Here is a 55633-nt window from a genome sequence, read left to right as displayed (position 1 = left end):
CGCCGACACCTGTGACGACTCCGACACCTGTCACAACGCCGACACCTGTGACGACTCCGACACCTGTCACAACGCCGACACCTGTGACGACTCCGACACCTGTCACAACGCCGACACCTGTGACGACTCCGACGCCTGTGACGACGCCAACTCCTGTGACGACTCCGACGCCTCCACAACTACCGCAACTTCCTGCTCCGCCTGCACCTAACGGATTTAATATCAAGTTCGACTATCGTTACGATACGACAGGTTTCTTTAACGATCCTAGTCGCAAAGCAGCGCTGGAAGCAGCAGGTAAAATTTGGGAAGATGTCATCAAAAACGATTTTCCCGATCCACCTATTGGGATATCTGGGACAATAACCCATCCAATTACGGGACAAGACCAAAACGTTATCTTCGATTCCCAAATTGATGATATGGTTCTATTCGTTGGCGGTCAATCTCCCGTTTTTGGTAGTAATCCAAACGCAGCAGGACAGCTAGTTTCTGGCAATGGAGTTCGATTTGACAGCATTCGACTAGCAAGACCGGGCGATATTTTTGGAAGCATCTCTTTTGAATCAAGTCTTAACTGGTTCTTTGACCCAACACCTGCAACTGTTGATGATATTCCATTAACCCAAGGTGATTTCATTAGTGTTGCAGTACACGAAATTGGTCACTCGTTAGGTTTTTATCCCTTCACCCAGGGAACAGGCCCTAACTCTCTCAATGTTAATGGTGGTAATCCGATTCCATTTATGCCAGGTGGTAATCCTCACATCGATGAAAATTTCCGAATAGATGGTCAATCACCAGTTATGTCACCAAGTGCTGGTGGACGGTTCCCAACAAGAGCAGATTTAGCAATCTTGGCGGATAAAGGTTATCAAATTCCTAGCCTTGCTGGTTATATCTCACAAGAAAAACCACCGATCGCAACCCCGAATGCTGACAACTTTTCTGGTACTGATGGTAATGATACGATCGACCTTTTAGGTGGAAATGATACCGCCCGTGGCAATGAAGGTAATGATTTGCTATTTGGCGGTGATGGCAATGATTTTCTTGAGGGTGGTGTCGGTAATGACAGCTTGATTGGTGGTGTCGGTAATGATAACCTACTCGGCAATGAAGGTAATGATGTGCTCTTTGGCGGTGATGGAAATGATTTTCTTCAAGGTGGTCTCGGTAATGATAGCTTGATTGGTGGTGCGGGTCAGGACTTTTTCAACTTTAATACCACTCAAGATGTATTAATCGGACAAGATGTCATCTACTCCTTCTCTGTCGCCGAGAACGATGTAATTCAAATTCGGGGTTCAGGGTTAACTGCAAGCACAGTTTTAAGCCAAGTCAACAGCACTGGTAAAATTACTTTTGCTTCGGGCGGTGAACTTACTGTGTTCTCTGATGCTCCTTTGACTGCAAATAATTTGTTCCTTCTGTAGTTGAGGGATATTTTGTAAGCAGAATTATAAGAGCGATCGCCCTTAATCTCCAAAAGTGCGATCGCCTCCCATTCACCAAAAGTAATTTTCCATGATTTAATTACAATAGCGAACCCTTTTTCAGTGGCATGGTCGGGTACTTTTGATAAAGTGGGAGAAATAAGATGAACATTACTCCATTAATAGAAACATTAAATGCTAATAAATTTATGCGCTCTGATGAGGAAGTGATGAGTTTTGAATACGCTTTAGCCGAACTTGCCCTACATCTTAACAGCGAATATTTGCCAGAACTCTATCGGGTTTTAGATGACAGATGCGAACAACATGAAGTCATGTATGGTCTGATTCATTTTCTGGAGTCTTTTGAACTCAAAGACCAGTTGCAGGCGTTTATTGATAGCATAGACCGGATGATTGTTAATGCTAAAGAATGGACAATGATTCTAATTTATGGAATCCTCAATCAGGATTTAGCCCGGAATTTATATAGCCAGATGTTACATTCTACCGATTCTCGAAATCGGGATTTATGTACGCATTTGCTGCGCGAAATAGTGGCTAATGAATCCCCTCCTTTATCTACCCATGCTGAGTCAGTTATTTCCATCGCAACTGCGATCGACATTGATATTGATGAAATTCAGAGGGATCTGTCGAGCTTTCTTAAACTCATCCAAGATGGGAATATCTTGGTACTCTTGCAAGACGATCGGCCAATAGCCGAAATTAAACCTATCAAATAAGATGTAAGCCGCTCTCAGGATGAGCGATCGCCCTTCCTGTCCAAAAGTGCGATCGACCTCCTAAAATTAGTTAATGGTATAATCATCAATCAAATACCATTTAGCAGTAAATCACTTATTTTGAATAATGGGACAGATACTTCTGAAGACACTCCAGAAGTTATAGAACAGGATATAATAGACCAAACGATTGAAGTAGGAAGTGGTTGTGACTGGACAGGCAGTGGAGGAGAACCTCAGTGGGATAATCCCAAATCCATCAAAGCCTACGACCATATCGATCGCCATCATGGCCCAAAACTGAAACCCCTTAATTTTAGAGGCAGGGCAGCATCCAAAAATCAGCCTCAAGGCCAGTGGCTAAACGATCGAGACTGGGTAAAAGCTGAACAAGTGACACCGAAATATCCCGGTTGTTACATTATAAATTTTAAGCGTTCTATTGGGAAAGTTCACTATCCCGATGGGAAAATAATTGAAAATGTTACCCATGCTTTTATTAAAAGGAAACCAGATGGAACATTCAAATCTGCTTATCCTGTTCTCAATGATGCTACGCTGTCCTCATTAGATAGGAGCGATGAAAATGAATAACTATATCAATTTTACAATCCAGTTAGAAAAACCTAATTGCGAACAATATGCTGACGCACCCGATGACTCATTAGGAGAACTTTCGCATTTTGAATTAGGTTTGAAACTATTTTGCTTTGAATGCGATCGCCCAGTCTCAATAGAAATTGGTGAAGAAAAACTAAAAGTTTTTTTAGACCCCGATATCTGTATGCTCCTAGAAGATGAACTCCCCAAAAAAATTAGTGAGTTATCCCAAGGGAAACCCATCAAAATAGAATTTGTTGAAAGTGTGTGCCTTACTCTTGAATTGCAGCCATTAACCAACGATAAAATTAGCTGTAATTTCAAAGAATTTGGATATTTATCTCCAAACCAGTTTACCCTAAAATCCAGAAATCAACACTTTGAACTGAATAAAACTCAAGTTATAACAGAGTTAAAGGGATTTGTCGAACAACTCATAGAAATGGCTCTAAATGGCGGCTACATCACCCGCGAAGAAAAGCAAGAATTCCTGATGCCACTCCGCGAAATTGCGCCTGCTTCGGCTATTTGTTAATTAAGTACGATCGCCCTTCATCTCCAAAAGTGCGATCGCCCTTAATCTCTCAAAGTGCGCGCGAGCGTAGCTATCGCGTAGGGAATCACCCTTAATCTTACTTCCCTTAATTACAAAACAAACTCGGCTCTACATGAAAAAAACTCCCCAGAATCAAGGCCAACTCTTTACCAATATCTCGATCGCCATTAACCACTTCATACACTCTTTTTTCAGATCCAATGACTCCTACCAAATCAGCAGGTTGTAACTCTCTTTGTTCCATCAAAAACAGCAGTATTGAATGAGGCGTTGCTGTGGTTCCTGGTGCATAGAATTCTTGCTCAAACTTTTCAATCAATGCAATCAGCAATTCATATAACTCATCTTCTTCTGGAGTGCGATCGCCCCGGTGCATCAACTCTTCCACCATAGCCAGAGCCTTCTCATTATCCGCTTCATTTCTAATTATTTTCGGCTGATACTGAGACAATAACTCTTTGTATTTATCTGGATTAAAAGTAAGGGTCATTTTTCCATTTCTCCTTATCATACTCAGCATGGGTGAGAATATATTTGATATAAATTAATTTGCTTTCATAATCAATACTAACTATTAATCGATAATTATTACCTTTGATATTAAAAACTGTAAACCCTCCAACAGCTTCGGCTTTAGGAAAAACAGATTGTACCTCAATTAAATTAGACCATTTAGCCTTGCTAGCAATTTTAAACCAGTTATCCAAAGCTTCCCCGCAATCAGCATGAGTTTCGCTGTATTCACGCACCCGTTTGTAGCTGATTATGTGCATCTACTATAAGAAATTTAAACTAAGTTTTAGTTTAGCTCAACCAATTCCTTTGGTCAAGGACGATCGCCCGACCTGTCCAAAAGTGCGATCGCTCTTTTAAAAACCCTAACTCCTGCTCAGACAGTTGACGTGCTACACTCAGAGTATCGTCATAGCCACAAACAGAATGCAAACCATTACCATCACAATTCCAGACGATCGCCTGCACAAGCTCCAAGAAACCGCCAATATCCTCGGCGTTTCCCTAGAAGCATTACTGCTGGCGGGTGCTGAAAACTTGCTCGCACCACCAGAAACATCCTTCCAAAATGCGATGGAATACGTCCTCAAAAAGAATGCTGAACTTTACCAAAAGCTCGCGTAATGCGCTATCTAACTTTAACAGAAGTCTTAGAAATTTATCGGCGCCTTATTGAGCAGTCTGGCTGCGCTGTCATATTGTTCCTAATTCTATTTGATAAATTCTGGCTCTGAAAAGTAAACTTTATTATGCCACAGTGCGATCGCCCGACCTGTCCAAAAGTTCTCGAAGCGTAGTTATCCCGTAGGGAATCGCTCTTAATCTAACTTCCCTAACTCTTTGTATTTGTCTGGATTTAAACAGTCCTAGACGCACTCCGAAAAAGAGTTTCTGGACCCCCACAGGGACGGGCAAGATGCCCATCCCACAAGAAAACTGACTCTTTGTGGAACAGGCATCTGGCCTGTTCTAGATGACTGCAAACAACTACAAAAAACTGACTCTTTGTGGAACAGGCAAGATGCCTGTTCCTGACAAAATGCCACAATCAAACAGACTCTTTGTGGAACAGGCATCTTGCCTGTTCTAGATGACTGCAAACAACTACAAAAAACAGACTCTTTGTGGAACAGGCATCTTGCCTGTTCCTGACAAAAAGCCACACAGATTACGAATCCCGATCGAGCTTCAGCACAGCCATAAAAGCCTCCTGCGGCACATCCACAGTACCCACAGACTTCATCCGCTTCTTACCCTTCGCCTGCTTTTGCAGCAACTTTTTCTTCCGCGAAATATCACCGCCGTAACACTTCGCCAACACATCCTTCCGCAAAGCCGGAATGTGCTCCGAAGCAATCACCTTCGCGCCAATTGTCGCTTGAATCGGCACCTTAAATTGATGGCGAGGAATCAACTCCTTGAGTTTTTCCGTCAATCCGCGGCCCACATTATAAGCCTTATCCCGGTGTACGATCATCGCCAAAGCATCAACCGGATCGCCATTAATTAAAATGTCCATTTTCACTAACGGATTTTCGCGATAACCGATGAGGTGATACTCCATGCTCGCATAACCGCGCGATCGCGATTTCATCTGGTCGAAAAAGTCAGTCACCACCTCCGCCAAAGGCAACTCGTAAACCAGCGTAGTTCGGCCTTGACTCAGATACTTCATATCCATAAAAATGCCCCGCCGACTTTGAGACAGTTCCATCAGCGCGCCCACATAAGTTTCCGGCGACAGCATTTCTACCCGCACGTAAGGTTCCTCAATTTTCTCGCGATACTGAGGATCGGGCAAGTGGCTGGGATTGTCAATTGTTAACACTTCCCCTTTAATTGTTGTGATTTGATAAACCACAGAAGGAGCCGTAACAATCAAATCCAAATTGTATTCTCTCTCCAGTCTTTCTTGCACAATTTCCATGTGCAGCAAACCCAAGAAACCGCAGCGGAAACCAAATCCCATCGCGCTGGAAGTTTCCGGTTCGTAAGAAAGCGCCGCATCGTTGAGTTCGAGTTTTTCTAAAGCTTCCCGCAAATCTGGAAATTGGTCAGCATCGATCGGGAACAAGCCGCAAAAAACCATCGGCTTTGCCTCTGTATAACCCGGCCAAGGCTCAGGCGCCGGCTTTTTGACCAAAGTAATCGTATCGCCGACGCGAGCATCAGCTACGGCTTTAATTGCCGCGCCCAGATAACCCACTTCCCCGGCGTGCAGTTCGTCTACAGGAACTTGAGTCGGTGAAAGGATGCCCAATTCATCGATGACATATTCCTTACCCGAAACCATCAACAAAACCCGATCGCCCTTTTTGACACTTCCGTCCATCACTCGGAAATACACAATTACCCCGCGATAAGGGTCGTAATAACTGTCAAAAATTAGCGCCCGCAGCGGTTTGTCAACAGTATCCTGCGGCGGCGGCACCAATTCGACGATCGACTCCAAAATCTCATCTATACCAATTCCTTCCTTAGCCGAAGCCTCAATCGCCCCGCTACAGTCGAGACCGATAATTTCTTCAATTTCCCCTTTTACCCGTTCCGGTTCTGCCCCCGGCAGGTCAATTTTATTTAAAACTGGAATAATTTCCAGATTGTTGCCCAAGGCAAGGTAGACATTTGCGAGGGTTTGTGCTTCCACGCCTTGAGATGCGTCTACCACCAGCAGCGCCCCTTCGCAAGCAGCGAGCGATCGCGACACCTCGTAAGAAAAGTCCACGTGTCCCGGAGTGTCGATCAGATTCAGCACGTACTCCTGACCGTCCTTGGCAGTATAATTCATCCGAGCCGCTTGCAGCTTGATCGTAATGCCGCGTTCGCGTTCGAGATCCATATTGTCTAAAAACTGCTCCTTCATCTCCCGTGCCTGCACAGTCCCAGTCGCCTGCAACAGGCGATCGGCCAAGGTCGATTTTCCGTGGTCGATGTGAGCAATAATCGAAAAATTACGAATGCGAGATACAGGGACGTTAGTCATGTTTTTTATCGAAGAGCTAATCGGCAAAGGATACTTTTTGTTGTATGATTACACAAGCAAGAGTAGAGTGCTTACTTCAACCTCTTACTGGGGATTGAGATGAAACCACAACTGAGGCAAACCTCAAGAGTATCAGTTATTAGCCTTTCAAGTGTCCGATCAAGGCCGGACACCCAAAAGGAAAAAACTTTTCTCTCTCTCATTGTACAGAAAGCGGTTAAGCGGTTGAGGAAAGGTTGGGTGCAAATCAGGGACTGCCAATATCTAGTCCAGTCGGTTGTCATCAAAAGAATTGAAACTTAAGAATTAAAACTAGGATTTTTTAACTATGAGCGAATCAAGAATACCATCCCACAGTTCGTCAGAAAAAGTCGAACTGTCCATCCATATCGATCCTGAACTGCTAGACCAAATTAAGCACTTGACGAATGACCCCAGCAAAGTCATTGAAACAGCAATCAAGCAGTGGCTCAGAGGCGAGCGCCGCGAAGACGAGCTGGCTCTGAGTTTACGCCGCAACCCCCCAGTCCCGCCCCGCGGTGAATGGAACGACTGAGGCGATCTCGCCCCAGACGGCGCGCGCAAATCTGCAGGCTGTGAAATTTAGATCGCGCGGGCGATCTCCTGCAGATTTCGTGGCTAAAGCTACAGGTGGTGGGCGAGTGAACTCGGCTAAATCACAACCTCGGAACTATTCTAGGTGAGGGAAAAAATGCGTGAGCCATTCCCCGACTTGAGTTGTTCGCAGCCTCATATTTTGGCGTAATTTTCACACTTGATAGTTAATCGGTGCAGATTCCTAATTTCTCAATCTTAATTTTTATCTTTAAATTACCCAAAACGGCTGAGAACGAATAGTTTTGAGTTGTGAGTTGAGTTCAGAATTAAAAAAATAATATTTTATGAGTTCATTAATCACTCAAAAGTCAATAGTAGAAGCCTAAAAGTTTTGCAAATTGTGAGTTTTGAGCGATTAATGTTTTAATTAAAAAGCCAAAAACTTTTTAATTGATTAATAACTCACAAATTAACAGTAGAAGCCCCAAACAAGGGGGAGTATTGAGTTCTTTATTAAAAACTCAAGACTCAAAAATCCGAACTACTTTCATCCCCTACTCTGATGGACTCTAACACAGATTTTCGGCGATCGAGCCTCGCCTCTACAGTTTTTTTTCAAGAGTTAGGGGCAGAATTAGTATTTACCCAAGACGCCTCTGGTCGATATCTATCTTTTTACTGGCAAAAAGCCGAGCAGTACAACCTTACAGCAGAACAAATTGTCGATCGCCCCCTCAGCGAAACCCTGCAACCCATCGCCCCTGCGCCTTATCTCGATATGCTGCGGCGGGTACTCGAAACCCTTGTACCGCAACGGTTCAGCTATCCATTTTGCCACGCCGGACAATATTTTCTCTTCGATTTGACACTCACTCCGGCGATCGACTCAAACGGCAAAGCTACAAAAGTCTTAGTTATGGGAAGGCTGCTGTCTGACAAACCCACAGACAGACGGCCAGACTCCCCAGAATTCATGCTCTATCGAGCTTTGCCATCCCTCTTGGACGCCCGCCAACGAATGTCGCTTCCAGCGAGCCGTATCCCCGGTCGATCGCTCCCTCCCTACTCGGAAATCGATCGTAAAATCATCTCCCAAATCGCTCAAAACCTGCACAAAACCCTCGATTTAGCCACCATTTGGCAGCAAACTGTTAACAGCTTGGGTCAAGTTTTAAACGCGAGTCGCTGCATCATCTGTTCCTACAAAAAAGACAGCGAAAATATCGATTCCTCCCCCTTCCTTGCCTCAGAAAATCAGCAAAATTCGACCGCCGCAGCAGCCCAATTACAACAGTCCATAGCTAGCGACCCCTCGCTCCGGCTTTCCCCCGCTCAAATCGAAAATCTCCAATCGAAAACTTTTAAAGTAGTAGCTGAGTACCGCCAAGAAGCTTACTCTTCCATGCTGGGATTAGAACTGCGCGCAGCCGAACAGCCGGGGTGGATTCAAACTTTAGCCACCTTAAAACCAGTAGCAGTCGATTACGCCTCCCCCGCCGCCGATCCCTTCTACCGCCATTCCGTGCTCGTAGCAGCTACCTCCTATGAAGACCAACCCAATGCACTGATATGTTTGCACCGCTGCGGCAATTCTCCGAAATGGAGTCCTGTCGAACTCGAATTCGCCCGCGAGTTAGTCGCTCAAGTCGGGAGTGCGATCGCCCACGCTACACTTTACCAAGAATTAGAACAGGCCCGCGCCGAAGCCGTGGCTCTTTCCCAACTTAAAAGTCAATTTCTTGCTAATACTTCTCACGAACTCCGCACCCCCCTCAACGGCATCCTCGGCTTCCTAAAACTGCTTATGGACGGCATGGCAGATGACCCCGAAGAAGCGCACCAATTTATCGAAGAAGCTTACCGCTCAGCAGTACATTTGTTCAATGTGATTAACGATATTTTGGATGTCGCTAAAATCGAAGCTGGCAAAATGGAGTTAGACCTCGCTCCCGTCAAACTCGGTGAACTGTTGCAACAAGTTGAGGATTTTACACGGGTTCAAGTCGAGCAAAAGCGATTGCAATTTCAAATCCAAAAACCCCCTGTGGAGGACGAGATTATTTTGTATGGCAACTACCAACGCCTGCTTCAAGTAATCTTGAACCTCACGGGCAATGCAATTAAATTTACCGGGGAAGGGGGAATTCGCATCAGTGCCGAGGTTATTAAGAAAAAGGTGACTGTTCACAACCAGCAGTTCCCCGGAATGGTAAAAATCCGAGTCGCTGATACTGGCATTGGCGTTTCTCTCGACAAGCAAGATAAATTATTTGAGTCGTTTTTTCAGGTGGACGGCGATCGTACCAGGCAATACGGCGGCACCGGTTTGGGATTGGCTATTTCTCAAAAACTGGTAGAAGCAATGGGCGGTACAGTAAATTTTTACAGTATGGGGGAAGGACTCGGATCGACTGTTACTTTTACTGTGCCGCTTTATCAAGAACCACTATTTAAAAATTAATCATATCGATTCCGGTGCAACCGGAATCATTGTTGACTGTTGACTGTTGACTGTTGACTGTTGACTGTTGACTGTTGACTGTTGATTGTAGAAGGAGGGGTCAAAAAAATGAAAATTGCGCGAATTATTTGTGGGCATCTTGATTAGACTTTACGCCCGACGATGAAGGACGGATTTGATATCATTCCGGCGCAGCCGGAATTGATATTACCAATTACCAATTACCAAACTGTACCTTACTCACTTAAAAATTGCTATATTCCTGTATTCGTGAGTTCCGTTGCGTGAATAAAAGTCATCAATAATTGGTAATTATCCTACAAACACAGTTCGATCGCCCCTGTATCAATTTTAACTTTTATCCATCGCCAATCTCCCTCCTTGGGAGCTTGCAACTGAGAGCGATCGTCCCTGCCACTTCCAATCCCCACCCAGAATTCGCATAACTCAAATCCGGGGGGTACGGATAACAAAGCTCATCTTTATTTGTCCGCTGGGATCTCACACCTCCGAGTAAACCCGCGCACACCGCCAGCTTTACAAAAACTTAATGCCAGCTTATACGACTGATTAAGCTTCCCAACCCCCTACTGTAAAGGATTATTAAGCATACTGGACGCTCTCAGTTCTCTGTGAAAATCATAAAGATCTTGTAAAGACACCGAAACTACTTAGTAATGTTTGACGGGGTGTGGGAAGATTTAAGTAGAATTACGTAATCCCTAAGCCGGGCAGCGGCAGGCTGGCAAATTCAGTAAATTCCTGCTCTGTTGGCGGAATGGTAAACTTTTGCCAGTCTATTAGAAAAAGGGTTGCTATGAATCAGCAAATATCAGCTCAATCGCAAAAACTTTTACTCCAAATTGGCAGAAAGATTCGTCGAACCTTGGATCTCGATAGCATCTGGCAGCAAACAGTTAACAGTCTGGGAGAAACACTAGGCGTCAGCCGCTGCATCATTTGTCCCTATGAAAGTTCTAGCCTGCAAGTCAAAGTAGCTGCTGAATACTGCCAAGAACCATTTTTACCCATGCTGGGAATGGAAATCTCGCTCACAGCAGCACCTCATTTCATTCAAGCTTTAGCCACCCTCGAACCGGTGGTAGTAGAGTCCTTTGCAGCCAATGACCCTTTAGGGCCACAGTCGCTGCTAGTGGTGGCTACCGCTTATCAAGAGCAAGCTAACGGCATAATTAGCTTGCATCAGTGCAAAGGTCGATCGTCGCGGAAGGGTAAGACCGATCGACCTTGGACTAAATCCCAGATCGATTTCGCACAAGAACTTGCCGATCAAGTAGGAAGCGCGATCGCCCTCGCCACCCTCTACCAAGAGCGCAGCAAGCGAGTACAAGGACTATCCCAGCTCAAAAAGCAATTTTTGTTGAAAGCGTCCCACGAGCTCCGCACTCCGCTAAATCACATCATCGGTTATCTACAACTAACCATAGACGATCAAGCTGACGATCCGATAGAGGAGAGAGATTTTATCCAAGAAGCTCACCGTTCGGCTATCCACCTTTCTAAGGTAATTTCTAATATCTTAGATTACATTGAGTTAAGTGAAGCTTGCCAAACTCACGCAGAGTTAGCCAATTTCAGGAACCAGGAAAAATCTGGGCATCAGTAAACCTTCGATTGGCGTATTTAACAAGTATAATAGTGACCGTACCCACAAGTTTTACCCCTGAAAAAGCTGACACTTTATCGATAGATTCCCTCACTAACTTCGGTAGCTAGTTCATCAATTTTTTTTAGGTAATTATAGTTTTACACAGTACAGCATAGCAACTACCACACGTAGTAGCCCGGTGTATTTATCATATTATGTTCGCTCAAACGACTCCCATCAAATAGGTTATTTTACCGGAAAGGATATTGCCAGCATAAGATTGCAGTTTCGCACTTTTAATGCTTTTAACTTGTGCTTGATAGAATTACCCACCGCCCTTTTTTTTCGGAGTTTTTGGAGGGCTGACATAGCGCGCCCAAAAAGGTTCCTCCATATCTTTCATCGCTGCTAGTTTTTGGCGCTCTTCCTCTATGCGCTTGCGTTCTGAAAGATCGGAAAATATGTTGATACTGCCGACAGTTTGGCCGCCCGCATCTCGCACAGGTGCGGCCCAAACCCAAACATCGATCGAACTACCGTCTTTTTTCAACAAAGATATTTCCAAACCGTTTTGCGGTTTGCCATTAGACGCAGACTTTAGCAGCGCGTAAAAATCTTGCTTTTGGCCTTCAGGAATATTCGGTAAAGGTTTCCCTAAAACCTCAGCCGCAGCCCAGCCAAAAAGTTGTTCGGCGGCGCGGTTCCAAACAACGGTATTGCCGTCATTGCTGGTACAGTTAATCGCCAGCGGCGCCGATGCTATCTGGGCTTGCAAAACTTGGTTAACGAGTTGCAGTTTCAATTCTACTTGCTTGCCATGGGTAATTTCTTGACAAGCGCCCCACAAACGGACAACCCGTTCAGCAGTTTTGTCCCACACCACTTGCCAGTAGTCCCGCACCCAGCGCACCTCGCCTTTTTGATTAATAATGCGATACTCATTAGCTCCAGTGCGGCTCAAAGTACAGCCTTCTAATTGTTTAATTAACATTTCCCTGTCGTCGGGATGAACGAGTTCCGAGTTCCACCAACCAAACGATTCTAATTCTTCAGGAACGATCCCAGTGCAGCGCTCAAAAGCTTCTGTCGCCCACTCGCAGGCGAACTTGCCGTCGGGCAGTCCCTTAAAAGAATAGGCAAAATCCGAAGTAATTTGCGACATAACTCTGTAGTGGAGTTCCGACTCTCGGACTGCGATTTCGGCTTGCTTTCGTTCCCCTATTTCCCGCGAATTAATTATAATTCCCTGCACGCTAGAATCGTAAAGCAAACTGTTACCTACCGACTCCATGTAGATCCAAGAACCGTCAGCATGGCGTTTCCGATATTCGATTGCCCCCCCAATTCCGGGAGATTCTAACAACTTACCAAAATACGTCTGCCAAGCCAGCAAATCGTCTGGATGGATTAACTCGCCGTGAAATTTGCCAATTCTTTCTTCTGGGTTATAACCCAAAAGCCGCTGTAGAGCTGCGCTGTGGTATCGAACTCGCCCGTCGGAGCCGACAATGCTAATTAAATCGGGAGAATTACGCAGCATAGCTTGCAGTTTTGCTTCACTTTTAGTTAATGCTTGAGTGTCCCTGCGATGGTGGCTGATTTGTTTTTCCACCTGCTCCCGTAGCTGTCTGATTTGCCCTACTTGCTGGGCTACAGTGCGTTCCAATAGGCGATTATTTTTTTCAATTTCAACCAGCTTTGCCGCGTTATTTGTCGCGCTTTCAAACAAGCGGCTGCCTGCCATTTCCTGTAAAGAATTTGAAAGATTTTCCAAAGTTTTTGTTAAAATTACCTGTTGCGACGGTGGCAATTCCTTAGCTTGTTCCTGCAATATTTTTAAGTGTTGGTAGACAGTTTCTAGCATTTTATTAAGGGGGGAATCTAATAGTTGCCTGCGGGTGCAACCCCTAAAAAGCGGACACAAGTTTTTTCAACATAACCCATAACTAAGACTGGTGTCTGGCTTGCGACCCATCGCGCTCTCAATAACCAGGCATTTTGGGACTTTATCTTCAAATCATAGCAACCGATAGAGAAATTGACACTCCCTTGCCTAAAGGCGCAGGGATTCTTGGATCATCCAGTCGAACTTATCTCTGTTTGGCTACCATCAGCGAGTAGAGATCGGTCTGTCCCCCAGCGTAAATTTCGGTGTGCCCCACCGTATTTAAATTGATTCCTGCCTGCTTCAATCCCTTTGCCAAAATATTTTTTCCAGCATTATGGTCGCGATCTAACACCACACCACAACCACAAATATGGGTTCGAGTTGACAGAGTTTTTTTAACCAGGTTGCCACAGTTTGAACATTCCTGAGATGTGTACTGAGGAGCAACAGCAATAACTGTTTTGCCGTACACTTTTCCAAAGTATTCCAACCATTGAGCAAACTGTGACCACGCAGCATCGCTAATTGATTTAGCCAGTTTATGGTTCTTAACCATGTTCCGCACCTGAAGGTCTTCGTAGGCTACAAAATCGTTAGATTTCACCGCGCCGGGCGCCGTCTTAATGGCGAAGTCTTTACGCTGTAGACTGACCTTCAGGTGTTTTGTTCCTAACTTGTTGAGCGCTTTTTTTCGATTTTTAGAACCTTTCTTTTTCCGAGAAACTCGCTTCTGCGATCTCTTCAGAGCTTTTTCGCTTTTGCGGAGATCCCGAGGATTAGGAACTGTTTCGCCATCGCTATCAGTATAAAAATGGTTTAATCCGACATCTATTCCAATGGCTTTACCAGTGGAAATAGCTTCCTCTTTCCGTTCCACATTGATACAAAATTGAGCGTAGTATCCGTCGGCACGACGCACGACTCTAATTCGTTTAATCTCGTTTGGCGCGTAAAAATACAAATCCCGACTACCAACCAACTTGAACTTCCCAGCAGCGAAGCCGTCTTTAAATGTTAAACATCTTTTGTCGGCAGAAAGTGACCAACCCGATTGTTTGTACTCAACGGAATGAGTGTGTTTTTTGAACTGCGGGAATCCCTTTTTCCCTGGTTTCTTTGCTTTGCAATTAGCAAAAAAACGCCCTATAGCAAAAATGGCACGCTCCGCCGAAGCTTGACGTGCCGTCGAGTTAAGCTTGCCCGCCCCTTCAAACTCTTTCGCCATAATGGCACACTGTTTGTATAGGTCTACCAGCTTAATTCCTTGATTGTCTATCCAATGTCTAAGAGTTTTGTTTCGGACAAATTGAGCCGTCCGAATCATTTCGTCCATGATCCGATATTGCTCCGCTTTGCCTTTCAACTTAAACTCTAATACTATCATGGGAATAGTTTATCATTATTTTTACTGCAACTTTTACCCACAAAATCTACCTATTTAACAATTATTTACAAATTGTAGAAATTAAAGCCGTCCTAGAAGGACGGGGCTTTAGACCCACTTTTGCGGTAAATTCTTGTTGCGCCCTAATAGCCAGCCCAGCCGCACCCCCAAGAAGTGCTCGCTTCTGAGTGCGGGTAACTCCCCTATCCAGTGAATGTGGGGCTTCTCGCGGTTAAGCTAAACTAGATGGGTGTCAAGAGAAAGAGGGATTTATGACAGAGCAAGCCAACGCTCGCGATTTGTTTCGCGCTGCTTACGAACACCGCTATACCTGGGATGCCAATTTTCCCGGTTACAGTGCCGATATTGAACTTAAACAGGGCGACGAAGTATATACGGGTCATGTTTCCATCAAATCCGACATGAGCGTGGAAGTTAGCGGCATTGAAGATGAGGAAGTGCAGCAAAGCGTCTACACCCAAATGCGCGATATTGTCACCCACCGCAAACGATCGACATTTGAAAAATCTCACGGCAAAAATAGCTTTACCCTGGGCGAGAAGGATAGCACCGACGCTGTGGACATCTTGGTGCAAGGCGACTCAATGGGATCGAATTATAAAATCCGAGGTCTCTCAATTTGTCAAGTCAGCCGGGTGATGGGCCGCATGGCTTTCGTAATTGACACGCACAAAAGCTTAGAGACACCCGAAGGTTCTTTGGCCAGCCACTACGATGCCGTTTTCCGCAACCCCCAAACAGACGAAATCATCAAAGAACTCGAATTTGAAGATACCTTTGACAAGATAGGCGACTATTATGTCATGACCAAGCAAGTAGTTCGATCGAAAGAAAAAGGTCAACTGACAACAACCGAGTTCAACTACTCCAATGTCAAACTGCTAGAACCAGCAGTAGTGTAGCGCGATCGAAAACCCAATTTCTTAAATAAAACGGGTTTTTTTGATTAACGTATCAGAATCAACTTGATTTGGCGGCAAGTAACGCTACGATCGAACGAGAGAGCGAATTGGGATCGAGCATCAGCGTAAGGAACCCCACGCCTAAAGGCGGAGGCTTTTAAGACTGTCCGGCTCTTTGAGCGGGATTGAATCGAGAGCTTACCTTACCAGCCTAAGTCTTTACTGACTACGTTTTTTGAGTCACGACACCGGAGAATGCGAAGCTAGTTTTCCGCTCTGTCGCTAGTGGTTAAACATCTGTACAAGGGTTAAGGACGTGCTGCTAGCCTAACAAGCTCTTAAAACATTGGCGAAGCTAACATTACCCCGCAAGGGAGTTTGAGGCAACCATACCTCACTAGAGAGGCAACCATACCTCTCCAACCCCGAAAGGGGATTTTAATGCGACGGTCGTCGCTGCCGCTGTCCTCCCCATGCCTAAATTCAGGGGCTTCTCGCTCGTTTGTCGGTGACAGAAACCGGGTTTGCAGCAGCCAGCTCATTTGAGTACGCAAGTCTTTTTTCAACAAGCCCGGTTTCTTAAATCTCGCGCGGGTTGAGAATGCTGTCCCTGAGTCAAATCGAACTTTCATCAACTGCAAGAAATCATCACAGAGGCGAAATATGACACTAGCACTAACCAGAGATAACGTCGAAACAGTTCTCGATGAAATGCGTCCCTACCTGATATCCGACGGTGGCAACGTCGAACTCGTAGAAATTGACGGGCCAGTGGTACACCTGAGACTCCAAGGAGCTTGTGGCTCTTGCCCGAGTTCCACAATGACTCTGAGAATGGGCATTGAACGTCGCCTGCGCGAGGCTATCCCAGAAATTGCCGAAGTCGAACAGGTAATGTAATTAGTCAGTTGGCAATTGGCAGTTGGCAGTTGACGGTTGACGGTTGACAGTTGACTGTTGACGGTTGACTGTTGGCTGTTACCAATTACCGAATTTAATTGCCAATTACCAATTACCAATTACCAAATTTAATTACCAATTACCACTTACCAATTACCAATTACCAATTACCAAATTCAATTACCAATTACCAATTACTAAATTCAATGTCTCACCCCCTTTATGTAGCCTTCATTTGGCACCAACACCAACCGCTCTATAAATCCAGAGTATCAGCTAGCGCAGGAGCAGCTCATTACCGACTGCCTTGGGTGCGCTTGCACGGAGTCAAAGACTATTTGGATTTAGTGCTCCTCCTGGCAAAATATCCCAACCTGCATCAAACCGTAAACTTGGTTCCCTCCTTGATTTTGCAGATAGAAGACTGCATCGCAGACAGAGCATTAGACCCTTACTTGGCGGTGACATTAAAGCCAGCAGAAACTTTAAATATCGAAGAACAAGAGTTCATTTTAGAACACTTCTTTGACGCCAATTACCACACCCTGATTCAGCCACACCCCCGCTACGCTCAACTCTACACTCAGCGGCAGGAAAAAGGCATTCAGTGGTGTTTGGCAAACTGGAAATTGCAGGATTTTAGCGACTTGCTGGCTTGGCACAATTTAGCTTGGATTGACCCGCTGTTTTGGGACGACCCCGAGATTGCAGGGTGGCTCAAACAAGGACAAAATTTTAGTTTGGTAGACCGAAAAAACATCTACTCAAAACAAAAAGAAATCCTCGCTCGCATCATTCCCCAGCACCGTAAAATGCAAGCCCAGGGACAGTTGGAAGTCTCCACAACCCCCTACACGCACCCGATTTTACCGCTGCTTGCCGACACCAACGGCGGCCGCATAGCTATTCCAAACATGACGCTGCCACAACACCGGTTTCAGTGGGAAGAAGATATTCCCCGACACCTGAGAAAATCCTGGGAAATGTATCAAGATCGGTTTGATTGCCAACCGCGCGGTTTGTGGCCGTCGGAACAAGCAGTCAGCCCGGAAATTTTGCCATACATTGCCAAACAAGGCTTTAAATGGATAGTCTCGGACGAAGCAGTATTGGGGTGGACAATTAAACACTTTTTCAACCGCGACGCGACAGGGAATGTCTACGAACCAGAATTGTTATATCGCCCTTACCGTTTAGAAACTCCTGACGGCGATTTAGCCATAGTATTTAGAGACCACAGATTGTCCGACTTGATCGGGTTTACCTACGGTTCGATGGAACCGGAAAAAGCAGCATCAGATTTAGTGGGACACTTAGAAGCGATCGGCAGAACTCTCAAAAACCGACAGTCCGATGGCCAAACAGCTTTAGAAAATCCCTGGTTAGTGACGATCGCCCTAGACGGCGAAAATTGCTGGGAATTCTATCCCCAAGACGGCAAACCGTTTTTAGAATCCCTCTATCAAACTCTCAGCGATAATCCAGATATCAAATTAGTCACAGTCTCGGAATTTCTCGACCAATTCCCAGCAACCGAAACAATTCCCGCAGCCCAACTGCACACCGGTTCCTGGGTGGACGGTTCTCTGACAACTTGGATTGGCGATCCCGCGAAAAATCGCGCTTGGGACTTGTTAGGGCCCGCGAGACAAATGCTGGCAAACCATCCAGAGGCCACAGAAGAAAGCAACCCAGAAGCTTGGGAAGCGCTTTATGCGGCCGAAGGTTCCGACTGGTTCTGGTGGTTTGGCGAAGGCCACACATCGAACCAAGATGCCATGTTCGACCAGCTATTTCGGGAACACGTAGCGGGAATTTACGAAGCTCTCGGCGAGCCCGTACCCCCGGAAGTGCGCCGGCAAGTAGAGGTGCATGAGGTTCAAGGCGACCACCTGCCGCTGAGCTTTATTCACCCGGTGATTGACGGTATCGGCAACGAACAGGATTGGGACAAAGCCGGTCGGATTGAAGTTGGGGGAGCAAGGGGTACGATGCACCGGAGTTCGGCAATTCAGCGGCTTTGGTACGGGGTTGACCACTTGAATTTTTACATTCGTGCCGACTTCAAGGTAGGGGTGCGGCCGGGAATTGATTGCCCGCAGCAGTTAAATTTGTTCTGGTTTTATCCCGATCGCACGATGCACAACAGTCTGATTCCGCTGTCGGGTTTGCCTGACGAAGCACCCCTAAACTATCGATACCACCATCAGTTAGAGATTAATTTGCTGACGAAATCGATTTGGTTTCAGGAAGCAGAAGAGGGCGATCGGTGGCAGCCCCGCATTAGCCGCGCTCAAGTGGGAGTGGATAAATGTTTGGAGGTAGCAGTACCCTGGGCGGATTTGCAAATTATGCCCGACTGGCAGGTGAGGCTGATTGCGGTTTTATCGGATGGGAGTCGTTACTCTAGCTGTATGCCGTTCGATTCTTTGATTCCGATCGGAATGCCGTAAAAAGTGATTAGTCATTAGTCATTAGTCATTAGTCATTAGTCATTAGGCTGTAGGGGCGGGTTTCACCAGCTTTCATAGAACTGCTAACCCAAATAAATCTAAACCCGCCCCCGCCAACAGTCATTCAACAGTCATTAGTCAAAACTCATTTTTTTAACGAACCAACAATTCAATAATTATCCAATTTTATTGAATTGCGGCTTCAACTCTGGCTGCCTAATACCTTTATCATCCCGATCGCATCCGGTCGATCTGGCGCGATAGAATATGTTTGTAATGAGGGCTTCAGTCCTCAGAAAAAAGAGGACTAAAGTCATGAATAAAAACTTTATTATAAGAGTTAATTTACCGCTCATCATATCATTAGTCATGGGGAAATTAACACACTAATGAGCCGCATTTTACTCTTGGTCGATCGCCACCAACAACTTAATTTGCCGATCGCCCACCTCAAGACCGAGCATGAGGTGATTGTACTCGATCGCGCTTTAGAACCCAACTCGGAATTTCCCATTCCCCAAATCGCTTTTGACTTGTGCATTCTCGACGAGGCCTCTTTCGAGCGCATCGGGCCGCTGGTAGAATCATTAAAAGCTGCCGCCGAGCCGATATTTTTACCGTTTTTGCTTGTTAGTAAATCCCAAACGCCTGCTGTTTTTGAGCCGCCATTTTCGCTGCAGGCAAAACAACTCGAAGGCAGAATAGACGATTTGATAGTAACTCCCGCCGAACCCGTCCAACTGCACTTGCGGGTAGAGAATTTGTTGGCGCGCAGGCGGCAGTCGCTAGAACTCCACAGACTTCAGGAAATAATTAAAGAACAGACTTTTACAGAAAGTTTGTTAAAGGACTCGCTGCAAACGGCAAACGAAAACCTGCAACGGGAAATCGCCAAGCGGGCCGAGGTAGAAGCTGCAGCGCGAGAAAACTCCTATCTCGACTCGCTGATGAATGCCATGCCAGATATTGTCTGCTTCAAAGATGGCGATGGCAGGTGGCAGGAGGCAAATCAAGCGATATTGGAAGTGTTCGAGCTAGAAAAAATAGACTACCGCGGCCTGAAAGATTTTCAGCTAGGAGAACTCAGCATTTTTTACCGCGAGGCGCTACAGGCTTGCGAGCTCAGCGATCGAGAAGCGTGGGAAAAAGGTAAGCTTTCTAGGGGGGAAGAAATGATTCCCCGATCGGACGGTACTGTGAAAATCTACGACGTGATTAAAGTACCCGTATTTCACCCCGACGGCAGACGCAAAAGTATCGTGATTTTGGGCCGCGACATCACGGAATACAAGCAAACTAGAGACGAACTCGTGCGCTTGGCGTCTATTGTCGAGTCTTCCGACGACGGCATCGTCGGCAAAACCCTCACCGGGACAATTCAGAGCTGGAACGCAGGAGCCCAGAAGATTTACGGCTACTGCGCGGCGGAAATCAAGGGGCAGTCGATCGAGATTTTAGCAATACCCGAACGCCCCAAGGAAATGCCTCAAATATTGGAAAATATTAGAGCTGGAGCCACCATCGACCATTACGAAACCGTGCACTTGCGGAAAGATGGCCAACAGATAGATGTCTCCCTGACGATTTCTCCGATTAAAGACGCGACTGGAGCGGTAACGGGCGTTTCGACAATCTCTCGCGACATCAGCGACAGCAAGCGAGTCGAAAAAGCCTTTGAACAACTCCGCCACCAAACAGAAATGATTTTGTTCTCCGCAGGAGAAGGAATTTGCGGGTTGAACAAACAGGGAAAAGTAACTTTTGTCAATCCTGCGGCGGTGAGAATGGCTGGGTGCGAATCGAAGCAATTGATCGATCGACCACTCTATGAAAGTTTACACCGTGCACAGCAAGAATGCTCAAGGGCGATCGAGCAACTGTCGCCTGCAACAGACATCAATTCAGGCTCTGAACTTGTCCCACACTGCGCCGCACCGCAGGCGGGCAAACTGCTGCCGAACCGGGTAAGTTCTCAAATTTTAGCCACCTTGGAAGACGGAGAGGCGCGGCGCGTCACCGATGAGATTTTTTGGCGGCGAGACGGCAGCAGTTTTCCGGTTGAGTACGTTGTCGCTCCGATGCGAGAACAAGGCGAAATTATTGGAGCTGTGGTGACTTTTAAGGATATCACGGAGCAGCTTGCCGTCGAGCGCATGAAAGATGAATTCATCTCTGTTGTCAGCCACGAACTGCGGACGCCCATGACCTCGATTCACGGCGCCCTCGGCCTCCTCAACAGCGGCCTGCTGGACGCTTACCCCCAGAAAGCTAAGCGGATGCTGGAGATTGCTGTCACTAACACTGACCGTTTGGTGCGCTTGGTCAACGACATCCTAGATTTAGAGCGGATGGAGTCGAGTTACAGCACTGCCATCAAACAAACTTGCAATGTGGCTGACCTGATGTTGCAGGCGGCTGACGAGATGCAGGGAATGGCGAAGCCGGCGGGAGTTACTCTGTCGGTGAAGCCTGTGGGGGCGCAATTGCAAGCTGTTCCCGATCGGCTAATTCAAGCCTTGACAAATTTACTCAGTAATGCTATTAAATTTTCTCCCTCCGGCGCTACGGTTTGGCTGAGCGGGGAGTTGACCCACAATCCGGATTTGGCAGAAAAAGCAGCGCCCAAGTCGGTGTCGTCTCCGTCTTTGTTGTCTCCTGAGCCTGCCGCCGCGCCTCCGCATTTGCCAGTTCCGAGCTCGTGGTACATCGTCATTGCTGTGAAAGACCAAGGGCGGGGTATTCCCTCAGACAAACTGGAGATGGTCTTTGAACGCTTTCAACAAGTTGATGCTTCTGATTCTCGCCAGAAGGGAGGTACTGGTTTGGGGCTGGCTATTTGTCGCAGTATCGTGCAGCAGCACGGGGGGCGGATGTGGGTGGAGAGCGTTGTGGGGGAGGGCAGCACTTTTTTCTTAAGTCTGCCACTTCTGAGGGAGGGGCTGGCAAATGAAAGTTAATTTCTACCCAGGCGTACCCAACGTTACTGATTTTGTGCAGATTGTTCGATCGACTCATCGACAAACAATCTCAGCCTTTTCTGCAGTTTGGGGACTGGGGGCAAAAGGCACAATTTGAGGTCGAAAAGCGGCTTTTTTTGGGTGGGATATTTTACAGCCACCGCGCCAGACGGTTAGGATGTTCTTAGTTAAAACCCTGGCGCTCGATGGCAAGTTCGGTCTTCCTTGTTCCTTCTTCCTTCAACATCTGCTATACAGTTGTCAACTACCCAGCATCAAGCGGGATACCGCTATGATGTGGGCTTGTATCTGAACTCCACCGCAATTCCGAAAACCTTTGCAGGATTTGGGCTTTGGTTTCACCGCTCGATACATCAGGGGATGCTGACAAGCTCAAGAGTGCTCATCCAGTCTTGCCGAACTAGCAACGCTCTCATTGCAATATTTCGCGCACCAACAAGATCTGCATGAAGCTCATGACTACAACATTCGCAACGGAATAATAGCCCTTTGTTTTGTCTATTAGCATCCGAAGTATGTCCACATTTAGGACAACTTTTCGATGTGTAATGAGCCGGAACTTTAGTTGCTAACGAATTATTTAGATTGGCTTTGTAGTCGATATACCCGTGCAATTCGGCATAAGACCATTTAGCTTTATTTCGATTAGCTCTACGTCTCTTTTTGCTTGCCTTCTTGCCCGATTTCGTCCTAGTCCTGTCCCGTATTCCGGTGAGGTTTTCTAGTCCAATTAGGGTGTTAGGTTTGGCAATATCCTTACTGATCTGGTGGTTTACATCAGCGATAAACCGTCTTTCTTTCCCAGACAAAGCGATTAGTCTTCGCTTCGCTGAACGAGTGTCTTTACGCTGAAGAGTCATCCGTGCTTTATGGTAGCGGTTAGCTTTATGTCTAGCATTCTTCCCTGAGTAGAATTTAGCCTTATTTTGCAAGTCTATTTCCACCGCTAAGTAGCGCATACCCACGTCAACACCAGAGACTCTAGTTATTTTCAGTGGGTCAATCTTATGCGTTTCTACTTCGATACTTACCATCAGATAGTATATCTTGGAGGAACGCTGATAGACAATTTTAGCCGCTCCAATCCTTGCACCATTAGCAATTAAATCTAAATGCTTATTGTAACCATCATACGAGACCACTATTCGACCTTGGAGAGTGATGATACTCACTTGCCTCTCGGCTTTAAAAGAGTAGTCACGTTGATAATTTAGGGTACAAGTTCGAGATATATATTTGGGGGCTTTGTCTAGCCCTTTATACCGTCTCTTAGTGTAGCCTTTAGCAATAGCATCGTTAGATTGTTTTACCTTAGTCCACAGAGTCTTATAGGTTCCAGACACTTGTCTGGGTACATTGCAAGCCATTTGCGCTCCCAGCCCAAATCGAACCCGCAATTCGTTGTAGACCGCTTTCTGTAACTTAGCACCATTGCTGGTTTTGCCTGCATCAAAAGCAACTTGTGAAGTGTAATTCAAGGCATCTCGGTAGGCTAAAGCAGTCTGAGACACCAAAGCTTTTTGCTCGGCAGTCAGTTTTAGTTTTAGCTTGGCGGTGATTACTTGGGACATTATTTTCACGAACTTTGGTATTATTGTATCTCGTGAAGATAGTAAAAACAAGGGGCAGGATCAGGAATCTGTTCGTTCTTCGACCACCCCTTCCCTTCCAACATCTAAAGATTGTCGGTTTTGGTCAGGGGTGGATCTCTTCACTCACGCGCATTCCTCCCGACGCTCACCTTGATCGGTAGAGCGCGGGACTCCTGCTGTCTAGTTGAAAATTTACTGTAAAGTCCGATCGGGTAAGATTATTTGCTTTATAAAATATTCACATTTCGCCTCTAATCTGTAATTAGTTCTCCTTGCTAAAAAAATGTTAATTTTGACTGCCAAGCGCATCTTGGTTATTGACGATGCGGAAGATATTCGGGAAGTAGCTCAAGTCAGTCTTGAACTCGTGGGCGGCTGGGAAGTCCTGACAGCGAGTTCGGGTCGCGAGGGCGTTGCTAAGGCTCTTGCTGAACAGCCTGATGCGATTCTATTGGACGTGATGATGCCCGACCAAGACGGGCCTACTACTTTTATACAGTTACAAGCTAATAAGGCTACGCAGCACATTCCGGTAATTTTATTGACAGCTAAGGCTCTGGCTGGGGACAGGCGGATGTTCGCGGATTTGGGGGTGGTGAGCGTGATTGCTAAGCCTTTTGAACCGATGTTTTTGGCGGCTCAGGTCGCTGAGGCTTTGGGCTGGGAGCAAGAATAGATCGATCGCCCGCCTTGAATTGTGCAGCTTTTTAAGCAGTAGTTTTGCAGGCAAAGAGAGTTAAAAAAACTTGGTTTCTTTGGTCTGGTTCCTTAGATAAAATCCGGTCGATCGGACAGGATATATGTAGGAGCTTAGGCGCCGTGCCTTTCGTCCTGTCAGCTTAAGACTAAAAACCGCAGTCCGGCAGGCGTTTAGGCGTTTCAACCCTGCCGATCTTTGAGGTGAAATTGACACAAATAGATGATGCCTAATTCCCTATTGGTAGTGGGTCCATTTAACCGGATTCGACCTCAGCCATGAACTGAATATTCCTGTGGATTTCTCGGACAAATATAAGCTGGCAGGAGTATTTTACTTTTTGTGACAACTCACTCGTCTTCATAAGTTCTTCAGGTTTTAGTTTTATGTTTAAGCAGAACGTCAGGGATCGCTCCTGACTGTTGACAGACACATTGGGAGATGACGATTATGCCCTCAGCTTACATTTTGCTACTAATAGTTTCTCTGGCAGCAGTCTGGGTTTACTGGCAAACCTCTCAAGATATTTTTGTTCTTGTGGCTTGGGCCGGGCTGGGTTGTTTTATTTGGGGTTTCTCTTGGGCTCCTTGGAGCGTTCAGCTTTTGATTGTGATGTTACTCTTGGGCCTCCAAAAGTGCTACTTGCGCGACGCTCAAAGCTGTGAGTGAAAGAGATTTTTTATTTTGGTGCCTGGAATTGAGATGTGCAGGCAGTCGTGAATCTCTCTAATGATTGGGTTATCGCTCCATATCTTCAAAAAAGGTTTAAAATATCATGAATAGTTGCCCTTGTTGCTCCTCTCAATTGCTCCGCCACGCTCGCCACAATCGCCTTTATTGGTTCTGCTCGCACTGCTGGCAGGAAATGCCCGATCTGTCGGAGATGATTTTACGTAACAGCGTGCGGAATCACAAACGCGACGGTTTGGTGAAGGTTGCTACTTTGACTCCTAAATTGAGGATTTTTGATTCTGTAGAAATTGCTTAGTTTGCTGGAGTTAGTCTCGCGATAAATATTGAGACTGAAAAAGATTTTTGTTTGTGCCCTCTGTGGGATTTTTTGATAAAAAATGCACTCATCCCCTTCCGCGTGAAGTGAAGGGGACTTCTTAGCGGGGGGATGAGTGCACTTGTGATGGGGTCGATCGCCCGACTGAATTTCAGCTATTGTATGCAGTTAAGCTGATTACATCAAACCGATTTGAGAGAGAATGCCTTGACCGGTGAGGAATTCGGTAGCTAAGCCGATAACGAAGCCTAACATTGCCAAACGGCCGTTCCAGGTTTCAGCGAACTCAGTGAAGCCCAACTTTGCGTCTTTGTTTTCCATGACCAGAAACCTCGTTTAATTTCAACCTTATGTAACTAAACTTAACACAGCAGTACCAAGTTTGCAACATATTTTTACAATTACTGTTCAAATGCCGGAGATCAGCGGGATGGGCACACGGCCAGAGGGGTTCGCGGGCGAGAGGAAGAAGGTTTTTTATGTGGGGACGGTCGATCGGTGTCAGCTAGGCCAAAACCTTGGTGAGATGTATAAGGATGTAAAAAAATTATTTTGAGTTAATACTTGACATCCAATAATTAGAACGCTAGCCTAAAAGCACAGCTAAAACAAAATCTCGCATTCAAAATCAAGGAATGTTGATTGAGTCGTCTTAGCGACAGGGATTATATAGCAATCCTAAGTCATTTATGAACGTGGTTCAGGCTTCTAGCCTAGACGGGCTCTCCGGCCCATCCCACAACTCATTTAGGATGGCTATAGAACTGGGGCAAGTTTCTAGCGCCCCGTTGAGGAGAAAGTACGTCTAATGTCGTTTTAACAAGTTGATACAAGCTTGAGAAAATCAAAACATTATTGAGTTCAATTTCTTTTCAACGGGGTGCTACTAAGCTCGTTCCAGTTCAGTAAGTCCTGTAGCTAAGACGCTAATCAAATCCCACAAAATTACAGTGTTTTGTGGTAACAAATTGTCCTGTGCCGAGATGTTCATTTTTGAGCAAACCCACAGACAACGTTCCATTAATCCTAGATGCGCGATATGTCGAGGCTGTCCAGTCAACCTCTTTGTAGGACATAATCAAATGACGGACAATCATCGAACCACAGGCAAAAAAAACAGCCCGTCTCAGCGAGTTGCCATGTTTTGGGATTCTCAAAACGTCTACTTAAACCAAAAGCAAGCTGAATCATTAGTTGCTTTTGCCAAATCAAAAGGGCGTTTAGAACCGCCTAAAAATTACTACAATTCGCACAAAAAAAATCAATTTACCGACAATATTTGGCGAGAAAAGCTTGGTTTTGAAGGCGTTGATGTCCCTTCTGGCAAAAACAGCGCAGACAAACAATTGGTGTTTGACTGTATCAAACGAGTGGCAATTAAGCCTTCTCCGGACATAATTATCCTAGTCTTAGGAGATCGGGACTTTGCAGGTTTAATCACCGTTTTGAAGGCTTTGGGTATAACAGTCATCGTTTTTGCACGGCGCAAAAGTGCCAGCCAAAAACTGATTAACCTGGTTGGTGAGGATAACTTTCATGATGTAGACGAATTGTCGAGTTTGTGGGCAGGATTGAAACCGCAACTTGAAAAGCAAAAAAAGTTATCAATTGAAGCAGACAGATTATCTGCATAAAGTAAAGTTGCACAGTCCGCCAGGGAATGAATTCCCTGTCTAATAGCTAAAGTCGGTTAAAACCGACTGACTGACAGTTAAAAAACACAATCTTCAGTCCTCTTAAGAGGACTTTAGCTATGAGCCAGGGGTTTTAACCCCTGGCGGACTGGCGGACTAACGGACTAACTGACTAATAGCATAACCGCCAAATATCTGTTAAAATTCACCTCCGCCGCAGATAGCAAAAATCCAGTTTATTTGATAAACTAGATTCTCCAAACCTACCGCTATTTGCGGCTATTTCATGTCCAGATAATAACACCCAAATCCAAAAAGAATAACCCTTACACAACTCCCATGCCATTAACTAACCCAACAAAAGAAATACAAATGACCCTTCCCGAATTCAACAATGAAAAACTGCTGCGCCAAGCACTAACCCATCGTTCCTACGTCAACGAAAACCCCACATTCCGCGAAGAAGACAACGAACGCTTAGAATTTCTCGGCGATGCTTTGCTGACTTTTCTCAGCGGCGAATATCTCTATCAGCGTCATCCAGAAATGGGAGAAGACCAACTGACTCGCCGGCGTTCTGCATTAGTAGATGAAAAACAATTAGCCAGATTTGCTACTGAAATAGGTTTAGACTTAAAAATGCGGCTCGGAAAAGGAGCTTATCGAGAAGGTGGGATTACTAATCCAAATTTGCTCAGTAGCACTTTTGAAGCATTTATTGGCGCTTACTATCTCGACACGCAAGACATGGACAAAGTTCGCAGCTTTGTGCAACAAATGTTTGATTCTGTTCCCGAAAATGTTGTGGAAACTCGATCGACTGTAGACTCGAAAAATCGCTTTCAAGAATGGGTACAAGCCAATGGTGACACGACTCCCCCCAAATACGTGACAGTCCAAGCAGGAGGCACACCCCACAAGCCGGAATTTCTCGCTAAAGTTTATGTTGCAGAGAAACTCTATGGAGAAGGTAAAGGCAAAAGCAAAAAAGATGCTGAGAAAAATGCGGCTGAAGATGCGCTAGCAAAACTGAAAAAAGGCGGACTGATCTAAACTTGAAAACATCGCTAAAAACTACTAGCTTTTTTGTGCGATACGGGCGTTGGCGAAGCCCTCGAAGACGATCGCCCGAATTGATTGCCAGAGCACACAATGGGCTATAATCAGGACTTGTGCAAGTGTTACCGCCGTCGATCGAGGGTTGCAAGGGCAGAAATTCGTTGACGAGTACCCCAGTGTCGATCGTAATTTTGGGAAATATCAGAGCAATTCATGTCTACTCAAAACCAGACTACCCTAACTGTTGAAGAAGCACAGCAAATCCTCAAAGATTTTACTTGTCTGGATATGCAATCTGTAGCATCGCCGCTGGAAAAACAGGCACTCCGTCAAGCGATTTTGCTGGTAGCAAGTTTGTCGGATTATCAAATGTTGGGAGTGTGCGCTTCTTCGACGGATGAGGGGTTTTTAGCTTTAGAAGCTTATTTAAAAGCTTTGGGATATCAAGCTGTTTTAGATCCCAATGCTGTCTCGACCTTTGCTGGTTCGGTTTATATTAAGTTCAATACTTTGAAGGGGTCGTATTATGTTGATGGCTATCCCGGAACTTACCGGGGCGTTTTGGTGTCGTGTCAATCTTCCTCAGAAGGTGGAGTTAGTGGCACTTACGGTCATTTACCTCTCGATTTATTTGTTGATTAATCGGGAATTGGGCATAGGGCATAGGGCATAGGGCATTGGAACAAAAAACTAACAAAAAACAACAGCTAACAGCCAACTGTCAACAGTCAACTGTCAACAGTCAACTGTCAACAGTCAACTTACCGATTACCGATTAACCCTTACCAACGATCAATTCTGCCTCTGGTGCCGGTGTGGTTTCTTCGGGCGGCAGTCCCAAAATATCGCTGTACAAGTTGACGTATTTCCGGGCCGAAATATCCCAGCTAAAATCTTCTCTCATGCCGCGCTGTTGCAGTTCTCTCCACTTATCTTTGTAGCGGAAACCTTCCCAAGTTCTGATCATGCAGGTGAACAAGTCGAGGGGTTCGTAGCGATCGAAACAGTAACCGGTACCGGTATTGTCGATCGGGTTGTTGTGGGAAACGGTATCGACTAAACCGCCGGTGCGGCGAACCATTGGCACGCACCCGTAGCGGAGGGCGAGCATTTGGCTGATGCCGCAGGGCTCGAAACGGCTGGGCATCAGGAAGCTGTCGCAGCCTGCGTAAACGCGCCGGGAGAGGGCCTCGTTGTAAAGTAGTTGGGTGGACATCCTACCGGGATAGCGGGCTGTCATTTGCCAGAGTTGGGTTTCGTAGTAGCGATCGCCCGTTCCGAGTACAATAAATTGAGCGTCGGTATAGGCCATGAACAGATCGAGCATTTGAATTATCAAATCCAATCCCTTCTGTTCTACCAGCCTTGTCACCATGCCGATCAAAAAGGCATTTTTATTTACTTCCAAACCGACTTCTTCTTGCAGCGCAATTTTATTAGCGGGGCGCTTTTCAATAGTATCAACACTAAATTGTTGATGGAGGTACTTGTCAGTTGCTGGGTTGTAAGATTCTGTATCAATTCCATTCAAAATGCCCGATACTTTACCGCCGAGATAAGACAGCAAACCTTCCAAAGTTTCCCCATAAGCTGGGGTTTTGATTTGCTCGGCGTAAGTCGGTGAAACTGTATTTACTCGATCGGCAAACTGTACGGCGGCAGCCATTGTATTGTGACCTTGCATATACCAAGGACACCAAGTCATCTGCTCCAAACGCCAGCGCCACGGCCCTTGATAAGCTAAATTGTGAATAGTAAAAACCGTGCTGATATCGGGATCTTGGCTCATCCAAACAGGTATCATCCCCGTATGCCAGTCGTGACAGTGGATAATTTGGGGCTTCCAATGATTCCAGGCAAATTCAGCCGCAGCATTGGCAAAGAAAGTGAACCTCCAATCTTCATCTACACCGCCGTAAACGCGGCGCGGTAAGAAAGATGGATGTTGTAATAAGTATAAAGGTACATCGGTTCCCGGCAAAACAGTTTCAAACACCGAGAAGCTTTGGAACATGGCAGATCCATCCCAAACAGGTTTTTTGGGAACGTCCATTTTGTCGGGGACGAAACCGTAGTAGGGCATGAAGATGCGGACATCGTGGCCCATGCGCCGCAGAAATTTCGGCAAAGCGCCGACGACATCGCCCATACCGCCCACTTTGGCGAGGGGTGATGCTTCGGCGGATACAAATAAAATACGCATTATTTTTTTGTGTTCCTTGAGATTGTTACTCTAGATTAAGTTTAAATGGCGAGTGGCACAATATTAACGCGCCTTCCAAAAACAAGTATAAATCTGAGTTGCTGTAGCGATCGCACTTTACTCAAGAATGCGATCGCCCTTTTTCCATCCGCGTCGCTGTGCGGTGAAAAAAATAGCGATCGCCCCACCTTTTACTAGCCAAAAACTTATTTCTGATTGAGGCGTTGACAGGCTGTTGAAAAGGATTTACAATAATGATTAACAATAGAGAAAAAAACTCAAGTGTATCTATTAGTGTATCTATTGTAGCTGTACGGTTGTGAATATCGACAGCATTTGACCTTAAAAACTACTGAATATCAAGTCACTGCGCCTAGTCTGTGACGAATGTGAGTTTCGCGGGGCTGGGGGAAGTGGCAAAGAACTTTGTATCTTTTTGCCACTTCCCCCAGCCTGTTGTTTTAGGAAACAAATTGTAATGTGAGGTAAAGTTGATGAAAAGTGAGATTAAACGACAATTTCTAACTGTCTTAGCGGGGGCGATCGCGATCGGCAGCCTAGCTTTGAGCGCTAAACCCAGCCAAAGCCAATCAGCGTCAGGCTTTATGTGTGACACATCCTCCGGTTCACCATCGACGGTTTACCAAAACCGCCAAGGGGTACGGGAGGTTTGGATTAACTGGGTTTCCGACTACTTCCGCGACTCTGGCTACGATCCCATGACGCGCTGCCGCGAAGTTAGCGGGCGCTTGGAAACCTTCCGCCAGAACAAACAGCTAAAGTTTGTGACAGTTGGCTACATGAACGGACAGCGAGTGATTTGCACCGCTAGTCAAGTCAACTCACGCTGCGACGGCTTAATTTATACACTCAAACCAGGTCAAGACGCGGTTCGCACATTGTATCAATTCATGGGGTTGCGCGAGGGGCAAGCGGGTGCGCCTGCGCTGTCTGAAAGCGATGCGATGCCTTACATTGACGCGCGCCCGCGGTTAGGGGACGAAGGCGGCAACTCTGTAGCGCCTCCTGCGCCGGCTAACAATCAGCCAGCACCGGCTAACAATCAGCCGGCACCTCAACAGCCCACTGGTGGTGGAATGCGGGAGCTTTAAGGTGAGCAATTTGCTACGCATCGTGGCAATTTGTGCGATCGCGGCGAGTCTTTTTCCAATAAGAATCGCCGCTCAACCGGTGATGGCGAATTATGGGGTTGCTGACAGTCAAAGTGCCAATATTGAGCGGTTGGCGAGGTTGATGACTGTGCGAATTTTAACACCGAATTCTTCTGGTTCCGGGGCGATCGTCCGGCGACAGGGGCAAGTTTATACGGTGCTGACGAGTTGGCACGTTGTGGCTTTCAGCCAGCAGCATACCATTATTGCGCCCGACGGCCAGAGGTATCGGCTTTTGAGAGCGCCGTTGCAGTTGGGAAATGCGGATCTGGCGATCGTCCAATTTCGCAGTTCCATTCAGTATCAAGTAACCAGAATTAGCACTGATTTATTAACAGTAGGAGCACCTGTATTTGCCGCAGGATTTCCCATGTATCGGGGAGGTAGTTCAACTACTACATTCGACCAAGGAATTCGAGCTTTTCGGTTTACTCAAGGCGTTGTATCAGTGCTGCCGCCAAAATCCCTCGCTCAAGGCTATCGTTTGGGTTACACAAATGATATTGCTGTCGGGATGAGCGGCGGGCCAATTTTTAACAGTCAGGGGTTATTAATTGGCATTAATGGGCGGGTAAAAAATCGCGATCCAGATTTTGGAGTGTATGCGTTTGAAGATGGAACAGAACCGTCAGGGACAATGTTAGAGCAAATGGTTAATTCTAGTTGGGGAATTCCAATTAGTACCTATTTGCGATTTATTTCGTCTTACAGTCGATCGGCAAATTACCCATTATCCGCCAGGGATTAAAATCCACGGGGCTTTTAGCTAAAGTCCTCTAAAGAGGACTGAATTTTTCAGTCACTCGGCGATTGAAATCGCTTCTACAAAAACGAAGTCCGCCTACGCGAACTCAGAAATAAGCGGGATATTTAGTCCACTTAAGTGGACTTATGCTTTGAGACAGGGATTTCAATCCCTGTCGGATCGGCGAGAAAGTGCAAGATATTTAGTTTCAGATTATCAACGGAGTTAGTTTATGAATTTAGGTTTTAATCGGTCTAATTACATTCCTGGAATTATAGCAGGAACGGTAGCGGTAGCAACAATTGCGATCGGTCAGCCCGCAATGGCAAAAACGGCTAGAGAAGTAGCTCGAATTGCCGTTCCTACTACAGTACAAATTAATAATACCCTAGCTAGTGATAAAGGCGGTTCTGGGGTAATCATTGCTAAGAAAGGCAAGATTTACACGGTGTTGACGGCGAATCATGTGGTGATAAATCCTAATTCCGAGTACGTGATTGTTACTTCTAAGAAGAAAGAGCATAAAGTGACGGAAGTTAAGGGTTTTCAGAATAATGACAGCGGGCCTGATTTAGCAGTTGTGATGTTTGAGAGTGACGAGGAATATTCAGTTGCACCAATTAGCAATTCGGATGAAGCCGAAATCGGTTCAGGGGTTTATATTTCGGGGTATCCTTTGCCTGCGGGTGTGGGAAGTCAAGAACGGGAATATCAGTTTACGAATGGGCAAGTTACTAATGTGCGATCGAGTAACGATCAAGGATATACGATGCGTTACGACGCAGTGACGCGGCGGGGAATGAGTGGTGGGCCAGTATTTGATGTTAGCGGCCGAGTGATTGGAATTCACGGACAGGGAGATACAGTTGGTCGAGTGCAAAATGAGGCTGGGGGAAGGCAAGAAGAAGTAAAAACGGGGTTTAATTCAGCGATTCCGATTAATACTTTTGTGGGGATGATGTCGCAGGTGGGGATGGAGAAATCTGCTTTGAAGGTGGATGAGAAACCTGCGGAAAATGCGGATGCGGAAGAGGTAAAACCTGGGGAAGCGCAGGGTTGGTTTGGAGATTTTGCTCAAGAGGTATTTAAGGATGTGATTCAGAGGGGAATTCGGAGAATTTTGCCGTTTTAGGGCGTGAGGGCGATCGCGCTTTCACGGGGTGGGGGCGGGTTTATTTGTCTTGTCTGTAATGTTCGATGGTTATTGGTGAACCCGCCCTTACAAGACAATCGATTTTAATTTATTGGCAGAGACGAATTTGAAAGGAGTTGAAAGAAATCATGCGTCATGTTCGTTGTTTTGCTTTAGGAATCGCTAGTTTTGTTGCCGTCGCAAGTACGCTGTCTGTTGCTAGCAATGGACAAGCACCGCCGTATCCTGAAGATCCAGGGCCTAATATTATCCGCCCTGAATTTGATAATCCCGATCGAAATTCAAACGTTCCATCGCCCTCGATATCTAACGCAAGGGTTACTTGTCCTGTTACTGGCAAGTGGAAATTTAGTTCACCTACAGATTTTGGATACAACCCTGAATCGGGATTTGTTGGTGGAGGACAACCTTATACTGCGATGGTAGAAATTACTGAGGATGGAGATAATCTCACAATTTCCAGTTTTTATCAAAATAGCAGCGGTTTAGGTAAAGGACAGCGTTTGGGAGAGCAGATTACTAGCAGCATCCCTTTGCAATTTGGCAACGGACAATTAACAGGTGATATTAGCGATCGCGGTTTCAAAATCAAGGGTCAGATTGCCTTCTCCGATGGTAAGCCCGATCGCAGTAAAGTGACAATTCCCTTCACAATGGAGCGACAAGCGCCTTGGCCTCGCCTTCCTCCTAATTCTCAACTGGTTTGTGGTGGTTGGTAGTGCTTATGTACAAGATGTTTAAGATTTTCACGTCACTCTCAAGTTGGGTAGTTTTGTGGACAGCAGCCACAGGTTTAATTGTTAGCCACCAACCTCTTGTGTTGGCCCAAGTGAGCGATCGCTTATCTCTTGAATTGCAACCGCCAGTTAATCAGGAAACTCGCCTAGAAGTCCGTCTTAGTCGTCGCCAAGTGACAGTTTACCGGGGTGCAGTTGAGGTTAAAAAATACCCCCTAGGTATCGGCAGAGCTGGATGGGAAACACCTATTGGAACTTTTAGCGTTGTTCAGATGGTTCGCGACCCAATTTGGATGAACCCATTGACTGGTCAAATTGTCCCCGCCGGCGATCCGGCAAATCCGCTAGGTAGTTACTGGATTGGATTTTCTGCTGAAGGTCGAATTTGGTATGGCTTTCACAGCACCAACCAGCCACAAACAGTGGGACAGGCTATTTCTCACGGCTGTTTGCGGATGTATAGCCAGGATGCAGAGGAATTATTTTCTCAGGTAAAGGTAGGAACTCTAGTCACTATTGTTCAGTAATCATTTAATCATTAAGTTGAGGTGAATTATGCGTCATATTCGTATTTTGGCTCTGGGTATTGTCAGTTTTTTTGCTTTTTTAATGAGTGCTTTGCTGGCTCCTGGTACGATTGTTAATCGGGCTTTATCGGCTGCACTTTGTACGGTTTTTAGTTTTAATTCTACTATTTGCACGGTGAATTTAGCTAATTGGTCCGATCGGGTGGTGGCGGCGACTCCGCCTGCTGTAGAAAGGAATATTTCGGATTGGTTGGTGCAGCGAGCTCCGGGGGAGTTTGATGATGCACCGAGTGTGCGGCCTGGGAGTAATCCGCAGGCGCCGCCGTTTCCTCAAGATCCGGGACCGAATCAGCCGCTGCGTCCTGATTTTGATAATTCTAATGCACCAAATCGTCCTCAGTCTCCAAATCCTTCTATTCCTGTTAATTCACAGTCACCCCGTTCCGGTACTAGGAGAAATAACTCTTCACTCGTAGGCACCCGAAAAATTGCGCCAGATCGACTTGAAACGCAGTTTGTTACTGGAGAAGGTTGTCGTGTCAATAAAATTTTCAGAGTCATTAATAAGGAGCAGATATTTCAAGAATCAATCCAAATTATTGCTCCTGATAACAACACCTGCGGCGGGGTTTCATACTCTTACCAGTTCCAACCAGATGGTAAACAAATTGATATTGAGGCTGGCTCTGATGTAAAATTTACCTTTGTGGACGATAACCCCTTTATAGAACTACGCTATGACATTTCAGGAAAAAAAGGTGTATTGCGTTTTGACCCAAACAGGAATTCTACTTCACAAAATCTTGTTTTAGCTAGTAATTTATTAAGCCCAAACTCTACGAAAAAGAAGCTTTTACCCGTAACCAACAAAGAACCAGCAATCTTGATAGCTAATACTACAATTCTGGTAGCGGAAAACGATCCCAGGATTAATGCAAACGACTTAGGTTTGGGGAATGACCCCTCAGTATTAAAGGATGTTGACGAAAAACTCAGGGAAATGGGGGGACCTGCTGAACGTATTCTTAGACCTCTAGTCAGGGAAATTTGTCAAGCTGGTGAAGATATTACCAACAAGACTCTTGATGCTGCTACAGGCGATGCTACAGACCTTGCTCTTGATGCCGCTCTTGAGAAGGCTGTAAAAGATTCATCTGAGTACAAGATTTTGAAACTCATCAAAAAAGTCAAAGATAATTGGGACACAATTACTCAGCTTATAACTAAAGGAATAAATTTTGATAACCTACAAGAAATTGCGAGAGAGCGCCTTAAGTCATCATTTGAAAATATGCTTAAGTCTAGGAGGCTGGGACTTAACTGTGAAAAGTTTGACTATAATCCAGATGCAGACAGAGTTATAACTGAGGGTTGTACCGTATGTACCTGCTGTGTATACACGGCTCAGTATAAATACTCCCATAACGGTCAAGTGAGTGGAGGAACTTTTAATGCTCCTTGTAAGGGAAGTATTGAGCAAATAGTAGCGAAAATTAATAGCGATCTGGCTAGAGATATGACCAGAAGACAATTACCCTATACCGCTACGGTTGTTGGGACACCGCAACGTAATACTCAACCTCCTCCTGAATGTGATGGAAGTCTACAAACTGCACAGCAGCAGTTGAGAAACTGCCGAGTAACAGGTGTTGAAAAGTACAATAATATGACAATGAATCGGGGAGGATGTGCTATCCAGGGACCAGTAATGACAGAAGACGGACCTGTAGATGGAAAAACTCAATGTGGTATTTGTAATACGTTTATTGGTGGATTAGCCCCACGCGCAGGATCTTGCCAGGAAGGGGTGGAAACCGATCCTAGAATTGCTTTCTTGGGTTTAAACAAGCCTATTCTTTGTCCACCTAACTGGGATAGTGGATATTGAGCGGTGGCTGTCAAATATCTTGATAAAACCGCCCCTACATGGATGGTAAAATGTGGGATACAATTGATGGTAAAATATTGAATAAAATCTGTAGGGGCGGGTTTGCCGATCAATTTTGCCACCCACCAATAATCTTGATAAACCCGCCCCCACCCAACCGATAACCCCGAACAACCATCCTCGCCTCACCCTTAAATACAATTAATTGTTAATTTCTGGGTGGGGTGGGGGCGGGTTTACATAATTTGTCGATCGGTGTCAAATATCACAGGCGTTCCCCCCCTACAGGCTTTACCAAAAAACAGGATCTCGCTGTGTCAATAGTAAAATTTACTTGGCTCGATCGCTCGTGCTATAATCTAAAAATAATCTTTGTAATTACCAATTCAGGTCTTGCTAAAAATAATATATAATTTTTATTCGTTCGCGATCGCTCTTTTCATGCCTTTTCAAAAAAAGAGCGATCGCCCCTAAAGATATTATGAGGCGATCGCTCTTTTGTGTGGAAGGGCGATCGCTTATAACCACCTATTAGTGAGATTGCTTAGGTGCAATTTCAAATCCTAGTTCAGATACATAAAAACAAACATCAAACTCTGCCAAAAAATTTAACCTTCCTAAAATGAGCGGCATATTTCTTTGTCTAGTCCAAGCAAAAGCCAAGTTAACTGGTGCAAACCTGCTGACTGTCCCTGACAACAACAAAGCCCTAGCCTCGATATTTGCCAGATTTCCAGATAAAGAAATAACAAAGGTTTGTTCGTCCCAAACAGCCCCTAATTGTAAACCAATTTCATAAGGCAAAACATTCATGCTTGCCCCTGTATCCAGCAACCCCATCACTTCAATTGACTGGTTTCGATAGCTTAATATTATCGGTAAATAAGGCGCATAAGATACCTCGCCAAAGCGATCGAATTTAGAGGCAAAAGAGTATTTTTCACCATTAAGCATTTTGCAGTTGCTTTTGTTCCTCTAGAAACTGTGCCAATTGACGTGCTCCTTCATCGGAATTATGCAACATCTCAAAATAATTATCTTTAGACTCTAAGTTAGCCAAATCTTCTTCTTTTGCTAACTCAGAAACCAAAAATTCTATTACTCTTAATTTATCCACACGGGATAAATGACCAAGCAGAGGAAATAATTGTGCAATTGGCATAATTAAAATTTCCATTTATATTCATCTTATTCAGATTACCACCTGTTTTACGCTTTTGTCAAGCTCATCGCTTTTTTGGGGAAGTGCGATCGCTATTATCAAGCGTAAAATTTACTTTACTCGCTCGCTCGTGCTATATTCTAAAAATAATAGATAATTTTAAATTAATCGTACTAATTTTACCACATTAAGTAAGTGAAACTACCAAATGATACCATTATTGCTGAAGTAAAAATAACTCAGTATTTGCTCAAGTTCTTAGTAGAAGATGATAAATCTTTATTTCTTGCACGAGCCAATTACACCCTAGACAACTGGCAACAACTAGAACAAGACTTAAAAGAACAAATTTTGTCTCTGGATGCAACACCAACCGAACAAACGCGCTATGGTAATAAGTATGAAATTCGCGGCACGTTAACTGGCCCTAACGGAACAAGCCTGTCAGTAGTAACTATTTGGATGACAGAGTTTCCCTCGCAAAAAACCAAGTTTATCACCCTATATCCCAATAAGGAGGTATAAAATGAAATTTCCTTTGTTTAAAAGAGTAGCATTACGAACCGATGTACCTAAGTACAAACTCTGTCGAGGAGATATTGCCACTATTGTTGAGCATCATCCCCACCCCGATGAGGATGGCTACAGTCTCGAAGTTTTTAATGCTTTAGGTGAAACTATAGCTGTAATTACCTTAGCTGAGTCGGAAATTGAACCGTTGATGTCTAATGAAGTTTTGCGTGTCAGGACTTTGACTGAGGCTGCATAAACAGTCCTGGACGCACGGGCGGTCAGAAACCGGGTTTGTTACCAAATCTGCCATGTTCCAACGAAGTATTTTGGTAAAAAAACCCGGTTTTTTGGCTCTGACTCCCAAGTAATAGAAGTAGCACTGAAGTTATTGCGGAGTCTGGAACTAGAGTCGGCCTACCGAGAAGCATCTCTAGAAAATGACCCGGAGTGGGACGCGACAGTTGCAGATGGACTGACAGATGAAACGTGGTGAAATTTACTATATATCTGCGATCGAAAATAGCGAGAACTCTTTCGCAAAAAACAGGCAATCTTTCTTATCCCATCTGCGTTTATTTGCGGTAAAAAAAGAACGATCGCCCTTATTTCGATCGAGGGCGATCGCCCGAATGACATATTACAGAAACTCCCGACTAATTCTGAGAATTGTCCTCAATAGTCTCCTCAAATCCCGCTAGAAAATCATCCAAAGCTTCAGAGGCGATCGCCAAATTAATACTGTCGGCATCTTCCAATCCCCAGGTATTCACACCAACCACTTGACCAGCCATATTAATCAACGGGCCGCCCGAATTTCCCGGATTAATCGCCGCATCAGTTTGCAACACCTTCACCTCAGCAACATCTTCTTCATCGTCGCCTTCTTCATATTCCTCTGGTTCGCGAATTGCACTCACAATACCTTGAGTTACAGTTGAAGCAAACTGCCCCAAAGGATTGCCCACAGCAATTACTCTATCTCCCACTTTCACATCCAAAGACAACTCTAGGGGAGGATATTCTTGGGGAGAGTCCACTTGTTCCCCTGTGTTCGGGTCGAAGGTAAAATCGCTAATTAAGAGTAATGCTAAATCTTCTTCAGCATTACCAGTAAACACCACCTCTGCTAATCTCAATTTTCCGTCGTGAGTTTCGACTAAAACCTGTTCGATTTCATCTTCTTCATAGAAGTAATCTTCATCGGCAATATCTTCTACAACGTGATAGTTCGTGACAATTATGTCCGGCGATACAAAGAACCCGCTTCCTGAAGAAATCTCTTCTTCTGTATCCCAATCCATGACGTAAATTGAAACTACGGACGGCAAGACTTGCTCGACTACATCCGAAAAACTTCCGGCTTGAGTTTTGAACTCTTTCAATTGCTTCTGCAAAGCTTGTTGGTCTGCCTGCATTTTGCTATAAAGTTGCTGAACCTTTTTCAATTCCAGCTTTAATTGAGTTTCTCTAGCGCTCATATTGGCCCTTTACCTGAAATAAATTGCTGATTAATTTTCGATGTTTGATTGTAGATTTTGGATGGGGATGTTAAGAATTATAGGACTCACGAAAAAAAACCGGTTTTTACCATAAATCTTGGGCTATACAGCGAGACTTACATCAGAAACCGGGTTGCTTAACACCCGTGCGGAGCGTCCTAAATTAGTCAGATATTTTTGAAATCTATCGCGCAAGTCCTACCTAAAATCCCATCAAAAATCTACAATCTGACTGCTACTCTACCTGTTTTGCCAAAGCAAACCGCCTGTTATTTTTATTCTACAAAAGGCGATATATCGCGTCTAAAAGCATTGACAAAGAGATGCCGATCGCCTTTAGGAACCACGTTGAACTTCGACAAATATTTCCTCCAAAATTGCACTAGCACCCTGTTGGCGCAAGCGGTGAGCGAGGTCAATTCCGATCATTTCAGCAGTCTCGGCGGCGCCGGAAACACTATCTTTGACGAATCGCTGGCCGTCGAGACTCGATACCATTCCGGTTAAGGTTAATTGACCGTTTTCTATTTTGGTATTGACGCCGATCGGCACTTGACAGCCGCCTTCTAATTCCCGCAGAAATGCGCGTTCGGCATAACATCTTTGGGCGGTTTCCGAGTGTTCGAGAGCTTTAATCACTGACATGATTTCTGTGTCTCCGGCGCGGCATTCGATGCCCAAAGCACCTTGTCCGACGGCGTGAAGGGAGATTTCAGCAGGGATAATTTGGTGGATGCGATCGCCCATTCCCAATCTTTCCAATCCCGCAACTGCTAAAATAATCGCGTCGTAACCGCCCTCATCTAATTTAGCGAGTCTAGTATTGAGATTGCCGCGAATATCTTTAAATTCAAAATGAGGGAAATGGTGCCGCAGTTGAGCTAGCCGCCGCAGGGAAGAAGTGCCGATTACTGAACCTTCTGGGAGGGTGTCGAGTTGCTTGTCTTTGTGCTTGGAGTGAACTACCAAGGCGTCAGCGGGATTTTCCCGTTCGGTGACGCATCCTAAAATTAAACCTTCGGGCAAATTGGTAGGCAAATCTTTGAGGGAATGAACGGCAAAGTCCGTTTCATGGTTAATCATTCCCGTTTCTAATTCTTTGGTAAAAAGTCCTTTATCGCCAATTTTAGCGAGGGCGACATCAAGAATTATGTCCCCTTGGGTGGACATGGTGTGGACTTCAAAAGTGTGTTCCGGGAAGTGTTTCTGTAGCTGTTCTTGCACCCAGTGGGTTTGCACGAGAGCGAGTTGGCTTTTGCGGGAACCGATGCGAACGGTTCGGGAAGGGGCAGATGTGGTTGGAGACATAAGATCGATCGGAGGATAGCTTGAAATCAGCCAATATATTCACCTGATCTAGCGTACCGCAGGTGGGGACTTTAATTGCTGGTTGGGATAATTCGGGCGATAAAATAGAAATACCAGATTTTGACGGCCTGTTTGAAAAAAGGATGCAACGGTAGGCAAGCTCCAAACCTTTACATAATAAGCCATTGCCAATCTAAAATCTAAAATCTAAAATCTAAAATGGTATGACCGCCAGTAGCAGTGAGTCTTGATGATGTTTCCCATCCAGCATTGGGAGTCGCTGGCATGGGGGCGATCGACATTCCGAAGCAAAGCCTGCCGGCGATGTATGATTTACTGAGATGTTGCACCATTGTCAATAAGCCTTTTAGGAACGGGCTCTCCGGCCCGTTCCACAAGAAAATCTACTCTTTGTGGAACAGGCATCTTGCCTGTTCTTGAGAATGGTGCAAGATGTAAGATTTACCTAGGGTCGAGCCGGATGAACCTGGTTGACATGAGGAGTTAGCTTAGCTGCAGCGAGAAAGAATTAGCTCAAAGGTTGCGCGATTGGGGAGAGAAATGTAGTTGCGAGGGGAAAAGGGCGATCGAAAGTGCGATCGTACTTATAAAGCCACCAAATAGCTTAGCATCAAAAGTGAATTTGTCAAATTACTAAAATCCTAAAACTATGAAAAGTGCTCTTGACGTAGCTCGTTACTTTTTATGTCGTGTCGATCGAGAAGCAGGCGATACCATTTCTCCTCTGAAACTGCAAAAGCTCGTGTATTATGCACAAGCTTGGAGTTTAGTCTTTAGAAGCCAGCCGCTATTTGATCGAGATATTGAAGCTTGGGTTTCCGGCCCCATTGTCCGCGATGTTTGGGATGAGTACAAAGCTTACAAATATAGCGATATTCCAGCTCCAGATAATTTTGAAGAAGAATTTGATGAAGATGAAATCGAGGTACTCGAAGAAGTTTGGAATGCTTATGGAGAATTAAGTGCTAAACATCTTGCAGAATTGACGCAATCAGAGACACCTTGGCTCAACGCCCGCAAGGGATTAGAACCTGCGGAAACATCAACTAAAATCATCTCCCACGAGGATATGAAATCCTGCTATGCACCTTTGGTGGAGGCGTAAGTGGGGAAAAAAAGTCAAATACCGAAGCCATCTCAAAAAAAGCAACAAAGTAGAATTCCAGAGCAAGCAACTCAGTTAAATCGACCAAGCAGTACAGATGATGAGCATCCTAGCTTCAGATTTACCTATGCAGATAAAAATCGTTGGCTTTTGTCTGACTGGACATCATCAGAAATCACTGACCTAATTGAAGGACTCAAGAAAATTGAGAAATATACTTGGGGTCAAATCAAAGGTCACGGATCAAAAAAACGAGGTGAATCAGTGGGAACTGGTTATAAGTTGATTAACATTCATCCGACTTTGCCTGACAATATTCCTGAAGATGAGAGGTTATCCGAAATGCGAATTGATGAGAAAAAACGGATCTTTGGGTTCCGCGTTCAGTCTGTTTACTACATCATTTGGTTTGACCGCGACCATTCAGTTTGTCCAGAATAAAGTTTATGAGGAGTGAAAAAGGGCGATTCCCTACCCTGCCCGAAGGCACGCGCGTTCGGGATAGCTTCGCTCGCGCGTACCTTTTCCATTTCCCCGCAAAATTTAACGTTGCCCTGCTTGAAGTGCAGAATTTGCTATCTGGACAACTTCTTGCTGCCGTGCGTTTTTCCTTGTGACTCGGTACAGCACCCCCAGCCTTTGCCACTCAACAAAAGCAGTGCAGTAAGCACCGCAATTATTGAAATAAATCCCCCTGAATCCGCCCGCCAATTCAACGCTTCTGTAAGTATCCTGCGGCAATCGCGAAGGCGGCGAAAACGGTTCATTTCTTTTAGCTTCGATTGTGCCGAAATAACAAGCTCCCGCACGGCATCCTTTGCCTAAATACATTCCCACAATGTAACCGCCGGCACCGGCTTGCACATCAAAATCAAGTTGCTGAATGTCAGATAAAGGAAGTCTACTCGGAAGAAAAACAGGCACTTGCGTTTTGCCTTTGATTTGTCTAAAGATGTTACTAGCAGGAAAACGACTGTTAGCTTGGTTTGCACCTGAGTTATCGGGGATTGGGGGAAACTTTTGCACAAAATTCCTCCACTGCACAACTCTATTTTTAGCAATGTTCAAAGTGGGAATAGAGTATTTTTCTAGCGCAAAAGAAGGGCGACCATTTTTCAGGTTGAAGCTGCGGCGAATCACTGTAATTTCTGGTTTCCCTAAGCCGTAAGCTGTGGCTGTGGAACGGGCGAGATTGCAGCTAATTTTGAAGCGTCCCATCTCAATATTGCCATTTTCCCCTTGATAAGACCAATTGTAACCCTCAGAAGCCCGATCGCGATCGCACAGAAAATGAGAAATCTCAAACATCTTGGCAATATGAACATCGTACAACCGCAAGTTGCGGCTGCCGACAGATTTTTCAGTGTTGCGATCGGGTACAATAAATTGTATCGGTTGCCAGCTATCTTCAGGGGAATAATTAAACCAGCGGATTTCTGTAATCGGGAGTTCAGTCCTTGCTAACGCTGAGTTTGGTGTCCAAGGTGCGTGAAGCGAAGCTATCCCCAAGGGAATCGTAAAAGCAGTCACCACACAAGCAAAAATCGCCGCAGATAGCCATCTTCTCCTCATCCTGATTTCCCCCGAAGTAGGTAAGCGCAAAAAAACCATAGCATCTTGTAAGGGGCGAGTGCGAGTTAAGATATATCAAACAATAACGGTAAGGTGCGCGCTTACGCACCCTACATATAGAAGTTGTGCCTCCCCGACTGCCCAACTTAACGCTTCCCAGCTTGAATAGCAGAATTTCCTATTAAAATTAAATCCGATTCTCGTCCGTTCTTAATGGCGACGGTATACATAAAACCCTGAGTTTTCCACTGAAGAGTTGCTGTGCAGTAAGCCCCGCAACCGTTATGAAAAACTCCTTTCACTCCGCCCGCAAGTTTGACATTTTTTAACGTCTTAGTTACCCCTTCTAGTTTTGTAGTAAACTCCCCGCCTTTTTGACCTTGAATTGACCCAAAAGTGCAAACTGTCGTACCGCCGCAATCTGGTTTATACTCGATTGAAATACTATAGCTGTTTGCTTGTGCTGTAGTTGGATAGTACATTTTTTGCGAAACCGGAATCCTGCTGGGAATAAAAATAGGCACTTGCGTTTTGCCTTGTAACTTTGGCAAAATTTCACTTACCGGAAACGCAGTGCCTCCTTGAGCAATTTGTGCTGTGCCCGATTGTCGCAGCGACAATTGCGAAGATCCAAAAACAACCGAGAGAGGTAATAAAGCAGTTAATACACCAGCCGAAGTAGCCAAAAGTAAGAATTTTTTATTCACGATATTTTTCCTTAATATTCCAAGATTTTAGTTGGGCGGCGAAGCGCATTCACCTATGTACAACCCTAATTCAAAATACCAAATTAACATTCGCTTTTCCGGGAAAAAAGTTTTTTGACTATCTTGACAAGGTTGCCAGAATATGAAGTCATATATAATATAGAGAAGGCGAGCAATTTAGGAGTCGATCGTGGAACTGCAAGAGTATTTGCGCCAGTACGGATTGGAAACTTTGTCCGAAACTTATCATATCAAAGTTACCCGCCACCGCCAATATCCCGATTTAGTCTGTCTGAAATACTCGCAGATAGAATCTCCCTTGGGCGAAAAAATAGTCCAGCAGTGCCGAGGCATTATTTTAGATTCATCTCAAGATTGGCAGATAGTTTCTTATCCCTACGACAAATTTTTTAATTACGGGGAAGGCCACGCCGCTGCAATTGATTGGAGTCATGCCAAAGTTTATGAAAAACTAGACGGTTCTCTGACTGTACTGTATTTTTACAAAGGAGAATGGAGAGTGCAATCTAGCGGCACTCCCGACGCCGCCGGCGAAGTTAATGGTTTTGGGTTCAGCTTTGCCGAACTTTTTTGGAAAGTCTGGCAAGAATTAGGATATCAATTGCCACAAGAAACCGACGAGTGTTTTATCTTTGAGTTGATGACGCCTTACAATAGAATAGTTGTCCAGCAACAAAACAATCAAATCGTGCTGCACGGGGTTCGCAACACTCAAACGCTGCTAGAAACCGATCCGAGTATTTGGGCTAATAAATACGGCTGGGAATTGGTAGCATCCTATCCTTTAACTAGCTGGAAAGAAGTTATCGAAGCGGCTCAACATTTAGATCCGATGAATTCGGAAGGGTATATTATCTGCGATGCTAACTTCAACAGAGTTAAAGTAAAGTCTCCGCAATATGTCGCGATTTCCCATCTGCGCGAAGGGTTTTCGACCCGCCGCATGATACAAATTGTTTTAACTAATGAAGGAGAAGAGTTTTTAGCTTATTTTCCTGAGTGGAGTGAGTTGTATCAAAAAGTTAAAGACAAATATCAATCTTTGGTTGAAGAAATCGAGGAAGCTTACCGACAGCACGAACATATCGAAGTTCAGAAAGATTTTGCATTAGCTGTGAAACATTTGCCGTATTCCGGGATTTTGTTTTCTTTGCGGGCCCGAAGAGTGGCGGGAGTGAAAGAAGCTCTCCGTGATGTTACTATTCATAAAATAGAAGAGTTATTGGGTTTAGATTACATCCATCTAGGTTTGTGAAGAAGAAGGCACGACACGGATTTTGACACGGATACACGGATTAATTATCGAGCGTGAGGCAGATGTTTAAGGAAGAGGGAAGTTCGGCAACGGATTATGTAACGGATGTAACGGATGGAATGAAGAGGTAAGTATTTAAACAATGCCCAATGCCCAATGCCCAATGCCCAATTACCAATTACCAATTGCCAATTACCATGAAAAGAGTTCTTGTACTTGTCGGTTTACCTGCTTCGGGAAAATCTCAATTTGCTAGGGAATTGCTGCTGTCTGAACCTGCAAAGTGGGTGCGTAGCAATAAAGATTTGCTCAGAGAAATGGCTCACGCTTCTCATTGGTCGCCGGCGAATGAAAAGTTTATTTTGCAGTTGAGAGATACGATTATTTTGATGGCTTTGGAAAGCGGCAAGCACGTCATTGTTGATGATACTAATTTTGGCCCTCACATCGAGCATATCAAGGAGTTGGTTAAAGGTAAAGCTGTTGTGGAAGTTAATGATTCTTTCCTACAAGTTCCGGTTGAGGAATGTATTAAGCGGGATTTGAAAAGGCTTAATTCGGTGGGCAAAGATGTGATAATGAAGATGTACAATAAGTACGTGCGGGTTCCCGTTGTGCCGCCTGAATATAACCCGGATTTGCCGGATGCAATTATTGTCGATATGGACGGCACATTAGCGCTTCTCAATGGCAGAAATCCTTTTGATGCTTCTACGTGCGATCGCGATTTGCCCAATCAGCCCGTCTTAGATACCGTTCGTAAGTGGCAGTCCAGCGCCCATATTATTGTAGTGTCTGGCCGCACAGATGACTGTCAGCCTCAAACTGAAAAATGGTTGCAGCAGTACGAGGTCAATTATGCCAATCTTTATATGCGGAAAACGGGAGATATGAGGAAGGATTCGATAATTAAAGAGGAATTCTATCGGCAGCATATTGATGGAAAGTATAACATTAAGTTTGTTTTGGACGATCGCCAGCAAGTTGTTGATATGTGGAGGTCGTTGGGAATGACTGTATTTCAAGTAGATGAAGGGGATTTTTAAAATTATGAAAACTGAATTTTTTGCCCCTTGCTGTGAGGCTATTGAAGACAACTTATACATCGGTTTTTCTGAAGCAGAAGGGGGCGAACATTATTTCATCCTAACACGAAAAGAAGGCTCTGAAGCAGAGACTGTTCCTAACAGAAAAAACATCTATGCAGAATTGGACGATGAATACTGGACAGAAGATGCAGGCATCGATTTTGTTACTCTTAGTCGCGATCGATTTACTGTTCGCTTTGGTTCCGATACTATAACTCTTCTAGAATGCGATGAGGTCGCAATTACTTTCTCCTTAGAAGACGCTGATTTTGAAAGGTTAAGGCACGTATTACAGAAGATAATGCGGGGTTATGAAGATAGATTGAATTTAATTGATTAGTCAATTGAGTGCCGGTGAGGCTGCAGCTAGCTCTAATGCTATAATCCAAGTAACAGTGACAAAAAATTTTGTTATGATATCTATTCCCCAAGCACCCCAAAAAATGACGGTTGAGGAATATCTCGAATGGGAAGCTCAACAAGAGATTCGCCACGAATATGTCAACGGCGAAGTTTTTGCCAGGATGGGTAGTACAATTCCCCATAACGATATTGCACTTAACTTTTACACTGCTTTGTACCCGCATCTGCGTTCCAGAGGCTGTCGGATGAACGTGTCAGATGTGAAATTGCAAGTCAGTTTTCAAAGCAGTTACTACTACCCGGATGTGATAGTCAGTTGCGATCCAGAAGACATTAATTCGCGCAACTTCATTCAGAATCCTAAAATCATTGTGGAAGTTCTTTCTCCCAGTACAAGTGCTAAAGATCGGGATGAAAAATTCACTTGTTACCTAAAAATTCCGACTTTGCAAGAGTATATCTTGATTGATTCACAAAAGATTTTTGTTGAGCGTTACTGTCGGGGAGAGGGGAGAATGTGGCTGTACTATTCTTACACTGCTGGGGAGATTCTCACTTTATCAAGCATTGAGTTTGATTTGCCGATCGCACTTTTGTATGAAGGTGTGGGATTGGAAACACAAACAGAAACGTAAATGGGAATATTGAAAACTGCAATCTCTGTAGGGGCGGGTTCACCGAAATCTTTAACATAAATCCAACAATCTGATAAACCCGCCCCGCCCCCGCCCAATTTTACATCAACATTTGATTCAATAAATTAATGGTAAATTTTTATTTTATATCGGGTGGGGGCGGGTTTAGGAGATTATTAATTTTTTCCATAGATGGTTGGTGAACCCGCCCCTACGGTTCAATTGTACCTGGTGTTGATTCAATACAGTTCAAACTATCGAGTCCAAGCCAGCCAGCGATTAAACAAATTTTTCACAAACGGAGTCAAACGAGTGCGATTGTAAGCATCTCCCGCTTTCCGAATTGCCTCAGCTTGCGTCGGATACGGGTGAATTGTGCTAGCAATCTTTCCCAAACCAATATTGTTAACCATTGCCAAAGTAATCTCGCTGATCATATCCCCAGCGTGTCGGGCTACAATAGTTGCACCTAATATTTTATCGCTGCCTTTCTTGACGTGAATTTTCACAAATCCTTCCTCTTCGCCGTCAATAATTGCCCGATCGACTTGACTAAAAGCAATTAAAAATGTATCGATATCAATGCCTTTTTCCTTAGCCTCGTGTTCCCCAATTCCAACGCGGGCAATTTCCGGGTTTGTGTAAGTACACCAAGGTATCATCAAAGCGCTGAGCTTTTTGCGCCCGAAAAATAGAGTGTTTTGAATTACCATCCTCGCGGCAAAATCAGCAGCGTGAGTAAATTTATGTTTCATGCAAATATCCCCAGCGGCATAAATGCGGGGATTAGTAGTTTGCAAGTTGTCGTTGACAAAGACGCCAGTTTGTGTATCGTATTCGACACCTACAGCCTCCAGATTCAATCCTTCGACGTTGGGCGATCGCCCTGTACTCACAATAATTTCATCTACTGTTACCGATGCTTCCTTACCTTGAGACTTATAATAAATTACTTTGCCTGCATTTGTTTTCTCAACGCGCTCTATTTGGGATTCTAGTATTAGTTGAATTTCTTCGCGTAGAAAACCCTGCTGCACGATTTTAGCAGCCTCCGCATCTTCCTTATCTAAAATCTGAGCATTTTTGTGCAGCAATACGACTTCGGAACCCAGCCGCCGAAAGGCTTGAGCCAATTCGCAGCCGATCGGCCCTGCGCCAATTACGGCCAAACGCTGAGGTCTTTCTGTCAGGTTAAAGACAGTTTCATTTGTCAGATATCCAGCTTCTTGTAAACCTGGAATTTGTGGTTGTCGCGCCCTTGCACCTGTGGCAATTACTGCTTTTTTAAAGCGAAGAGTTTGCCCCCCAACTTCTACTGTATTATTGCTAGTAAAACGACCGGAACCTAAGAAAACATCGACTCCTAATTTATCTTGGTAGCGTTGAACAGAATCAACATCGCTGATTCCCGCCCTGATGCGGCGCAGCCGTTCCATCACAGCGGCAAAATCCACTTCTACACTGTCAGGAACATTAACACCAAATTTATTTGCTTCCCAGATATCGCCAACAGTGCGGGACGAGCGAATTAAAGCTTTTGACGGCACACAACCGACATTCAAACAGTCGCCGCCCATCAAATGTTTTTCAATCAAAGCAACTTTCGCGCCCAAACCTGCGGCACCGGCAGCAACAATTAATCCAGCGGGCCCCGCGCCAATTACTACTAAATTATAAGAACTAGCCGGCTGCGGATTTACCCAATCGGGCGGATGCAAATAGGAGACTAATTTCTGGTTGTGCTCGTCCATCGGGGGGACTGTTACGCGATCGACTTTTGACTGCGACATGGGCAAATTATCCTAATTAAATACTTTCTTCCAAAGCTTTGCTGGCTATGCGAGTGATAAAGACAGTAACAGCGACTGTAGCCAGAAAACTGATAATATTAATCAACCATTTTACTGCGGAATCTTGAGGACTTGCATACACAGTTTCCGTGCCTATCGCAGCAACCTCTCCCACCAAAGAACCAGAGTAAACGTACATAATTGTACCCGGTATCATGCCAAAGGAACCTAGCACGTAATCTTTCAAAGAAACCTGAGTAATTCCTAGAGCGTAATTCAATAAATTGAAAGGAAATAAAGGACAAAGACGAGTCAAAAAAACTATTTTTAATCCTTGTTGGGAAACTGCGCGATCGAGAGCTGTAAACTTGGGGTGAGATTCCATATATTTTACCACGCGATCGCGGCACAAATAGCGCCCGATCGCAAAAGCAAATACAGCACCTAAAGTGGACGCCGCAAAGACGTAAACCGAACCCCACCACAAACCAAAAATCGCCCCCCCTCCCAGCGTCAGTACCGAACCCGGTACAAACAGCACAGTCGCCAAGTTATAAGTAGCGACAAAAGCCACCGGCCCCCACCACCCTAAATCCTCGATCCGCATTAACAGAGTTCTCAAAACATCTTGAACGTAGGCGGATCTAGTTGCTACAATTAAGAGAGCGAGCAAAAGTGCGATCGAAAAAAACAACACTATGCGTTTAAATTTTACCCTAGCATAATCTTGGATTCGTGCTTTTGCCATGATTCACCCGCAAATATTTATCAGCATTATACTGCAAACTTAAATTATTACTGTAAACTACCCTAAAAGCGATCGTCATGACACCAAAAGTCCAACTTCCAATCCCCGAACATTTCGACCCCAAAAAAGTAGGCGAAGTCTGGCGACTCCCCTACCAAGAACGCGCCGCCCAAGCCAAAGAGTGGGCCAAGCAGCACAGCATCCAGCCCGCCACCAGCGACAAAAATCAGATTTGTTTGCTCATAATAGACGCCCAAAATACCTTTTGTCTGCCCGAATTTGAATTATTTGTGGGCGGGCGTTCCGGTAGCGGTGCAGTAGACGACAACCGGCGGCTGTGCGAATTTATCTACCGCAATTTAAACGCAATTACAACCATTGCGCCGACAATGGATACCCACACCGCCATGCAAATTTTTCATCCAATCTTTTGGATAAACGAAGCAGGCGAACACCCCCTACCAGCCGCCACATCAATTACTTTAGAAGACGTGCAGCAAGGCATTTGGAAAGTCAATCCAGCCGTCGCCAACAGCATCAGCGGGGACTATTTTTCAGCATTGGAAAAACACGCTTACCACTACGTCAAAAAACTCAGCGCCGATGGGAAATATCCCCTGACAATTTGGCCCTATCACTCGATGCTGGGTGGCATTGGACACGCGCTGGTTTCTGCGGTGGAAGAAGCAATATTTTTTCATACTATAGCCCGCAACAGCCAAGCACTTTTTGAAATCAAAGGCGGGAATCCACTGACAGAAAACTATTCGGTTTTGCGGCCAGAAGTGTTAGATGGGTTCGACGGCAATCCGATTGCTGAAAAGAATGCTAAGTTTATTGATAAATTGCTCGATTTTGATGCGGTAATTATTGCCGGACAAGCCAAAAGTCACTGCGTTGCTTGGACAATTGATGATTTGCTGACTGAAATTTTGGCGCGCGATCCGAATTTGGCAAAGAAGGTTTATTTGCTGGAAGATTGCACTTCGCCTGTGGTTGTTCCGGGTGTTGTTGATTTCACGGAACAAGCAGATGCAGCTTATCAAAAATTTGCGGCGGCGGGAATGAATATTGTTAAATCTACTGAGTTAATTCTGGGCGATTAAAGACGAATGTTTTCTCTTGGAGTTTTCAGTGCAAAAAAAGTATACATGATTAACCAGAGGCGGTAATTTTGGTTCGATTGGCACTCGGCTGCGATCGCATTTAACTGATTACTTATGATATCATATACCAATCCTAAATCATTTGTGAATTTCTTACTCCCTCCCCTTTGTAAGGGGAGGGTTGGGGTGGGGTAAAACATTTACGACTCCTGCAAGGATTGCCATATCCGATAAATCACTTACTAGAGAACCGTAGTTAAGGAGTTTCCCGATGGCTGAAAGCGAAATTTATAGTGTTGTTCTTTTTCGGGATGCGAGTGTGCGAGCAATTTCAAAACTATCGGTAGCCATCGCCACGACTATTCTGAGTACAGTTGTAACTGCAACCCAAGCCTACGCAGTTCCCGTCACCTACGATTTCACTATCACTGTTACCAAAGGCGGGTTAGCGGGCAATTCATTCAACGGTTCCTTTAGCTACGATGATGCCAAATTGAAGGGAAAAGGAGTGGAAGAATTGGGAATTACTGACGGATTAACGACCTGCCTAAATTACCTTGGACGCACTTATCGCGAAACCGATGATACCAGTTATCCTACCTTTCCCACACTCAGATTTGAGGATGGCAAGATCACACAACTAGACTTTTGGATTCAGCCGAATAAGCGAGTTAATTGGTGGAATTTACCTGGATGGGAAGTCAAGCTGTCTGAGCCTAAAATGGGCGATTCAACTGTTCCCAATTGTCAAAAACGGTGAGGCGTAGCCAAGGTGCGATCGACCGTAAAAATATAGCAGGAATGAGATGTAACTGCCTACGCTTACGGTAATTTCATGCAGCCACGCTACCAATGTGCGATCGCCGATTATCTGCTGGGGCGATCGAATCTTTGCGATCGCTAGGAACGGATGCTATCATGTCCGATCGAGCGATTAAAAGGGCGGGTTTTTGAGATTGTCAATTATTGGCAGATATTTTCCGTGAACCCGCCCCTACCGTATTATGGGTAATAGACCGGAAATAATATGACTCAAAGATTGTTTGAAAAAAACCGCATGATTCCTCTTCCCTGTCGGTCAACAGTTCCTCTGCGGTTGACGATTTTCAATAACTATTTCCCATCCAATCTGGGGACTTCTTGCAAAAAACTGCCGCTCAACATTAACTCAGTCATCCGGTCTAACTTGCCACTGACTTTTAATTTTTTATCTGTTTGAAAGCGCTCGATATCTGCTTGCAAATTACCCGAATTATATCCTAATTTACTCAAATAGTCCATAGCTTGTTTGTCACTTAACCAGATATCCGCAGAACGAAAAATCGGCACGTATTCCTCGCGCCAAACCTGGGCAAAAGTTGCTCTATCTAAATAGAAAATCCTGCCCCGCGCCGGGTCTCCAATGGCCGCTACACTGTCATTCATTCCCAGCAAAGCGACCGCGTGGGGTAGCTTCCGAGGGCCGTCAAACAGCCAAACTGCTAGCACTCCGGGGCGATTAATTTGCTGAATTTGCTCCCAAGTTGGCGTTAGTTCGATCGCATTTATGCCCAAAGCTCTTGCTGCTATTATTAACTGTGGCATCGAAGTTCCCAAGCGACTCGTGCCGGCAAAACGCGCTACACTCGATTCCGTCGCGTCGATTCCCCAACGCCTTAACACTGTTGCTAGCGCCGCGGGGGCGCAACTGCTGTTAGATGTTTGTCGAAATACACCGTTTGGCTGCAAATTATCTATTAAATCATCGTGAATTGGCGCCATAAAATAGTTTTCAGCGCCTGTAAATCCTCCCAATCCCAAGCAACCAATTAAGATTACTGCGATTACTTGCGCTCGCGCTGTCAACCAACTTATACTAAAGCCAATACCGCAGACTCCCATCAGCATCACTCTGAGTAAAGTCCAAGTAACTCGCATCCCGTGAAAACGCCACTCGATCGGCAAAGCAGGCATTTGAGGCATATTTAGAGCCAGTAGCAGCAAGGCAATATAAAAACCCAAAAACAGCAGGGCGATCGAGTTTCTGCCCTTAAACAAATCGTTAGCCGTCACTCCAGAGCGAACTAACACCCGCCCGAAGCGCATTCCCCAGACAAACAGCACCGAACCCAGCACCAGCGTCACTACTATTTCCATGAACTCAAAATTTTGTTGCTTAACTAGGTTGTAACATTTATGCGATCGACTTGAACCCCAATCAATAGTGGGAGAGAGGAAGAGTGGGAGAGAGGAAGAGTGGGGGAGAGAATTTGACCACGAATTTCAAAGGTGGTACCCGCCACGTGATTTATCCGTGGAATCAATCCAAAATCGAAAATCCTCACGCCCCCGCATTTATCCGTGGGGTCGCCTCTAAAATCTCAAATCTAAAATCTAAAATCGATTGACGATGTTTGGGGTTGGTTCCTGAATTTCTCGCTACAATCGAATAAACAGGGTTTATCCAAAATCCAAGCAGGTAAAACAACCCTTAATTCTCAAGGCTTTGACCTGCATAGCTTGCTCGATATGAAGTTTTTTCAGGTTTTTCTTGATGAGTCTGAGTCAAGGGTTGAGAATGAGATAATTCCGCTACCTAACCCAACAGGAGGTATTGCCATGTTTGCCAACTTAAAGCTGAGAAGCCGGAGGCTACTGGGATATGCAGTTACCCTTGCTTTGTAGGCGATTAATTTGTTCGTTTTTTAAATATAGGAAAAATTTAAGATGATTAACTTCAAATCCACAAAATTAAGAGAGCGTATTCTGTGGGGATATTCCCTACCGATTTTGCTTTCAGTTGGAGCAGCTACTTTGGTTTTCTTTAATGCTAAAGAAGTCGAACAGAAAGCAAAAATTCTAAATAATTCTAATGCTGTTGTTATAGCCTTAAAAGCTCAACAGCTAGGATTTGCAGGTATGCAAAAAGCTGCTCGCGGGTATTTTTTGGCAAAAGATAGTGCTTTCTTAACTGAATACAATGAAGAGGCAAACAGCTTTGACAAATCCTATCAGGATTTACTTGAGCGGGCACAAAACCCGCAACAGCGCCAGCGGCTAGATGAAATGAAGGTCTTAAAAAATCAGATAGAGCAAGGCTATAAACAAGCCTTTTCTTTGGTCGCTCAAGGTAGGCGAGACGATGGAGTTAACTTATGGAAGACACAAATTGTACCAAAGCTTCGTCAGGTTGATGCTATAGCTAAGGAGTTTCAAAGCACCGAGGAAGGGATTTTAATCGAGCAAGAAAAAGAGCAAATTCAAGCTTTGCAGTTCCTGACTACAGTGGTGATTTTAAGCACGGCTGTAGCTGCACTTACGGCAATTGCGATCGCTCTGTGGATTGCTTCAGGCATTGCAAAGAGCATGAATCAGTCAGTCAATATGATTGTTAGTTCTTCCACAGAGATTGCGGCCACAGTAGAACAGCAGGAACGCACAGCTACACAGCAATCTAGCTCTGTAAATCAAACGACAATCACAATGGATGAGTTGGGCGCGGCTTCCCAACAATCAGCCCAGCAAGCCCAAGCTGGTGCGGAATCTGCACGGCAAGCTTTAAAGAGCACTGAAAAGGGAACCCTAGCAGTGGAGCAAACCCTGGAATCGATGACAATATTGAAAGAAAATGTCGGGGCAATGGCGGCACAAATTCTGCAATTGAGCGAACAAACCCATCAGATTGGGAATATCTCTACTGATGTCACAGATTTAGCAAATCAAACAAATATGCTGGCACTGAATGCCTCAGTAGAAGCAGTGCGGGCGGGCGAAAACGCCAAAGGTTTTACTGTCATAGCCACAGAAATCCGCAAACTAGCAGATAAAAGTAAGAAATCAGCCGAGAAAATTAACCGCCTAGTCGATGATATCAAGAATGCGATAAATTCCACCGTAACGGTGACAAAGGAAGGTACTAAAACAGTAGAAGAAGGAACCAAAATCAGTCAAGAAACGGCAGTAGCTTTCTCGGAAGTAGCAAAGGCTGTTAACAATGTGGTATTGAACAATCAACAAATTTCTCTAACTGCTCAACAACAAGCAGTGGCCATTAAACAAGTAGTGGAGGCGATGAACACCCTCAACCTAGCGGCAAAAGAAACAGCTAGTGGTATTACTCAAACCAAAGTAGGCACTCAACAATTGAACGATGCAGCCCAAAATCTCAATTCAATTGTCTAAAGGGTGCTCAGTGTTTTGGGCTAGCAGATTAGCCATTGATAGCATTGAGTCATGAATTGATCTGGCCGCCCTCGCAGCTTGTCAAACCTGCGGCATCCAAGTCAATCGATTTTAGATTTTAGATTTTAGATTAAAGAATTGAAGCATTGACTTGCGCGAGATAAATACGTTCGGC

General features: G+C 45.0%; 54 protein-coding genes and 1 pseudogene. 36 read left to right on the top strand and 19 right to left on the bottom strand.

Translation table 11 applies throughout. The features are described 5' to 3' along the window. The 4 genes and pseudogenes from QT992_RS02020 to QT992_RS02005 all read left to right on the top strand — a co-directional run. Window positions 1–1436 (top strand): annotated as a pseudogene (locus QT992_RS02020) (hypothetical protein); the annotation flags it as partial. Between the two features lie 164 nt (window positions 1437–1600). After that, window positions 1601–2182 carry an Imm30 family immunity protein gene (locus tag QT992_RS02015; RefSeq protein ID WP_333335360.1) on the top strand — a complete coding sequence of 194 codons (582 nt, stop codon included), beginning with the start codon at window positions 1601–1603 and terminating at the stop codon, window positions 2180–2182. Window positions 2183–2302: 120 nt separating this feature from the next. Next, window positions 2303–2776, top strand: a complete 474-nt coding sequence (locus QT992_RS02010) for a hypothetical protein (protein WP_333335363.1) — start codon at window positions 2303–2305, stop codon at window positions 2774–2776. Further along, window positions 2769–3317, top strand: coding sequence for a hypothetical protein (locus QT992_RS02005; RefSeq protein ID WP_333376430.1), 549 nt, complete (start codon window positions 2769–2771; stop codon window positions 3315–3317). The genes QT992_RS02010 and QT992_RS02005 overlap by 8 nt, the downstream gene beginning before the upstream one ends. Before the next feature lie 106 nt (window positions 3318–3423). Here QT992_RS02005 and QT992_RS02000 read toward each other — a convergent pair whose 3' ends face one another. Together QT992_RS02000 and QT992_RS01995 are read right to left on the bottom strand one after the other, a co-directional pair. Further along, on the bottom strand, window positions 3424–3828 hold the full coding sequence (locus tag QT992_RS02000) for a transcriptional regulator (RefSeq protein ID WP_333376428.1): 405 nt from the start codon (window positions 3826–3828) through the stop codon (window positions 3424–3426). After that, window positions 3812–4111 carry a type II toxin-antitoxin system HigB family toxin gene (locus QT992_RS01995; RefSeq protein WP_332955360.1) on the bottom strand — a complete coding sequence of 100 codons (300 nt, stop codon included), beginning with the start codon at window positions 4109–4111 and terminating at the stop codon, window positions 3812–3814. Before QT992_RS01995 ends, QT992_RS02000 begins: the two co-directional genes overlap by 17 nt. Window positions 4112–4277: 166 nt before the next feature. Here QT992_RS01995 and QT992_RS01990 point away from each other — a divergent pair, with 166 nt between their 5' ends. Next, window positions 4278–4475, top strand: a complete 198-nt coding sequence (locus QT992_RS01990) for a DNA-binding protein (RefSeq protein WP_333376426.1) — start codon at window positions 4278–4280, stop codon at window positions 4473–4475. A 544-nt stretch (window positions 4476–5019) separates the two neighbouring features. Here QT992_RS01990 and lepA read toward each other — a convergent pair. Continuing rightward, a complete protein-coding gene (gene lepA, locus QT992_RS01985) occupies window positions 5020–6834 on the bottom strand; it encodes a translation elongation factor 4 (RefSeq protein ID WP_333207713.1) in 1815 nt (604 codons plus the stop codon). 328 nt (window positions 6835–7162) lie between these two features. Between lepA and QT992_RS01980 the strand changes: the two genes are divergently transcribed. Both QT992_RS01980 and QT992_RS01975 read left to right on the top strand, forming a co-directional pair. Next, complete coding sequence (locus QT992_RS01980; protein ID WP_333051858.1) at window positions 7163–7390, top strand: hypothetical protein; 228 nt, start codon at window positions 7163–7165, stop codon at window positions 7388–7390. 564 nt (window positions 7391–7954) lie between these two features. Further along, window positions 7955–9853 carry an ATP-binding protein gene (locus QT992_RS01975; protein WP_333313197.1) on the top strand — a complete coding sequence of 633 codons (1899 nt, stop codon included), beginning with the start codon at window positions 7955–7957 and terminating at the stop codon, window positions 9851–9853. 317 nt (window positions 9854–10170) lie between these two features. On the opposite strand, the gene QT992_RS01970 is transcribed toward QT992_RS01975, so the two are convergent. Beyond that, the gene (locus QT992_RS01970) at window positions 10171–10326 is read right to left on the bottom strand and encodes a hypothetical protein (RefSeq protein ID WP_333313195.1); all 156 of its coding nucleotides are present in this window, start codon (window positions 10324–10326) and stop codon (window positions 10171–10173) included. Between the two features lie 344 nt (window positions 10327–10670). On the opposite strand from QT992_RS01970, the gene QT992_RS01965 reads away from it, so the two are divergent. Continuing rightward, window positions 10671–11480, top strand: a complete 810-nt coding sequence (locus QT992_RS01965) for a GAF domain-containing protein (protein WP_333313193.1) — start codon at window positions 10671–10673, stop codon at window positions 11478–11480. Window positions 11481–11787: 307 nt separating this feature from the next. Here QT992_RS01965 and QT992_RS01960 read toward each other — a convergent pair whose 3' ends face one another. Together QT992_RS01960 and QT992_RS01955 are read right to left on the bottom strand one after the other, a co-directional pair. Further along, window positions 11788–13326, bottom strand: coding sequence for a PAS domain S-box protein (locus tag QT992_RS01960; RefSeq protein WP_333376424.1), 1539 nt, complete (start codon window positions 13324–13326; stop codon window positions 11788–11790). Window positions 13327–13552: 226 nt separating this feature from the next. Next, window positions 13553–14734: a transposase gene (locus QT992_RS01955; RefSeq protein WP_333313189.1), complete on the bottom strand. Its 1182-nt coding sequence runs from the start codon at window positions 14732–14734 to the stop codon at window positions 13553–13555. A gap of 272 nt (window positions 14735–15006) precedes the next feature. Between QT992_RS01955 and QT992_RS01950 the strand changes: the two genes are divergently transcribed. From QT992_RS01950 to QT992_RS01935, 4 genes are all read left to right on the top strand, one after another. Then, window positions 15007–15657: a DUF3386 domain-containing protein gene (locus QT992_RS01950; RefSeq protein ID WP_333313187.1), complete on the top strand. Its 651-nt coding sequence runs from the start codon at window positions 15007–15009 to the stop codon at window positions 15655–15657. 663 nt (window positions 15658–16320) lie between these two features. Continuing rightward, window positions 16321–16557 (top strand): NifU family protein, encoded by a 237-nt coding sequence (locus tag QT992_RS01945; protein ID WP_006632519.1) that lies wholly within the window; start codon window positions 16321–16323, stop codon window positions 16555–16557. A 206-nt stretch (window positions 16558–16763) separates the two neighbouring features. Continuing rightward, on the top strand, window positions 16764–19010 hold the full coding sequence (locus tag QT992_RS01940; protein WP_333376422.1) for a glycoside hydrolase: 2247 nt from the start codon (window positions 16764–16766) through the stop codon (window positions 19008–19010). A 389-nt stretch (window positions 19011–19399) separates the two neighbouring features. Further along, complete coding sequence (locus QT992_RS01935) at window positions 19400–21967, top strand: PAS domain S-box protein (RefSeq protein WP_333376420.1); 2568 nt, start codon at window positions 19400–19402, stop codon at window positions 21965–21967. Between the two features lie 374 nt (window positions 21968–22341). Here the strand turns inward: QT992_RS01935 and QT992_RS01930 are convergent, their stop codons facing one another. Then, window positions 22342–23559 carry a transposase gene (locus QT992_RS01930; RefSeq protein WP_333335385.1) on the bottom strand — a complete coding sequence of 406 codons (1218 nt, stop codon included), beginning with the start codon at window positions 23557–23559 and terminating at the stop codon, window positions 22342–22344. Between the two features lie 304 nt (window positions 23560–23863). On the opposite strand from QT992_RS01930, the gene QT992_RS01925 reads away from it, so the two are divergent. The 3 genes from QT992_RS01925 (at window position 23864) to QT992_RS01915 (ending at window position 25265) form a co-directional block, all read left to right on the top strand. Beyond that, entirely contained in the window at window positions 23864–24256 is a 393-nt protein-coding gene (locus tag QT992_RS01925) for a response regulator (protein ID WP_333104178.1), read from the top strand. Between the two features lie 471 nt (window positions 24257–24727). Further along, the gene (locus QT992_RS01920) at window positions 24728–24946 is read left to right on the top strand and encodes a hypothetical protein (protein ID WP_333313180.1); all 219 of its coding nucleotides are present in this window, start codon (window positions 24728–24730) and stop codon (window positions 24944–24946) included. Between the two features lie 106 nt (window positions 24947–25052). Continuing rightward, entirely contained in the window at window positions 25053–25265 is a 213-nt protein-coding gene (locus tag QT992_RS01915) for a hypothetical protein (RefSeq protein WP_333313178.1), read from the top strand. Window positions 25266–25463: 198 nt separating this feature from the next. Here the strand turns inward: QT992_RS01915 and QT992_RS01910 are convergent, their stop codons facing one another. Beyond that, entirely contained in the window at window positions 25464–25607 is a 144-nt protein-coding gene (locus QT992_RS01910) for a chlorophyll a/b-binding protein (RefSeq protein WP_006632525.1), read from the bottom strand. 761 nt (window positions 25608–26368) lie between these two features. Between QT992_RS01910 and QT992_RS01905 the strand changes: the two genes are divergently transcribed. From QT992_RS01905 to QT992_RS01895, 3 genes are all read left to right on the top strand, one after another. Further along, window positions 26369–26920, top strand: a complete 552-nt coding sequence (locus QT992_RS01905; protein ID WP_333335389.1) for an NYN domain-containing protein — start codon at window positions 26369–26371, stop codon at window positions 26918–26920. A 372-nt stretch (window positions 26921–27292) separates the two neighbouring features. Further along, complete coding sequence (gene rnc, locus QT992_RS01900) at window positions 27293–27973, top strand: ribonuclease III (RefSeq protein WP_333335392.1); 681 nt, start codon at window positions 27293–27295, stop codon at window positions 27971–27973. A 219-nt stretch (window positions 27974–28192) separates the two neighbouring features. Continuing rightward, window positions 28193–28621 carry a DUF1824 family protein gene (locus tag QT992_RS01895; protein WP_333313174.1) on the top strand — a complete coding sequence of 143 codons (429 nt, stop codon included), beginning with the start codon at window positions 28193–28195 and terminating at the stop codon, window positions 28619–28621. 133 nt (window positions 28622–28754) lie between these two features. On the opposite strand, the gene glgA is transcribed toward QT992_RS01895, so the two are convergent. Both glgA and QT992_RS01885 read right to left on the bottom strand, forming a co-directional pair. Beyond that, window positions 28755–30182 carry a glycogen synthase GlgA gene (gene glgA, locus QT992_RS01890; protein ID WP_333335395.1) on the bottom strand — a complete coding sequence of 476 codons (1428 nt, stop codon included), beginning with the start codon at window positions 30180–30182 and terminating at the stop codon, window positions 28755–28757. A gap of 121 nt (window positions 30183–30303) precedes the next feature. Then, window positions 30304–30447, bottom strand: a complete 144-nt coding sequence (locus tag QT992_RS01885; protein ID WP_333155340.1) for a hypothetical protein — start codon at window positions 30445–30447, stop codon at window positions 30304–30306. 229 nt (window positions 30448–30676) lie between these two features. Here QT992_RS01885 and QT992_RS01880 point away from each other — a divergent pair, with 229 nt between their 5' ends. The 6 genes from QT992_RS01880 (at window position 30677) to QT992_RS01855 (ending at window position 36404) form a co-directional block, all read left to right on the top strand. After that, the gene (locus QT992_RS01880; protein ID WP_015176452.1) at window positions 30677–31294 is read left to right on the top strand and encodes a COP23 domain-containing protein; all 618 of its coding nucleotides are present in this window, start codon (window positions 30677–30679) and stop codon (window positions 31292–31294) included. 1 nt (window position 31295) lies between these two features. Continuing rightward, the gene (locus QT992_RS01875) at window positions 31296–32102 is read left to right on the top strand and encodes a S1 family peptidase (protein WP_223300831.1); all 807 of its coding nucleotides are present in this window, start codon (window positions 31296–31298) and stop codon (window positions 32100–32102) included. 229 nt (window positions 32103–32331) lie between these two features. Next, complete coding sequence (locus tag QT992_RS01870) at window positions 32332–33231, top strand: serine protease (protein WP_333335400.1); 900 nt, start codon at window positions 32332–32334, stop codon at window positions 33229–33231. 149 nt (window positions 33232–33380) lie between these two features. Beyond that, on the top strand, window positions 33381–33971 hold the full coding sequence (locus tag QT992_RS01865) for a hypothetical protein (protein ID WP_333313169.1): 591 nt from the start codon (window positions 33381–33383) through the stop codon (window positions 33969–33971). Window positions 33972–33976: 5 nt separating this feature from the next. Further along, window positions 33977–34516 carry a L,D-transpeptidase gene (locus QT992_RS01860; protein WP_333313167.1) on the top strand — a complete coding sequence of 180 codons (540 nt, stop codon included), beginning with the start codon at window positions 33977–33979 and terminating at the stop codon, window positions 34514–34516. A gap of 28 nt (window positions 34517–34544) precedes the next feature. Next, window positions 34545–36404, top strand: coding sequence for a hypothetical protein (locus QT992_RS01855; protein WP_333313165.1), 1860 nt, complete (start codon window positions 34545–34547; stop codon window positions 36402–36404). Between the two features lie 531 nt (window positions 36405–36935). Here QT992_RS01855 and QT992_RS01850 read toward each other — a convergent pair. Further along, a complete protein-coding gene (locus QT992_RS01850; RefSeq protein WP_333313163.1) occupies window positions 36936–37358 on the bottom strand; it encodes a retroviral-like aspartic protease in 423 nt (140 codons plus the stop codon). Continuing rightward, window positions 37351–37581, bottom strand: coding sequence for a hypothetical protein (locus QT992_RS01845; protein ID WP_293225189.1), 231 nt, complete (start codon window positions 37579–37581; stop codon window positions 37351–37353). The genes QT992_RS01850 and QT992_RS01845 overlap by 8 nt, the downstream gene beginning before the upstream one ends. Before the next feature lie 180 nt (window positions 37582–37761). Here QT992_RS01845 and QT992_RS01840 point away from each other — a divergent pair, with 180 nt between their 5' ends. Both QT992_RS01840 and QT992_RS01835 read left to right on the top strand, forming a co-directional pair. After that, window positions 37762–38091, top strand: a complete 330-nt coding sequence (locus tag QT992_RS01840; RefSeq protein ID WP_333335405.1) for a DUF6883 domain-containing protein — start codon at window positions 37762–37764, stop codon at window positions 38089–38091. Window position 38092: 1 nt separating this feature from the next. Beyond that, a complete protein-coding gene (locus QT992_RS01835; protein ID WP_015176446.1) occupies window positions 38093–38335 on the top strand; it encodes a DUF4926 domain-containing protein in 243 nt (80 codons plus the stop codon). A 397-nt stretch (window positions 38336–38732) separates the two neighbouring features. Here QT992_RS01835 and QT992_RS01830 read toward each other — a convergent pair whose 3' ends face one another. Beyond that, entirely contained in the window at window positions 38733–39557 is an 825-nt protein-coding gene (locus QT992_RS01830; protein WP_333155354.1) for a S1C family serine protease, read from the bottom strand. Window positions 39558–39914: 357 nt separating this feature from the next. Further along, a complete protein-coding gene (gene hemC, locus QT992_RS01825; protein WP_333335409.1) occupies window positions 39915–40886 on the bottom strand; it encodes a hydroxymethylbilane synthase in 972 nt (323 codons plus the stop codon). Between the two features lie 240 nt (window positions 40887–41126). Between hemC and QT992_RS01820 the strand changes: the two genes are divergently transcribed. From QT992_RS01820 to QT992_RS01810, 3 genes are all read left to right on the top strand, one after another. Next, on the top strand, window positions 41127–41327 hold the full coding sequence (locus QT992_RS01820; RefSeq protein ID WP_333313160.1) for a hypothetical protein: 201 nt from the start codon (window positions 41127–41129) through the stop codon (window positions 41325–41327). A 229-nt stretch (window positions 41328–41556) separates the two neighbouring features. Continuing rightward, window positions 41557–42012: a type II toxin-antitoxin system antitoxin SocA domain-containing protein gene (locus QT992_RS01815; RefSeq protein WP_333335412.1), complete on the top strand. Its 456-nt coding sequence runs from the start codon at window positions 41557–41559 to the stop codon at window positions 42010–42012. Further along, window positions 42013–42453, top strand: coding sequence for an MAG6450 family protein (locus QT992_RS01810; RefSeq protein WP_333335415.1), 441 nt, complete (start codon window positions 42013–42015; stop codon window positions 42451–42453). It begins immediately after the preceding gene. A 102-nt stretch (window positions 42454–42555) separates the two neighbouring features. On the opposite strand, the gene QT992_RS01805 is transcribed toward QT992_RS01810, so the two are convergent. Beyond that, on the bottom strand, window positions 42556–43584 hold the full coding sequence (locus QT992_RS01805) for a hypothetical protein (RefSeq protein ID WP_333335418.1): 1029 nt from the start codon (window positions 43582–43584) through the stop codon (window positions 42556–42558). Between the two features lie 146 nt (window positions 43585–43730). Then, a complete protein-coding gene (locus tag QT992_RS01800; protein ID WP_333335421.1) occupies window positions 43731–44291 on the bottom strand; it encodes a hypothetical protein in 561 nt (186 codons plus the stop codon). 190 nt (window positions 44292–44481) lie between these two features. Here QT992_RS01800 and QT992_RS01795 point away from each other — a divergent pair, with 190 nt between their 5' ends. The 4 genes from QT992_RS01795 (at window position 44482) to QT992_RS01780 (ending at window position 47653) form a co-directional block, all read left to right on the top strand. Further along, on the top strand, window positions 44482–45567 hold the full coding sequence (locus tag QT992_RS01795; RefSeq protein WP_333335425.1) for a T4 RnlA family RNA ligase: 1086 nt from the start codon (window positions 44482–44484) through the stop codon (window positions 45565–45567). A gap of 149 nt (window positions 45568–45716) precedes the next feature. Then, window positions 45717–46613, top strand: a complete 897-nt coding sequence (locus tag QT992_RS01790) for a phosphatase domain-containing protein (RefSeq protein WP_333335428.1) — start codon at window positions 45717–45719, stop codon at window positions 46611–46613. A 4-nt stretch (window positions 46614–46617) separates the two neighbouring features. Next, window positions 46618–46995 carry a hypothetical protein gene (locus tag QT992_RS01785; RefSeq protein WP_333335431.1) on the top strand — a complete coding sequence of 126 codons (378 nt, stop codon included), beginning with the start codon at window positions 46618–46620 and terminating at the stop codon, window positions 46993–46995. 73 nt (window positions 46996–47068) lie between these two features. Beyond that, a complete protein-coding gene (locus tag QT992_RS01780; protein ID WP_333335433.1) occupies window positions 47069–47653 on the top strand; it encodes a Uma2 family endonuclease in 585 nt (194 codons plus the stop codon). 254 nt (window positions 47654–47907) lie between these two features. Here the strand turns inward: QT992_RS01780 and QT992_RS01775 are convergent, their stop codons facing one another. Beyond that, window positions 47908–49443, bottom strand: coding sequence for a mercuric reductase (locus tag QT992_RS01775; RefSeq protein ID WP_333335435.1), 1536 nt, complete (start codon window positions 49441–49443; stop codon window positions 47908–47910). 16 nt (window positions 49444–49459) lie between these two features. After that, complete coding sequence (locus QT992_RS01770; protein ID WP_333335437.1) at window positions 49460–50191, bottom strand: TVP38/TMEM64 family protein; 732 nt, start codon at window positions 50189–50191, stop codon at window positions 49460–49462. A gap of 77 nt (window positions 50192–50268) precedes the next feature. Between QT992_RS01770 and QT992_RS01765 the strand changes: the two genes are divergently transcribed. Both QT992_RS01765 and QT992_RS01760 read left to right on the top strand, forming a co-directional pair. After that, complete coding sequence (locus QT992_RS01765) at window positions 50269–51297, top strand: isochorismatase (protein ID WP_333335439.1); 1029 nt, start codon at window positions 50269–50271, stop codon at window positions 51295–51297. A gap of 271 nt (window positions 51298–51568) precedes the next feature. After that, window positions 51569–52057: a hypothetical protein gene (locus QT992_RS01760; protein WP_333335442.1), complete on the top strand. Its 489-nt coding sequence runs from the start codon at window positions 51569–51571 to the stop codon at window positions 52055–52057. 353 nt (window positions 52058–52410) lie between these two features. Here the strand turns inward: QT992_RS01760 and QT992_RS01755 are convergent, their stop codons facing one another. Beyond that, window positions 52411–53433, bottom strand: a complete 1023-nt coding sequence (locus QT992_RS01755; protein ID WP_333313147.1) for a cysteine peptidase family C39 domain-containing protein — start codon at window positions 53431–53433, stop codon at window positions 52411–52413. Window positions 53434–54003: 570 nt separating this feature from the next. Between QT992_RS01755 and QT992_RS01750 the strand changes: the two genes are divergently transcribed. Continuing rightward, window positions 54004–55458 (top strand): methyl-accepting chemotaxis protein, encoded by a 1455-nt coding sequence (locus QT992_RS01750; RefSeq protein WP_333376418.1) that lies wholly within the window; start codon window positions 54004–54006, stop codon window positions 55456–55458. The last annotated feature ends 175 nt before the right edge of the window (window positions 55459–55633 follow it).

Source organism: Microcoleus sp. T3_D1 (assembly GCF_036700405.1).
Taxonomy (GTDB): domain Bacteria; phylum Cyanobacteriota; class Cyanobacteriia; order Cyanobacteriales; family Microcoleaceae; genus Microcoleus.
Note: the sequence above shows the minus strand (reverse complement) of the source record. Positions and strands in the feature narration are given on the sequence as shown.

Bases quoted from the DNA above. Each gene is read 5' to 3' on its own strand.
- QT992_RS02015 (WP_333335360.1), top strand. From the start codon at position 1,601: ATGAACATTACTCCATTAATAGAAACATTAAATGCTAATAAATTTATG.
- QT992_RS02005 (WP_333376430.1), top strand. From the start codon at position 2,769: ATGAATAACTATATCAATTTTACAATCCAGTTAGAAAAACCTAATTGC.
- QT992_RS02000 (WP_333376428.1), bottom strand. From the start codon at position 3,828: ATGACCCTTACTTTTAATCCAGATAAATACAAAGAGTTATTGTCTCAG.
- QT992_RS01995 (WP_332955360.1), bottom strand. From the start codon at position 4,111: ATGCACATAATCAGCTACAAACGGGTGCGTGAATACAGCGAAACTCAT.
- QT992_RS01990 (WP_333376426.1), top strand. From the start codon at position 4,278: ATGCAAACCATTACCATCACAATTCCAGACGATCGCCTGCACAAGCTC.
- lepA (WP_333207713.1), bottom strand. From the start codon at position 6,834: ATGACTAACGTCCCTGTATCTCGCATTCGTAATTTTTCGATTATTGCT.
- QT992_RS01980 (WP_333051858.1), top strand. From the start codon at position 7,163: ATGAGCGAATCAAGAATACCATCCCACAGTTCGTCAGAAAAAGTCGAA.
- QT992_RS01975 (WP_333313197.1), top strand. From the start codon at position 7,955: ATGGACTCTAACACAGATTTTCGGCGATCGAGCCTCGCCTCTACAGTT.
- QT992_RS01965 (WP_333313193.1), top strand. From the start codon at position 10,671: ATGAATCAGCAAATATCAGCTCAATCGCAAAAACTTTTACTCCAAATT.
- QT992_RS01960 (WP_333376424.1), bottom strand. From the start codon at position 13,326: ATGCTAGAAACTGTCTACCAACACTTAAAAATATTGCAGGAACAAGCT.
- QT992_RS01955 (WP_333313189.1), bottom strand. From the start codon at position 14,734: ATGATAGTATTAGAGTTTAAGTTGAAAGGCAAAGCGGAGCAATATCGG.
- QT992_RS01950 (WP_333313187.1), top strand. From the start codon at position 15,007: ATGACAGAGCAAGCCAACGCTCGCGATTTGTTTCGCGCTGCTTACGAA.
- QT992_RS01945 (WP_006632519.1), top strand. From the start codon at position 16,321: ATGACACTAGCACTAACCAGAGATAACGTCGAAACAGTTCTCGATGAA.
- QT992_RS01940 (WP_333376422.1), top strand. From the start codon at position 16,764: ATGTCTCACCCCCTTTATGTAGCCTTCATTTGGCACCAACACCAACCG.
- QT992_RS01935 (WP_333376420.1), top strand. From the start codon at position 19,400: ATGAGCCGCATTTTACTCTTGGTCGATCGCCACCAACAACTTAATTTG.
- QT992_RS01930 (WP_333335385.1), bottom strand. From the start codon at position 23,559: ATGTCCCAAGTAATCACCGCCAAGCTAAAACTAAAACTGACTGCCGAG.
- QT992_RS01925 (WP_333104178.1), top strand. From the start codon at position 23,864: ATGTTAATTTTGACTGCCAAGCGCATCTTGGTTATTGACGATGCGGAA.
- QT992_RS01920 (WP_333313180.1), top strand. From the start codon at position 24,728: ATGCCCTCAGCTTACATTTTGCTACTAATAGTTTCTCTGGCAGCAGTC.
- QT992_RS01915 (WP_333313178.1), top strand. From the start codon at position 25,053: ATGAATAGTTGCCCTTGTTGCTCCTCTCAATTGCTCCGCCACGCTCGC.
- QT992_RS01910 (WP_006632525.1), bottom strand. From the start codon at position 25,607: ATGGAAAACAAAGACGCAAAGTTGGGCTTCACTGAGTTCGCTGAAACC.
- QT992_RS01905 (WP_333335389.1), top strand. From the start codon at position 26,369: ATGACGGACAATCATCGAACCACAGGCAAAAAAAACAGCCCGTCTCAG.
- rnc (WP_333335392.1), top strand. From the start codon at position 27,293: ATGACCCTTCCCGAATTCAACAATGAAAAACTGCTGCGCCAAGCACTA.
- QT992_RS01895 (WP_333313174.1), top strand. From the start codon at position 28,193: ATGTCTACTCAAAACCAGACTACCCTAACTGTTGAAGAAGCACAGCAA.
- glgA (WP_333335395.1), bottom strand. From the start codon at position 30,182: ATGCGTATTTTATTTGTATCCGCCGAAGCATCACCCCTCGCCAAAGTG.
- QT992_RS01880 (WP_015176452.1), top strand. From the start codon at position 30,677: ATGAAAAGTGAGATTAAACGACAATTTCTAACTGTCTTAGCGGGGGCG.
- QT992_RS01870 (WP_333335400.1), top strand. From the start codon at position 32,332: ATGAATTTAGGTTTTAATCGGTCTAATTACATTCCTGGAATTATAGCA.
- QT992_RS01865 (WP_333313169.1), top strand. From the start codon at position 33,381: ATGCGTCATGTTCGTTGTTTTGCTTTAGGAATCGCTAGTTTTGTTGCC.
- QT992_RS01860 (WP_333313167.1), top strand. From the start codon at position 33,977: ATGTACAAGATGTTTAAGATTTTCACGTCACTCTCAAGTTGGGTAGTT.
- QT992_RS01855 (WP_333313165.1), top strand. From the start codon at position 34,545: ATGCGTCATATTCGTATTTTGGCTCTGGGTATTGTCAGTTTTTTTGCT.
- QT992_RS01850 (WP_333313163.1), bottom strand. From the start codon at position 37,358: ATGCTTAATGGTGAAAAATACTCTTTTGCCTCTAAATTCGATCGCTTT.
- QT992_RS01845 (WP_293225189.1), bottom strand. From the start codon at position 37,581: ATGGAAATTTTAATTATGCCAATTGCACAATTATTTCCTCTGCTTGGT.
- QT992_RS01835 (WP_015176446.1), top strand. From the start codon at position 38,093: ATGAAATTTCCTTTGTTTAAAAGAGTAGCATTACGAACCGATGTACCT.
- QT992_RS01830 (WP_333155354.1), bottom strand. From the start codon at position 39,557: ATGAGCGCTAGAGAAACTCAATTAAAGCTGGAATTGAAAAAGGTTCAG.
- hemC (WP_333335409.1), bottom strand. From the start codon at position 40,886: ATGTCTCCAACCACATCTGCCCCTTCCCGAACCGTTCGCATCGGTTCC.
- QT992_RS01815 (WP_333335412.1), top strand. From the start codon at position 41,557: ATGAAAAGTGCTCTTGACGTAGCTCGTTACTTTTTATGTCGTGTCGAT.
- QT992_RS01805 (WP_333335418.1), bottom strand. From the start codon at position 43,584: ATGAGGAGAAGATGGCTATCTGCGGCGATTTTTGCTTGTGTGGTGACT.
- QT992_RS01790 (WP_333335428.1), top strand. From the start codon at position 45,717: ATGCCCAATGCCCAATGCCCAATTACCAATTACCAATTGCCAATTACC.
- QT992_RS01785 (WP_333335431.1), top strand. From the start codon at position 46,618: ATGAAAACTGAATTTTTTGCCCCTTGCTGTGAGGCTATTGAAGACAAC.
- QT992_RS01780 (WP_333335433.1), top strand. From the start codon at position 47,069: ATGATATCTATTCCCCAAGCACCCCAAAAAATGACGGTTGAGGAATAT.
- QT992_RS01775 (WP_333335435.1), bottom strand. From the start codon at position 49,443: ATGTCGCAGTCAAAAGTCGATCGCGTAACAGTCCCCCCGATGGACGAG.
- QT992_RS01770 (WP_333335437.1), bottom strand. From the start codon at position 50,191: ATGGCAAAAGCACGAATCCAAGATTATGCTAGGGTAAAATTTAAACGC.
- QT992_RS01765 (WP_333335439.1), top strand. From the start codon at position 50,269: ATGACACCAAAAGTCCAACTTCCAATCCCCGAACATTTCGACCCCAAA.
- QT992_RS01760 (WP_333335442.1), top strand. From the start codon at position 51,569: ATGGCTGAAAGCGAAATTTATAGTGTTGTTCTTTTTCGGGATGCGAGT.
- QT992_RS01755 (WP_333313147.1), bottom strand. From the start codon at position 53,433: ATGGAAATAGTAGTGACGCTGGTGCTGGGTTCGGTGCTGTTTGTCTGG.
- QT992_RS01750 (WP_333376418.1), top strand. From the start codon at position 54,004: ATGATTAACTTCAAATCCACAAAATTAAGAGAGCGTATTCTGTGGGGA.